Origin of the sequence: uncultured Muriicola sp. (assembly GCF_947258935.1) — a bacterium.
Classification (GTDB): Bacteria; Bacteroidota; Bacteroidia; order Flavobacteriales; family Flavobacteriaceae; genus Muriicola.
In genome coordinates this window covers 1-54552 of record NZ_CAMYKH010000008.1, presented here as the reverse complement: position 1 = coordinate 54552, position 54552 = coordinate 1, and the positions used below count along the sequence as shown (strand labels likewise).

The 54552-nt window shown below is 39.7% G+C and carries 51 protein-coding genes; 20 read left to right on the top strand and 31 right to left on the bottom strand.

What is annotated here, in order from left to right; genetic code table 11:
• Positions 1–614 (top strand): hypothetical protein (locus Q0X72_RS02675; protein ID WP_297761677.1); only part of this gene is annotated, 614 nt, incomplete at its 5' end.
• A gap of 61 nt (positions 615–675) precedes the next feature.
• On the opposite strand, the gene fumC is transcribed toward Q0X72_RS02675, so the two are convergent.
• On the bottom strand, positions 676–2076 hold the full coding sequence (fumC, locus tag Q0X72_RS02670) for a class II fumarate hydratase (RefSeq protein WP_297761674.1): 1401 nt from the start codon (positions 2074–2076) through the stop codon (positions 676–678).
• Positions 2077–2211: 135 nt separating this feature from the next.
• On the opposite strand from fumC, the gene Q0X72_RS02665 reads away from it, so the two are divergent.
• Entirely contained in the window at positions 2212–2385 is a 174-nt protein-coding gene (locus Q0X72_RS02665) for a hypothetical protein (protein WP_165200566.1), read from the top strand.
• Between the two features lie 49 nt (positions 2386–2434).
• Here the strand turns inward: Q0X72_RS02665 and Q0X72_RS02660 are convergent, their stop codons facing one another.
• The 7 genes from Q0X72_RS02660 to Q0X72_RS02630 form a co-directional block, all read right to left on the bottom strand.
• Positions 2435–4945 (bottom strand): TonB-dependent receptor, encoded by a 2511-nt coding sequence (locus Q0X72_RS02660; protein WP_297761667.1) that lies wholly within the window; start codon positions 4943–4945, stop codon positions 2435–2437.
• Positions 4946–5404: a hypothetical protein gene (locus Q0X72_RS02655; RefSeq protein ID WP_297761664.1), complete on the bottom strand. Its 459-nt coding sequence runs from the start codon at positions 5402–5404 to the stop codon at positions 4946–4948.
• Positions 5405–5532: 128 nt separating this feature from the next.
• Positions 5533–5880, bottom strand: coding sequence for an arsenate reductase (glutaredoxin) (gene arsC / locus Q0X72_RS02650; protein ID WP_297761661.1), 348 nt, complete (start codon positions 5878–5880; stop codon positions 5533–5535).
• A 3-nt stretch (positions 5881–5883) separates the two neighbouring features.
• A protein-coding gene (gene prfB / locus Q0X72_RS02645) for a peptide chain release factor 2 (protein WP_297761658.1) occupies positions 5884–6982 on the bottom strand; the annotation gives its coding sequence in 2 pieces (ribosomal slippage) (positions 5884–6918 and positions 6920–6982; 1098 coding nt in all).
• 63 nt (positions 6983–7045) lie between these two features.
• The gene (locus tag Q0X72_RS02640) at positions 7046–7903 is read right to left on the bottom strand and encodes a transglutaminase family protein (RefSeq protein WP_297761655.1); all 858 of its coding nucleotides are present in this window, start codon (positions 7901–7903) and stop codon (positions 7046–7048) included.
• Between the two features lie 32 nt (positions 7904–7935).
• Positions 7936–8883 (bottom strand): alpha-E domain-containing protein, encoded by a 948-nt coding sequence (locus tag Q0X72_RS02635; protein WP_297761652.1) that lies wholly within the window; start codon positions 8881–8883, stop codon positions 7936–7938.
• Positions 8884–8890: 7 nt separating this feature from the next.
• A complete protein-coding gene (locus Q0X72_RS02630; protein WP_297761649.1) occupies positions 8891–10351 on the bottom strand; it encodes a circularly permuted type 2 ATP-grasp protein in 1461 nt (486 codons plus the stop codon).
• Between the two features lie 191 nt (positions 10352–10542).
• On the opposite strand from Q0X72_RS02630, the gene Q0X72_RS02625 reads away from it, so the two are divergent.
• Positions 10543–12936, top strand: coding sequence for a zinc-dependent metalloprotease (locus tag Q0X72_RS02625; RefSeq protein WP_297761646.1), 2394 nt, complete (start codon positions 10543–10545; stop codon positions 12934–12936).
• Positions 12937–12953: 17 nt separating this feature from the next.
• Positions 12954–13985 carry a low specificity L-threonine aldolase gene (locus Q0X72_RS02620; protein WP_297761644.1) on the top strand — a complete coding sequence of 344 codons (1032 nt, stop codon included), beginning with the start codon at positions 12954–12956 and terminating at the stop codon, positions 13983–13985.
• On the opposite strand, the gene Q0X72_RS02615 is transcribed toward Q0X72_RS02620, so the two are convergent.
• Positions 13971–14294 (bottom strand): YegP family protein, encoded by a 324-nt coding sequence (locus Q0X72_RS02615; protein WP_297761641.1) that lies wholly within the window; start codon positions 14292–14294, stop codon positions 13971–13973. The genes Q0X72_RS02620 and Q0X72_RS02615 overlap by 15 nt on opposite strands.
• Positions 14295–14349: 55 nt before the next feature.
• Positions 14350–14676, bottom strand: coding sequence for a YbaB/EbfC family nucleoid-associated protein (locus Q0X72_RS02610; protein WP_297761638.1), 327 nt, complete (start codon positions 14674–14676; stop codon positions 14350–14352).
• Positions 14677–14813: 137 nt separating this feature from the next.
• Here Q0X72_RS02610 and Q0X72_RS02605 point away from each other — a divergent pair, with 137 nt between their 5' ends.
• The 3 genes from Q0X72_RS02605 (at position 14814) to Q0X72_RS02595 (ending at position 19364) form a co-directional block, all read left to right on the top strand.
• Complete coding sequence (locus Q0X72_RS02605; RefSeq protein ID WP_297761635.1) at positions 14814–16874, top strand: S9 family peptidase; 2061 nt, start codon at positions 14814–14816, stop codon at positions 16872–16874.
• 65 nt (positions 16875–16939) lie between these two features.
• The gene (locus Q0X72_RS02600; protein ID WP_297761632.1) at positions 16940–17980 is read left to right on the top strand and encodes a PLP-dependent cysteine synthase family protein; all 1041 of its coding nucleotides are present in this window, start codon (positions 16940–16942) and stop codon (positions 17978–17980) included.
• Between the two features lie 124 nt (positions 17981–18104).
• Positions 18105–19364 (top strand): aminotransferase class I/II-fold pyridoxal phosphate-dependent enzyme, encoded by a 1260-nt coding sequence (locus Q0X72_RS02595; protein WP_297761629.1) that lies wholly within the window; start codon positions 18105–18107, stop codon positions 19362–19364.
• Positions 19365–19387: 23 nt separating this feature from the next.
• Here Q0X72_RS02595 and Q0X72_RS02590 read toward each other — a convergent pair whose 3' ends face one another.
• Entirely contained in the window at positions 19388–20506 is a 1119-nt protein-coding gene (locus Q0X72_RS02590) for a GTP cyclohydrolase (RefSeq protein WP_297761626.1), read from the bottom strand.
• A 110-nt stretch (positions 20507–20616) separates the two neighbouring features.
• Positions 20617–21651 (bottom strand): transporter, encoded by a 1035-nt coding sequence (locus tag Q0X72_RS02585; RefSeq protein WP_297761623.1) that lies wholly within the window; start codon positions 21649–21651, stop codon positions 20617–20619.
• An 87-nt stretch (positions 21652–21738) separates the two neighbouring features.
• Here Q0X72_RS02585 and Q0X72_RS02580 point away from each other — a divergent pair, with 87 nt between their 5' ends.
• The 4 genes from Q0X72_RS02580 to Q0X72_RS02565 are packed head-to-tail and all read left to right on the top strand — an operon-like array spanning position 21739 to position 27185.
• Positions 21739–22002 carry a DUF4834 family protein gene (locus Q0X72_RS02580; protein ID WP_297761620.1) on the top strand — a complete coding sequence of 88 codons (264 nt, stop codon included), beginning with the start codon at positions 21739–21741 and terminating at the stop codon, positions 22000–22002.
• A gap of 19 nt (positions 22003–22021) precedes the next feature.
• On the top strand, positions 22022–24460 hold the full coding sequence (locus Q0X72_RS02575) for a YfhO family protein (RefSeq protein WP_297761617.1): 2439 nt from the start codon (positions 22022–22024) through the stop codon (positions 24458–24460).
• Complete coding sequence (locus tag Q0X72_RS02570) at positions 24457–25728, top strand: glycosyltransferase family 4 protein (RefSeq protein ID WP_297761614.1); 1272 nt, start codon at positions 24457–24459, stop codon at positions 25726–25728. The genes Q0X72_RS02575 and Q0X72_RS02570 overlap by 4 nt, the downstream gene beginning before the upstream one ends.
• A complete protein-coding gene (locus tag Q0X72_RS02565; protein ID WP_297761612.1) occupies positions 25728–27185 on the top strand; it encodes a lipopolysaccharide biosynthesis protein in 1458 nt (485 codons plus the stop codon). The genes Q0X72_RS02570 and Q0X72_RS02565 overlap by 1 nt, the downstream gene beginning before the upstream one ends.
• A gap of 113 nt (positions 27186–27298) precedes the next feature.
• Here Q0X72_RS02565 and Q0X72_RS02560 read toward each other — a convergent pair whose 3' ends face one another.
• Both Q0X72_RS02560 and uvrA read right to left on the bottom strand, forming a co-directional pair.
• Complete coding sequence (locus tag Q0X72_RS02560) at positions 27299–28525, bottom strand: hypothetical protein (protein ID WP_297761609.1); 1227 nt, start codon at positions 28523–28525, stop codon at positions 27299–27301.
• A 213-nt stretch (positions 28526–28738) separates the two neighbouring features.
• A complete protein-coding gene (gene uvrA, locus Q0X72_RS02555) occupies positions 28739–31522 on the bottom strand; it encodes an excinuclease ABC subunit UvrA (RefSeq protein WP_297761607.1) in 2784 nt (927 codons plus the stop codon).
• 242 nt (positions 31523–31764) lie between these two features.
• Here uvrA and Q0X72_RS02550 point away from each other — a divergent pair, with 242 nt between their 5' ends.
• The 3 genes from Q0X72_RS02550 (at position 31765) to Q0X72_RS02540 (ending at position 33688) form a co-directional block, all read left to right on the top strand.
• Positions 31765–32346 carry a sigma-70 family RNA polymerase sigma factor gene (locus tag Q0X72_RS02550; protein ID WP_297761604.1) on the top strand — a complete coding sequence of 194 codons (582 nt, stop codon included), beginning with the start codon at positions 31765–31767 and terminating at the stop codon, positions 32344–32346.
• A 546-nt stretch (positions 32347–32892) separates the two neighbouring features.
• Positions 32893–33477 (top strand): sigma-70 family RNA polymerase sigma factor, encoded by a 585-nt coding sequence (locus Q0X72_RS02545; RefSeq protein ID WP_297761601.1) that lies wholly within the window; start codon positions 32893–32895, stop codon positions 33475–33477.
• A 67-nt stretch (positions 33478–33544) separates the two neighbouring features.
• Positions 33545–33688, top strand: a complete 144-nt coding sequence (locus Q0X72_RS02540; RefSeq protein WP_297761598.1) for a hypothetical protein — start codon at positions 33545–33547, stop codon at positions 33686–33688.
• Positions 33689–33703: 15 nt separating this feature from the next.
• On the opposite strand, the gene nth is transcribed toward Q0X72_RS02540, so the two are convergent.
• On the bottom strand, positions 33704–34363 hold the full coding sequence (nth, locus tag Q0X72_RS02535; protein ID WP_297761595.1) for an endonuclease III: 660 nt from the start codon (positions 34361–34363) through the stop codon (positions 33704–33706).
• A gap of 39 nt (positions 34364–34402) precedes the next feature.
• Between nth and bcp the strand changes: the two genes are divergently transcribed.
• Positions 34403–34852 carry a thioredoxin-dependent thiol peroxidase gene (bcp, locus tag Q0X72_RS02530; RefSeq protein WP_297761592.1) on the top strand — a complete coding sequence of 150 codons (450 nt, stop codon included), beginning with the start codon at positions 34403–34405 and terminating at the stop codon, positions 34850–34852.
• Between the two features lie 46 nt (positions 34853–34898).
• Here bcp and Q0X72_RS02525 read toward each other — a convergent pair whose 3' ends face one another.
• On the bottom strand, positions 34899–36356 hold the full coding sequence (locus tag Q0X72_RS02525; RefSeq protein WP_297761589.1) for a TonB-dependent receptor: 1458 nt from the start codon (positions 36354–36356) through the stop codon (positions 34899–34901).
• 88 nt (positions 36357–36444) lie between these two features.
• On the opposite strand from Q0X72_RS02525, the gene Q0X72_RS02520 reads away from it, so the two are divergent.
• Positions 36445–37215, top strand: coding sequence for an MBL fold metallo-hydrolase (locus tag Q0X72_RS02520; protein ID WP_297761717.1), 771 nt, complete (start codon positions 36445–36447; stop codon positions 37213–37215).
• On the top strand, positions 37212–37706 hold the full coding sequence (locus tag Q0X72_RS02515) for a hydrolase (RefSeq protein ID WP_297761586.1): 495 nt from the start codon (positions 37212–37214) through the stop codon (positions 37704–37706). The genes Q0X72_RS02520 and Q0X72_RS02515 overlap by 4 nt, the downstream gene beginning before the upstream one ends.
• On the opposite strand, the gene Q0X72_RS02510 is transcribed toward Q0X72_RS02515, so the two are convergent.
• The 9 genes from Q0X72_RS02510 to Q0X72_RS02470 all read right to left on the bottom strand — a co-directional run bounded on the left by Q0X72_RS02510 (position 37703) and on the right by Q0X72_RS02470 (position 46388).
• Positions 37703–38362, bottom strand: coding sequence for a dienelactone hydrolase family protein (locus tag Q0X72_RS02510; RefSeq protein ID WP_297761584.1), 660 nt, complete (start codon positions 38360–38362; stop codon positions 37703–37705). The two genes, Q0X72_RS02515 and Q0X72_RS02510, sit on opposite strands and share 4 nt — an antisense overlap.
• A 1-nt stretch (position 38363) precedes the next feature.
• Complete coding sequence (locus Q0X72_RS02505) at positions 38364–38693, bottom strand: hypothetical protein (protein WP_297761582.1); 330 nt, start codon at positions 38691–38693, stop codon at positions 38364–38366.
• Positions 38694–38712: 19 nt separating this feature from the next.
• Positions 38713–39969: a dihydroorotase family protein gene (locus Q0X72_RS02500; protein ID WP_297761579.1), complete on the bottom strand. Its 1257-nt coding sequence runs from the start codon at positions 39967–39969 to the stop codon at positions 38713–38715.
• Positions 39966–40820, bottom strand: a complete 855-nt coding sequence (locus tag Q0X72_RS02495; RefSeq protein ID WP_297761577.1) for a hypothetical protein — start codon at positions 40818–40820, stop codon at positions 39966–39968. Before Q0X72_RS02495 ends, Q0X72_RS02500 begins: the two co-directional genes overlap by 4 nt.
• A 54-nt stretch (positions 40821–40874) precedes the next feature.
• Positions 40875–41831, bottom strand: coding sequence for a BatA domain-containing protein (locus tag Q0X72_RS02490; protein ID WP_297761574.1), 957 nt, complete (start codon positions 41829–41831; stop codon positions 40875–40877).
• A gap of 107 nt (positions 41832–41938) precedes the next feature.
• Positions 41939–42943: a glycosyltransferase family 2 protein gene (locus Q0X72_RS02485; protein WP_297761571.1), complete on the bottom strand. Its 1005-nt coding sequence runs from the start codon at positions 42941–42943 to the stop codon at positions 41939–41941.
• Positions 42944–43034: 91 nt separating this feature from the next.
• Positions 43035–43721 (bottom strand): SGNH/GDSL hydrolase family protein, encoded by a 687-nt coding sequence (locus tag Q0X72_RS02480; protein WP_297761568.1) that lies wholly within the window; start codon positions 43719–43721, stop codon positions 43035–43037.
• Positions 43722–43830: 109 nt separating this feature from the next.
• Positions 43831–44691 carry a hypothetical protein gene (locus Q0X72_RS02475; protein WP_297761565.1) on the bottom strand — a complete coding sequence of 287 codons (861 nt, stop codon included), beginning with the start codon at positions 44689–44691 and terminating at the stop codon, positions 43831–43833.
• Positions 44692–44900: 209 nt separating this feature from the next.
• Entirely contained in the window at positions 44901–46388 is a 1488-nt protein-coding gene (locus Q0X72_RS02470) for a carboxypeptidase (RefSeq protein ID WP_297761560.1), read from the bottom strand.
• 143 nt (positions 46389–46531) lie between these two features.
• Here Q0X72_RS02470 and Q0X72_RS02465 point away from each other — a divergent pair, with 143 nt between their 5' ends.
• Positions 46532–47665, top strand: coding sequence for a Gfo/Idh/MocA family oxidoreductase (locus tag Q0X72_RS02465; RefSeq protein WP_297761557.1), 1134 nt, complete (start codon positions 46532–46534; stop codon positions 47663–47665).
• Between the two features lie 14 nt (positions 47666–47679).
• Here the strand turns inward: Q0X72_RS02465 and Q0X72_RS02460 are convergent, their stop codons facing one another.
• The 4 genes from Q0X72_RS02460 to Q0X72_RS02445 all read right to left on the bottom strand — a co-directional run bounded on the left by Q0X72_RS02460 (position 47680) and on the right by Q0X72_RS02445 (position 50206).
• Positions 47680–47964 carry a hypothetical protein gene (locus Q0X72_RS02460; protein ID WP_297761554.1) on the bottom strand — a complete coding sequence of 95 codons (285 nt, stop codon included), beginning with the start codon at positions 47962–47964 and terminating at the stop codon, positions 47680–47682.
• A gap of 258 nt (positions 47965–48222) precedes the next feature.
• Positions 48223–48987 carry a TIGR02757 family protein gene (locus Q0X72_RS02455; RefSeq protein WP_297761714.1) on the bottom strand — a complete coding sequence of 255 codons (765 nt, stop codon included), beginning with the start codon at positions 48985–48987 and terminating at the stop codon, positions 48223–48225.
• A gap of 11 nt (positions 48988–48998) precedes the next feature.
• The gene (locus Q0X72_RS02450; RefSeq protein WP_297761551.1) at positions 48999–49541 is read right to left on the bottom strand and encodes a CPBP family intramembrane glutamic endopeptidase; all 543 of its coding nucleotides are present in this window, start codon (positions 49539–49541) and stop codon (positions 48999–49001) included.
• Positions 49541–50206 carry an ABC transporter ATP-binding protein gene (locus Q0X72_RS02445; RefSeq protein WP_297761549.1) on the bottom strand — a complete coding sequence of 222 codons (666 nt, stop codon included), beginning with the start codon at positions 50204–50206 and terminating at the stop codon, positions 49541–49543. The genes Q0X72_RS02450 and Q0X72_RS02445 overlap by 1 nt, the downstream gene beginning before the upstream one ends.
• Before the next feature lie 260 nt (positions 50207–50466).
• Between Q0X72_RS02445 and folE the strand changes: the two genes are divergently transcribed.
• Positions 50467–51066 carry a GTP cyclohydrolase I FolE gene (gene folE / locus Q0X72_RS02440; RefSeq protein ID WP_297761547.1) on the top strand — a complete coding sequence of 200 codons (600 nt, stop codon included), beginning with the start codon at positions 50467–50469 and terminating at the stop codon, positions 51064–51066.
• Positions 51067–51139: 73 nt separating this feature from the next.
• Complete coding sequence (locus Q0X72_RS02435) at positions 51140–51433, top strand: hypothetical protein (protein WP_297761545.1); 294 nt, start codon at positions 51140–51142, stop codon at positions 51431–51433.
• Between the two features lie 28 nt (positions 51434–51461).
• On the opposite strand, the gene Q0X72_RS02430 is transcribed toward Q0X72_RS02435, so the two are convergent.
• Together Q0X72_RS02430 and Q0X72_RS02425 are read right to left on the bottom strand one after the other, a co-directional pair.
• Positions 51462–53681: a TonB-dependent receptor gene (locus tag Q0X72_RS02430; protein WP_297761542.1), complete on the bottom strand. Its 2220-nt coding sequence runs from the start codon at positions 53679–53681 to the stop codon at positions 51462–51464.
• 428 nt (positions 53682–54109) lie between these two features.
• The gene (locus Q0X72_RS02425) at positions 54110–54430 is read right to left on the bottom strand and encodes a DUF6787 family protein (protein ID WP_297761539.1); all 321 of its coding nucleotides are present in this window, start codon (positions 54428–54430) and stop codon (positions 54110–54112) included.
• Between the last annotated feature and the right edge of the window lie 122 nt (positions 54431–54552).

Genomic DNA, 54552 nt, shown 5'->3' with positions numbered 1-54552 from the left:
AGACCGACCTTTCTTCATTAAGAAGATACAGAAATCAGGTTTCTGTCTTGAAAAAAGAAAGAGAAGTATTACTTCAGCAAGTAGATTCTTTAACCAGATCTAACTCTTTTTTAGCTATGCAAAGAGACAGTACGTTCGTAGAGCTAGAAAAGCAAGCAGTATTCAACGACTCTTTGGTTGTACAAAACACTCAATTAGCAGAAGCTGTAGAAAGAGGTTCAGCACTTAATCTTTCAACATTTAGCGTAGATGCAGTTAGAGAAAGATCTAGCGGAAAAATGGTTTCTACTCAGAGAGCCGGAAGAACAGACAAATTAAAAGTTTGTTTTACTATAGCTGATAATGTGATCGCTCAGGCAGGTGACAGACAATTCCTTATTGAGGTATTAGATCCTCAAGGAAATGTTCTTGGTGGCGGCAGCACTAAAACAAATGATGAAGGTGCCTCTGTAGCTTACAGCAAGGGAACAGATTTCTACTACGAAAATCAAGATCTTGATGTTTGTGATTTCATCAACAAGCCAGCTGGAGATTTCCAATCAGGAAACTATATGGTGAACGTTTATGACGATAGTCTAAAACTTCTTGGTACCTCTAAATTCACTTTGAAATAAGAGCGTATTAAATCAAATATTAAGGGCCTTCAATTGAAGGCCCTTTTTTTATGGGATAAATTTATTTTTTTAAGGATCCTACCATTTCTTCAGGTTTTACCCACTCATCGTATTCTTCTGCTGTTACATACCCGAGTTTAACGGCCTCTTCCCGTAAGGTAGTTCCATTCCTATGGGCTGTATTGGCAATCTCCGCGGCTTTGTAATAGCCTATTTTAGTGTTAAGAGCAGTGACCAACATAAGGGAATTATTGAGTAATTGTTTAATAACCTTATGATTAGGTTCTATCCCCGCTGCACAATGGATGTCAAAACTAACACAGGCATCTCCTATCAATTCTGCAGATTGTAATAAATTAGCGGCCATGACAGGTTTAAAAACATTCAGTTCATAATGGCCTTGGGCTCCACCCACGCTTATTGCAACATCATTGCCCATTACCTGAGCACAAACCATGGTAAGTGCCTCACATTGTGTAGGATTTACTTTTCCGGGCATGATAGAGCTTCCCGGTTCGTTTGCCGGTATTATGATCTCGCCAATACCAGAGCGCGGTCCGGAGGCCATCATTCGGATATCGTTTGCAATTTTATTAAGTGATACAGCCAGTTGTTTCAAGGCACCATGGGTTTCAACCAGGGCATCGTGTGCCGCCAGGGCCTCAAACTTATTTACGGCCGTTTTAAAGGGTAAACCTGTAAATTTCGCTATGTGGCTTGCAACCAATACGTCATACCCTTCAGGGGTATTTAAACCCGTACCCACGGCTGTCCCTCCCAACGCCAACTCGCTTAGATGATCCAGAGTGTTCTGAAGTGCGCGTAAACCATGGTCTAGTTGAGATACATAACCAGAAAACTCCTGACCTAAGGTTAACGGAGTAGCATCCATAAGATGAGTTCTTCCTATTTTGACAATATTATTGAACTCGGTCACCTTTTTTTGTAGCGTATTCCTAAGTTGGGTAACCCCGGGGATGGTAACTGTTGCTATTTTAGCGTAGGCCGCAATATGCATCCCTGTTGGAAAGGTATCGTTGGAGGATTGCGATTTATTCACATCATCATTGGGTTTTATGGTTTTTTCGCCAACTCCAATTTTTTTCCCGGCCAATTCATGCGCCCTATTAGCAATTACCTCATTTACATTCATATTGCTCTGCGTTCCAGATCCGGTTTGCCAGATCACTAATGGAAATTGATCATCCAGTTTCCCTGCCAATATCTCATCACATACTTTGGCGATCAGATCTCTTTTCTCTGCGGTAAGTATTCCCAATTCATGATTGGTATATGCGGCTGCTTTTTTTAAATGTGCAAAACCGTAGATAATATCCAGAGGCATAGAGGCTGTGGGACCTATTTTGAAATTGTTCCTGGATCGTTCTGTTTGTGCACCCCAATATTTGTCTGCAGGCACCTTTACGTCGCCCATTGTGTCTTTTTCAATCCTGAATTCCATAAGTCTATATTTTTTATCCTAACAAAGGTAAGGTTTGGAAGATTAAATTCTTTTTGTGAATTGCATAAAATTTCTGAGCTTAGATTTGCAAATTTTAGGATTTTCCAAGTATCTTTGCTGAGCAAAGCACGCATTATGTTCGAATTTGATCAATATTTAGGATTCCTGGCGTTTTTAACCATCGTAACCATCGGTTTTTGGTTAATGATGTTTCTACTGCTTTTTGTAGTACCTTATTGGTTGGGAGGGAATCTAATGGAGATATTTAAAGAAAAACGCGAGGCAAGAAGAGCTAAGCGCAACTCATAAAAAAAGAAGCCAATTGGCTTCTTTTTTGTTTTATTGTGTTAAAACCTTTTTAAGTACCCTCAAATTCATATTCTTCCTCATTTCCACCGCGTCCGTTTCTGTTTCTTTGATTTTGTGGCTGATTGAATCTATATAAGAAAGATAAGGTAATTTGTCTTTCTCTCCATTGAAATTCACTATAGGTAGCTACCGTATTCGTAATTGTCTCAGATCTTCGCTTTCTGGAGTTGAACAGGTCGCTTACATTTAATGATAAGGTTGCCTTGTCTTTAATTACATCTTTACTGAAAGCCAGATTTGTACTCAGGATTCCCTTATTGGTATTTTGCGCATCTTTGTTAGGGCCTCTGTAAAACAGATTCGTTTGAAAATCGATACTACCCGGTAATGGAACTTTAGCACTGACCCTTGTAAACCAGGTGAAGTTATCGGCATCAAAATTTTGAGTTATGACTTCATTCTGAAAATTAGTATATGTATAATCTCCACGAAGCTGTTGTTCAAATAAATTGAGGTTCCAGGTAATTCTCCAATCGCGCTTTGGGGTATACGAAGTTGTGAACTCTATCCCAAAGCGTCTATCCGTTGCAAGGTTTATGGGCGTTCGTGCTTGTACCGGAACCAATACCGGATTGTCCGGATCATCAGGATTCTCTATCTGTACAAAGTCGCCCGTTTCCTGAGTAATAAATTGGAAAACGCCTGTAGATCTGTTAAAATACCCCGATGTTGTAAAAGTGATCTTGTCCCATCGTTTTAAATACCCCAGATCGAAAGAGTTTGTAAAGGTGGGATCCAGATCAGGATTCCCCTGGAATAAGTTGGTGTTACTCGATCTGGACGGGAACGGATTAATAAATCTGGAGCGTGGACGTCGCAACCTTCGGCTGTAACTAATAGTTAGCTGTTCAGTTTCTGAAAATTCATAGCCGAGGAAAAGAGAAGGGAACCAATTAATATAGTCCTTATCAGTAACTTCATCTGTGTCTACCAATTCAATTCCAATATCGGACGATTCCATTCGGAGACCGCTAAGAATACTAAACTTTTTAACCTTTGTCCCTAACTGCATATAGGCAGCATTGACGTATTCTTTGTATTTTAATTCATTGCTAAAGTTTGGATCCCTGTCCAGAACTCCATTTTCGAGGATCCCAAAATCGAAATCAGTATTAAAATTATTGAATGTGCCGCGATAGCCCATCTCAAATTGGGATTGGTTGTCTTTCCCGAAAGGCAATACATAATCGAATTGCACCAATTGATTTATCTGTACCTCGTCATTGATGGTCTGTTCTGTAGGTAACCCGGTAGTCTCGCCAAGTACAATCTCATTGATAATAGAGTTTTCTATCTCCTTACCTGTAGAATACTGATAGTCTATGGTAAGCTCATGCCCATCCTTCTCAAATGCCTTTTTATAATTTACCGAATATTGAACATTCTCATCTGTTTCATCTTCCTCTGTAAAACGATTTCTTTGAATAGTAGGGTTTCTTACTTCATCGAAATTGAAAAAATCAATATCTACGGTATTCTCACCGTCCGAATTCCTGATTACCAAGGAATTAGTAATGCTGCTTTTGTCACTGAAAAAGTACTCGAATCCTATATTGGTATTAAAGCTGTTGTCCTGTCTTTGATATTGCCGAATCTCATCCTGAAAACTTAGGGTATTACCGGCATCATCAAAATTTTCCTGATCAAACTCTGCATTTCCCGGGGCATCTCTATATCTGTAGGTTGTAGTAGTAAAAATATTAAATTTTTCACGGCGTAGATTAAGGCTCAAAGCGCCGCCAAAATTGTCCGGATAGCCTGCAAAAACGTTTACAGAGCCATTAACACCAGCTGTCTTACTCTGTTTTAAAATAATGTTTAAGATACCTGCAGTACCTTCAGCATCGTACCTTGCGGAAGGATTGGTGATAACTTCTACACGATCAATGGACTCTGCAGGCAACTGTTGAAGTGCCTGTGGACTAAGCCCTGAGAGAGCTGAGGGTTTACCATTGATCAAAATTCGAACGCTTTCATTTCCTCTTAAACTAATATTTCCCTCTACATCTACGGTTACAGAAGGCACATTATCCAGTACATCGGTTACAGAGCCTCCTCTTACTGTTAAGTCCTGTCCTACATTATATACCTTTTTATCTAATCTAAGTTCAACGGTAGTACGATCTCCCACCACCACAACATCTGCTAATTGCTGGGCATCGATCTCTAGTTGAATAGTGCCCAGATCCACAGAGCTTCGGTAAGTCTGTGCTTTGAGTTCATAGGTCTTGTACGAGAGGTATTCTACCCGCACATGATACTGCCCCGGAGTGGTTTCTACCGAAAACTTACCGTCTATTCCTGAGATACCACCAGTCACCATTTCAGGTCGGCGTACACTTTGCAATATCAGCGTAGCATATTCCAGAGGTTGTCCTGTGTCTTTATCGAAAACAGTCCCAGTTATAGTGATTGGTTCTGCACGCTGACCTGTTGGCCTTTGAGCGAATGATATTAAAAAAGCCATTAAAAATAATGGCAAGACAAGAAGTTTTTTCATTTAAGACTTATTCTTTTTCTTTTTCCTTTTTTTTGATTTTACTTTCTTGCCGCCGTTTTGTTGATATTCAATCAATGCATCATATTTATCTTCTGGTAGGCTCGCTTTAAATTCCTCATCTTGTTTGCGATCAATATTCTCTCTGGCTTCGCGAGTTTTTTCCGGACTCAAATTCAGTATTTTCAATTCTATTCGTTGCTGTACGTATTTAGTAAGTATAGATGAGAGAACAGCTTGTTCAAAATCGTTTAGTGACAATGCTTCTGTGATCTTTGGCATTTCGGCTGCGACCATTTCATCTGCAGTCAATGGCTCGGCCTTTTTAATGGGTTCTTGAGCCTGAGGGATCGTTCTTCTTCTACCTGAATTTCTATAGGCTTGATTGTACTGTGCGTTTAATACAGGAGTCATTCCAAAGAATAGGATGATAAGAGCGAAAGTTTTAAAAATTGTTCTCATGATTGTTATTATTTCAAAAGTAAACTGAAGCAAAAGGCAGTGCGGTTAAATGTTTGTTAAAAGACATGTCCTCATTAAACATTTCTGAAAACATTAAGAAAATTTAAATGAATTTTGCAAAAAGTAGTTTAGATGCTCAGGAATTTTGAGATCTTTTCCGGAGGCCTTCCTACAACTCCTTTTTGGTTGTGAAGTACTATGGGTCTTTCAATGAGCTTGGGATTCCTGCTCATGGCATCCAGGATCATATCTTCAGAAAGTTCTTTTCCTTTAAAATCAGATTTCCAAATAGCTTCCTGAGTCCTTACCAGGTCCATAGGTGAAATACCCAGTTGTTGTATGATCTCCCTCAATTCCTGCTTGCTGGGAACCATATCCAGATAATAAACGATCTCGAAAGGTTGACCACTGGCCTCCACAAGAGCTAGACCTTCTCTCGATTTGCGGCACCTGGGATTGTGATATATTTTGATCATAACTTAGTTTTCTTGTTGTTGCCCCATCATCATGAGATACGCTTTAAGAAAGAGATCGAGATCACCATCCATTACGGCATCTACATTACCGGTTTCTTCACCAGTTCTTACATCCTTTACCAGTTTATAAGGGTGCATTACGTAATTCCGGATTTGAGAACCCCATTCTATTTTCATCTTTGAAGATTCAATTTCTGCCCGTGCTTCCTGTTTTTTGCGCAATTCTATTTCAAACAATTGCGACTTCAGCATTTTCAAAGCGGTGGCCCTGTTATCGTGTTGTGATCTGGAATCGGAACAGGATATTTGAATCCCGGAGGGCTTGTGAACCAGTTGTACTTTTGTCTCCACCTTATTCACATTCTGTCCTCCTGCACCGCTAGAGCGTGCAGTAGTGATCTCTATGTCTGAAGGATTCACCTCTATCTCTATACTGTCATCTACCAATGGATAGACATAGACAGAGGCAAAGGAGGTGTGTCGCTTGGCATTGCTGTCAAAGGGTGATATACGTACGAGCCTATGCACCCCATTTTCTCCTTTTAACCATCCGAAGGCATATTCTCCATCTATTTCTAAGGTTACTGTCTTAATGCCTGCCACATCGCCTTCCTGATAGTTGAGCTCTTTTACCTTAAATCCATTTTTCTCACTCCACATGAGATACATACGCATTAGCATGGCAGCCCAATCACAACTCTCAGTACCTCCGGCCCCAGCAGTGATTTGCAGAACTGCTGTCATATCATCGCCTTCCTCAGAAAGCATGTTTTTGAATTCGAGTTTTTCTACCGCTTTCAACGCCTTTTGAAACTGAACTTCTACTTCTTTGGCAGATACATCTCCTTCCTTATAAAATTCCAGAAGTACTTCAAGATCATTGGCTAAAACGAAAGCATCATTATAATCTCCTACCCATTTTTTCTTGGATTGCAGCTCGCGCATTTTTTCCTGCGCTTCCTGAGGATTGTCCCAAAAATTTGGAGCGAGCGTTTTCTCTTCCTCGTTTTCTATTTCAATTAATTTGGCATCAATGTCAAAGATACCTCCTTAACGCACCAAGGCGCTCTATAAGATCTTTTTGCTGATCTGTCGTAGTCATTGTATTATATTTTCATTCAAAAGTACCACACTTTTACGTAGTAGTAAATTATTAAAAATGATTTTATTGCTGTTGTTGACCGTGGACCTGTACGCTGTGGTTAGTGGTGTTACTGCCTTTGGAATACAAAATACCCTTTAATGGCGAACAGTCCGAATAATCCTTGCCATGTGCTACTTTAATGTGGTTCTCATTGGCGATCAGATTATTAGTGGGGTCAAAACCCACCCAACCCACATCTTCAATATAAGCCTCTGTCCACGCATGCATTTGAGAGTCACCGAAATACCCATTTCCCTGATGCAAATATCCGGAAACGTAGCGACAGGGAATACCATATTTTCTGGAAATAGCACAAAACAAATGCGCAAAATCCTGGCAAACCCCTTGCCTGTGTTCTAGCATTTCATCTAATGTAGTTTCTACGTCCGTGGCCCCCGGCGTATAAAATATCTTTTCATAGACCCATTTGTTTAACGCCTGAAGATTTTCAAATACAAATTGATCCTGCTGATATTCAAAAAAATTAATATGATGTTCTAGCAGGGTAGTTAATGGAGTTTTACGCAAAAAGGGCTCATGGTCTACTTTAAATTGAAGCTGTTGATATTTAGAATACTCATCCTCCTGGTTTATGGGAAGTATAAAATCGAAAGGATTTGACGTCTCTTTGAGAAGTTTAAAACTGGCTTCGAAAGAGATCGCTTCAAACGGAGCCTTAGCTAAAATTCGTATTGTTTTAAAGCCATATGCATTCGTTGAGAATTCATAGGGAAATTCCATAGAATTCTTGAAAGTAATGGCCTCCAATTTTTGATTATAATTTTCCTCCGGTATAATAAGGAATTGCCATCGAGCTTCCTTTACAGGATTGTCGTATACATTCTCTGCTTTGTAAACAATGTTATATTCTAAAGACATAATCTTGTGGGGACTAAAGGAGACTAGCCCGTTTAATAATGAAAGAATTCGTTTTCCATTTTATTGCCAATATCGGCTAAATTCTTTAACATGGCTTCAATGTATTCTTTAATATTGCCTTCGATCTCTTCTACATATTTATATTGGTATTCGGCACGTACGCGTCCCACTAAAAAAGCAGTTGAATCCTTATCATATTTAAAGGAATTATCCAATACTCTGATATGTGTATAGATCTGGTTAAAACTATTCATCATGGACCTGGGGCAGTTTGGGTTTAAGATCAGGAATTCCAGCGTCGTTAAACTCGTGGGTGTTTTTTTGTAAAATCGACGCATCATGTCATAAGATTCCGCGCATTTAAGAAGGGTGGTCCATTCAAAACTTTTGCTGAATTTATCGCCGTAACTGCCCTGCGCATTTAGTGCATCGTGGTATTTGGCATTGATGATACGGATGAGCTGATTGGCCCTTTCCAGATTAACACCAAGCATAATAATTGCATATACCTCATCGTGCAATAGCGTACTTCTAATCCTTCCCCTTAAAATGGACGACATCTCAATGATATTGATACAGAAGTCGTACAACCCTTTTTTTAAAAAGTGTTGCTCCGGATATTTAAGGACAAAATGGTAGAACTTGTTAATAGACTCATATAGGTCAGTAGAGATCAGATCACGGGCACTGTTCGCATTTTCCCGGGCATACTTAACGTTGCTTAGAATAGAGAAGGGATGTGCAGGATCTAAAGCCAGTTTAAAAAGGACCTCTTCCTCATTAAGGACTTCATTTTCCTTGGCCTCAGGATCGCCTATCATCCGCAACATTGAATTTAGGACGAACTGTCTCGATCTGGAAAGTTCATTGGGCGCATCCAGGGAAGAAAAGTAATTAACATGCATATATCGCGCAATGTGTTCGGAACGTTCAATATAACGTCCCATCCAAAAAAGATTGTTGGCTACTCTTGCTAGCATATTATAATTATTTTAATACCCAGGTGTCTTTGGACCCACCACCCTGAGAAGAATTAACGATAAGATTTCCTTTTTTAAGGGCAACACGGGTTAGACCACCTTTGAGGACAAAATCCTTATCCTTTCCTAATATTGTAAACGTTCTGAGATCTACATGGCGTTGCTCAAATGAATTTGTTTCATCGATATAGGTGGGATGAACAGATAAGGACATGATGGGTTGAGCCACATATTTTCTGGGATGTTCCTGTATTTGTTTTTTAACGGTGGCTATTTCTTTCTTTGTAAGCCTGTTTCCAATTGAAATACCATATCCTCCGGCTTCATCCACGGGTTTTATAACCAATTCATGAATATGGTCTAACACATAGGCCAATTCCTTTGGCCTGCTGCAATGATAGGTATGCACATTGTTCAGGATAGGCGTTTCATCCAAATAGTATTTAATGATCTCCGGCATATAGGTATATACGGCCTTATCATCAGCAACCCCTGTACCCGGGGCATTGGCCAGGGTTACATTTCCTTTTTTGTAGGCCGAAAACAAACCCGGAACGCCTAAAGACGAATCTGCCCTAAATTCTAAGGGATCTAAGAACTGATCATCAATTCGCCTGTAAATGATATCAACTTTTTCAGGGCCTTTTATAGTTCGCATATAAACAAAATCGTTTTCCACAAAAAGATCGCGCCCTTCTACCAATTCAACACCCATGGTCTTTGCCAGGTACGAATGTTCATAAAAGGCCGAATTGTACATTCCGGGTGTGATAACCACGGTATTGGGAACGTCAGCTCCATGGGGTTTCACAGATTCTAAAAGATCGAGTAGGTTTTCGGCATAATTGGTGACCGTATGTGTTTCGTAATGATTGAAAACACCAAACAGAGCTCGCTTAAGGGCGGTACGATTACATATTACATAACTGACACCAGAAGGGCATCTGATGTTATCCTCCAGCACATAGTATTTGCCATCGTTGTGTTTTATGATATCTGTCCCCGAAATATGGTTGTAGATTCCGCCGGGCGGATCAACATCCATCATCTGATGCAGATAGTTTTCTGAAGAACTGATCAACTCTAGAGGAACAACCCCTTGCTTTAAGATCTTTTTTTCATGATATATATCCCAGAGAAAAAGATTTAAGGCCCTGCTCCGTTGAATAGCGCCTTTTTCAATGATCTCCCATTCTTTGCCATCGATAATTCGCGGAAAAAGATCGAAAGGAAAGATCTTTTCCTGCATCTGTTTATCATCATATACCTGAAAAGTGATCCCTTGATTAAAGAAGGAAGATCTCGCTTTTTCATTTAAGGTCATATAATCGGGGATAGAATGCCCGCCATACAATTGGAAAAGTGTTTTATACACCTCTTTTACCTGCCCCTTTTTGTCATAAATCTCATCAAAAAGTGACGGATCTCGTTGGTAGGAAGAAAATATAGTGCTGTCTTCTTTAGGCATCGGAAATTCTTTGGTTCAATATAGCAGATTTAATATGAAATAGGAACAGGAATGTAACAATTATTCAATGGTAATATTGCTAATTTACTAAGCGTTGGTTTCTCGTTTTGAGAAAAGCATAAACAGGAATTTGTATCTGTGGCGGTGATGGTTCATTCTATTTAATTAAATTTAGCCCCTAAACTTTGGATATGAAATTAATTTTACCGGTTGTAGCGTATTTTTTCTGTTTTGTCGGCTTTGGGCAATTTGCTGAGAAAAGTAAGGATTTTGCAAAATATGAAGGTTTGTATTCATTTTATTATGATGCTAAGAATGACAAGATCTTTTTGGAAGTAAAAGAGCTGGAAAAAGAATTTCTGTATGTGTATTCCCTCAGTAGTGGAATTGGAAGTAATGATATAGGTTTGGATAGAGGACAGCTTGGAAATGAGCAGGTTGTATATTTTAAGAAGGCTGGAAATAAACTTTTATTGATACAGCCCAATCTGAAGTACAGAGCCCTTACGGAGAACACCTTGGAGAAGAGATCTGTAGAGCAGGCCTTTGCTAAATCCATTCTTTTTGGCTTTAAGATAGAAGAGGAAAAGGATGGCAGATATATTATAGATATTACCGATTTTTTAATGCAGGATGCACATGGAGTATCAGAACGATTAAAACGAACCAATCAGGGCACTTACAGCCTCGATACCTCTAAAAGTGCATTCGATCTATCCCGGACAAGGGCCTTTCCAAAAAATATAGAATTCGATCTTATGCTGACCTTTAAAGGAGATCCGAAAGGAGGCAATATTAGATCGGTTTCGCCTAACCCCGAACTTGTAACGGTCTCACAACACCATTCATTTATTGAATTGCCCGATAACGGCTATAAAATGAGGGTATTTGACCCCCGTTCAGGATCGTATCCCTTTGAGTACTATGATTATGCAACTCCGGTAGAGGAATCGCTTGTAAAAAGATTTGTTACCCGTCACCGTCTGGAAAAGAAGGATCCCAATGCAGCTATAAGTGAAGCTAAAGAACCTATTATATATTACCTGGATAACGGTACGCCAGAACCTGTGCGTTCAGCCTTGCTCGATGGCGGCCAATGGTGGAACCAAGCGTTTGAAGCCATAGGATACAAAGATGCTTTCCAGCTTAAAATGCTTCCGGATGATGCAGATCCTCTGGATGTTAGATATAATGTAATTCAATGGGTGCACCGCTCTACCAGGGGCTGGAGTTACGGCAGCAGCATTACCGACCCAAGAACCGGTGAGATCATCAAAGGCCATGTAAGTCTTGGCAGTTTAAGGATCAGACAAGATTTTCTGATCGCCCAAGCTCTTATGAACAAACCTTTTGCAGAAGGCGATGACAATATCCAGCCTATGTTAGAATTAGCCCTTGCTCGCATCAGACAACTTTCGGCACATGAAATTGGACATACACTTGGCTTTGCCCATAATTTTGCCGCCAGCACAAATAACAGGGCCTCGGTGATGGATTACCCCCATCCGTATATAACTCTTACTAATGGGGCTATCGATTTTTCTCAAGCCTATGATGCAAGTATTGGGGATTGGGACAAAACTACTGTGGCCTATTCGTATGCCGATTTTCCGCAGGGTACTTCAGAAAAAGCCGGACTAAACAGCATCCTGGAAAATGCTCAAAAACAGGGGCTGCGATATATTTCAGATCAAGATGCGCGCCCTATGGGCAGTGCCCATGTTCTGGGACATTTATGGGACAACGGAAGTAGCGCAAGTGAAGAATTAGACAGAATGCTTACCCTTAGGGCTAAGGCCATTGACAACTTCAGTATTGATAACATCCGTACCGGAGAGGCCCATTCAGTTTTGGAAGATGTTTTTGTCCCTTTGTATTTCTTTCACCGATACCAAACAGAAGCGGCAACAAAATCTATCGGCGGACTCAATTATAATTACGCGGTGAAAGGTGACGGACAGCCGGTGATAGCCACCATGCCGGTAAAAGACCAGAAAAAGGCACTAAGTAGTATTTTTAAGACCTTAGATGCCGCAGAAATTGCTATTCCTTCGGATAAGTTAGGCTTATTTCCACCGAGGGCAATAGGCTTTAATAGGACACGTGAATCATTTAACGGAAAAACCGGAGTTTCTTTTGATGCCCTTTCGGCACCCGAAACAGCGGCAGACATGACCTTAGGGTTCTTGTTACATCCGGAAAGAGCATCACGGCTTATTCAGCAAAAAAGTTTGGAACCTGATCAATTGGGTCTAAAAGAAGTAATTAGAGATCTGGAAGAAAACACTTTGATGAAGACTCATAAGGATCCCTATATAATGCAGGTTCAGCGTACTATCAATTATCGTGTCCTGTTTCATATTATGAACCTTGCGGCTCATAAAGAGGTGCATCCACAGGTCAATGCGATTGCCAATGACGTACTCAGAAATCTTAAATCTAAATATATGAGTTCTTCGGATGCCGACTTAAAAGAAATGGCAAGAAGGATCGTGATCTTTATGGAGGAACCAGACGAGTTTAAAGTAATTGCCGCCCCTAAGTTACCAGACGGGTCACCAATAGGTATGGATTGTACGAATTAAGAATGTAAGTTAGCGCTATGGAAATCAATCTTATTAGTGACACCGTTACAAAGCCTTCGCCGGGAATGCTAAAGGCCATGATGACCGCCAAAGTGGGGGATGATGTCTTTAAGGCAGATCCGTCTGTCAATGCCCTGGAAGAAAAAGTAGCTACTCTTTTTGGGATGGAAGCCGCCTTGTTTTTTCCCAGTGGTACCATGACCAATCAGACCGCCATAAAACTGCATACCAATCCGGGAGATCAGCTCATTTGTGATAAATATGCCCATGTCTACAATTATGAAGGGGGCGGAGTAAGTTTCAATAGCGGTGTTTCATGTAAGTTAGTGGACGGGGAACGAGGCATGATGAAGGCTTCCCAGGTTGAAGCTGCTATTAATCCACCTGACTTTTACCATAGTCCTCTTACCTCTCTGGTGTGTATAGAGAACACAACCAATAAAGGTGGTGGAGCTTGTTGGGATTTTGAGGAATTAATAGCGATCCGTAAAGTATGTGATGCTTATGGCTTGGGGTATCATCTGGATGGCGCACGACTTTGGAATGCCCTGGTTGCTAAAGGAGAAGATCCCAAAACTTATGGAGCCCTTTTTGATACCATAAGTGTCTGTCTGAGTAAGGGTCTGGGTTGCCCGGTAGGCTCTGTATTGGTGGGAAAGAAGAAGTATTTGGATAATGCGTTGCGAATTAGAAAAATACTGGGCGGTGGAATGAGGCAGGCCGGATTTCTTGCAGCTGCCGGGATCTATGCCCTGGATCATCAATTTGAACGTCTGGCTGAAGATCATCTCAAAGCCATTGAATTAGGGAAACAACTAGAAAAACTCTCGTTTGTTAAGAAAGTTGAGCCTATAGAAACGAATATCATCATCTTCGAAATTAATGAGGAAAAATGGACGACGGATGAATTTCTGGAAGCATTATCTAAAAAGAATATTCAGATCATAGGAATGGGTCAGGGGAAGCTGCGTATGGTGACACATATGGATTACACAGGGGATATGCATACCCATACTTTAAAAATAATAGCTTCTTTAGAGGGACTTTGATCGGCTTAAGAATGAGATCCTTTTACGCACGTTGGTGATCCCATTTTCCATCCCGGCTTCTGATGTATATGTGTTACTAGAACCTATAATGCTGCCACTTGTATCTTTAAGTGTAAAGTGAAATTTGCCATTATGATCGGTTTTTCTTTCAAAAACAGAAGGTTTTTTCATTAAAGGAGACAGTTTCTTTACGGTCGTATCCAGCTCTTTTTTAGTTGGAAATTGAATACTTTGCAGCAAAGCATTTCCTTCTCCGGATGTTACAACGAAGCGATAACTGTTATTTTTCTCTTTTTTTATATCGATCATAGCTAATTTTCGAATCTATACTTTCTTAGTGTAATAGTTTATAATCCCTGGAGTCTTATTTTAAAAAGGAATCCATCCCAGGAATATTGGGCATCCCTTCTTTTGCCACTGCGGCTAATTCTGCCTCTTGTATGGCTGTAGCTTTAGCTATGGCCTTGTTTAGTGTAAGGATCAGGTAGTCCTCTAATTGTTCTTTGTCTTCGAGAAGGCTATCATCTATTTGAATAGATTTTATCTCCCGATTTGCCGTTAATGAAACCTTCAACATGCCGTCTCCGGAATTTTCATCAACCAAAACAGAATTTAACCTTTTCTTGGTTGCTTCCACCTTCGCTTGCGTTTCCTTAAGCTTTCCCATCATACCCATTAAATCTCCAAACATAATTTTAGATTTACGTTCCTCAAATTTACTAAATTGCCGCGATTCCTAAACAAAGCATGATGCATATATCGAAAAAGACCCTGATTCTCTTATTTAGTATTATTTTTGCCGTTTCTTGCCAAAACCAAAATAACGAAATGATCGCAGTTAGTACACCGATAGCGAAGAAGATACCTAAGCAGCTTGAAATACATGGAGATGTGCGTGTAGATGATTACTACTGGCTCAATAACCGGGAAAATCCTGAGGTTATTTCATATCTGAAACAAGAAAACGAATACTATCAGGCCAAAACTGCTCACACAAAAGAATTTCAGGAAAATCTTTTTCAGGAAATGAAGGCAAGGATCAAGGAAGATGATTCGTCCGTACCTTATAAGCGTAATGGATATTGGTATATAACGCGTTATGAAACGGGAAAGGAATACCCAATTTATTCCAGGAAAAAAGAGGTTCTTGAAGCAGAAGAAGAGATCATGTTCAATGTGAATCTTATGGCAGAAGAACATGAATACTATAGTCTAAATGGGATATCCATTAGCCCTGATAATACATTGGCTTCCTTTGGAACTGATACTATAGCCAGGCGTCAGTATGTAATACAGATCAAAAATCTTGCGACAGGGGAATTATTTGAAGATAAGATAGACAATACTACCGGGGGTTCTATTTGGGCCAATGACAACAAAACATTTTTTTATACCAAAAAGGATCCGGTTACACTGCGTTCGAATAAGATCTATAAGCATGTGCTGGGCACCTCATCTGAAGATGATGAACTTGTTTTCCACGAAACGGATGAAACCTTCAATACATATGTGTATAAAACTAAATCAAAGAAATATATCATCATAGGGTCTAACAGTACCCTAACTTCGGAATATCGGATACTATCTGCAGACGATCCCAATGGTACATTTGCTATTTTTTCGCCTAGAACAAGGGGATTGGAATATTCAATCTACCATTTTGGAAAAGATTTTTATGTGTTGACCAACAAAGACGGAGCAACCAATTTTAAATTGATGAAAACCTCCGAAAATGCAACCTCATCAGAGAACTGGAAGGAATATTTGGCCCATAGAGAAGATGTTTTGCTCGAGGATATTGAGATATTTAAGGAGTATTTAGTGATCTCAGAAAGAGATAATGGGTTGAACAAAATGAAGATTACCCGCTGGGATGGGAAGGCTTCCTATTATTTGCCTTTCACCAGTGAGACCTATGTTGCCTTTCCATATGTAAATCTGGATTATGATACGGAAACTTTGAGGTATTTGTACAATTCGATGACAGCTCCTTATTCTATTATTGATTTTGACATGCGTACAAAGGAGAAGACTGTACTCAAGCAATTAGAAGTGCTTGGTGGGCAATTTAAAGAGGAAAACTATAGATCAGAAAGACTTTGGGCAACCGCTCGTGATGGAGCAAAGATTCCAATCTCTTTGGTATATCATAAGAATACAAAATTGGATGGAAGCAGCCCATTGCTTCAATATGCATATGGCTCTTATGGTGCCACTATAGATCCCAATTTTTCTTCAGCACGCTTAAGTCTTTTGGATAGAGGGTTTATATATGCAATCGCCCATATTAGGGGAGGAGAGTACCTGGGAAGGCCCTGGTATGAAAACGGAAAGTTGCTCAATAAAAAGAATACTTTTACCGACTTTATAGATTGTTCCAAACACTTAATCGAACAGAAATATACGAGCTCGGATCACCTCTATGCCTGGGGTGGATCTGCAGGGGGATTATTGATAGGAGCTGTTGTAAATATGGCACCGGAACTTTATCATGGGGTCATTGCCGCTGTGCCTTTCGTAGATGTGGTGACCACAATGCTAGACGATTCCATTCCCTTGACAACCGGAGAATACGATGAATGGGGAAATCCGAATGAAAAAGCCTATTACGATTATATGCTCTCATATTCTCCCTACGATAATGTAAAGGCGCAAGCCTATCCTAACATGTATGTTTCAACAGGACTGCATGATTCGCAGGTGCAATATTGGGAGCCGGCTAAATGGGTAGCAAAGCTTAGAGAGTTAAAAACAGATCAGAACCTTCTTTATTTAAATACTAATATGGATGCCGGGCATGGTGGTGCTTCGGGCAGATTTGAAGCCCTGAGAGAGACGGCAAAGGAGTATGCTTTTATTCTTGATTTAGCGGGAAAAGAGCATTTATAAAAAAAAAGTAGTAATTTTGCCCCTGAATTACCGTTTATAGTTAGGTATTTCAAGAACCAAACCATATGGAACAATCGATTAACGCCCATAACTCTATCCTTGATCTTATTGGAAATACCCCACTGGTGAAGTTGAATACTATCACTAAAGATCTATCGGGGAATTTTTATGCCAAGATAGAAGCTTTTAATCCGGGTCATTCTGCCAAAGACAGAATAGCAGCTCATATCATTGAAGAGGCAGAACGCAAAGGGATCTTAAAGAAGGGCAGTACAATTATTGAGACTACTTCAGGGAATACTGGCTTTAGTATTGCCATGGTGAGTATCGTTAAAGGCTATGACTGCATTCTTGCTGTAAGCTCCAAATCATCTCAGGATAAGATAGACATGCTTCGGTCAATGGGAGCTCAAGTATATGTATGTCCGGCACATGTTAGCGCAGATGATCCACGATCTTATTATGAGGTAGCCAAACGTCTGCATCAGGAAACAGAAAATTCTATCTATATCAATCAATACTTCAATGAATTGAACATTGAAGCACATTACCACACAACAGGACCCGAAATTTGGAATCAAACGAATGGTCTGATCACACATTTGATAGCGTGCAGCGGTACTGGAGGAACCATTTCTGGAACAGCTCGTTATTTAAAAGAGCAAAATCCGAATATCCGGGTTATAGGAGTAGATGCCTATGGCTCTGTACTAAAAAAATATCATGAAACCGGAAAGATAGATGCTAATGAGATCTATCCCTACCGCATTGAAGGCTTGGGTAAAAATCTTATCCCGGATGCAACAGATTTTAAGATCATCGATGAGTTTGTTAAGGTAACGGATAAAGACAGTGCTCACACAGCCAGAGCTATTGCGCGTACTGAAGGTATTTTTGCCGGGTACACTTCCGGAGCTGTCATACAAGCTGTTAAACAACTAGATGCTCTAGGGGAGTTTGATAAGAATAGCAATATAGTGGTCATTTTTCCAGATCATGGCTCTCGTTATATGAGTAAAGTTTACAGTGACAAATGGATGGAAGCACAAGGCTTTATGGATGAGGTAAAAGTATCTCAGGAAAAAAAGCTGGAGGTCGTAAAATAAGGATCCTACCGAACAATAAAATGCGGGCAGCGATTTAAAATTCGCTGCCTTTTTTTGTGCCATTAAATTATTTTATGATTCGTGGTCAAAAATCCATAGTTTTGCACAAACCAAACACGGTTAAATGAGAGATCTATTTGACAGGATTATTGAAAATAAAGGCCCTCTAGGAAGATGGGCTTCACAGGCTGAGGGATACTTTGTATTTCCAAAATTGGAAGGCCCTATTTCTAACCGAATGAAATTTCAGGGGAAAGAGGTCATCACCTGGAGTATTAATGATTATCTGGGGTTAGCAAACCTGCCAGAGATCAAAAAGGTAGACGGAGAAGCGGCCCTGGAATACGGTGCAGCATATCCTATGGGTGCCAGAATGATGAGCGGACACACCGTTTATCACGAACAATTAGAAAAGGAATTGGCCTCTTTTGTCGATAAAGAATCTTCCTATCTTTTAAATTTCGGATACCAGGGTATAATGTCTGCAATAGACGCTTTGGTCTCTAAGGATGATATCATTGTTTACGATGTGGATTCTCATGCCTGTATCATTGATGGGGTTCGTTTGCATATGGGGAAACGGTTCACATTTAAGCATAATGACATAGATAGCCTGGAAAAGAACCTGGAACGTGCTACTAAAATGGCAGAACAAACCGGAGGGGGTATTTTGGTTATCTCGGAAGGTGTCTTTGGCATGAGGGGAGAACAAGGAAAATTAAAAGAGATTGTAGCCCTTAAAAAGAAATTCAACTTCAGACTTCTTGTAGATGATGCCCACGGATTTGGTACATTAGGAAAAACAGGAGCAGGAGCAGGAGAAGAGCAAGGCGTGCAGGACGAAATAGATGTCTATTTTGCCACCTTTGCTAAATCCCTGGCAGGAATTGGGGCTTTCTTAGCTGCAGATAAGGAGATCATAGATTACTTAAAATACAATTTGAGATCTCAGATGTTTGCAAAGTCCTTACCCATGATCTACGTAAAAGGGGCTTTAAAACGCCTCGATATGCTTAGAACCATGCCAGAACTTAAAGAAAAACTCTGGGAGAATGTAGATGCTCTTCAGGAAGGACTTAAAGAAAGAGGTTTTGACATAGGTACCACTTCCAGTTGTGTTACGCCGGTCTATCTTAACGGAAGTATTCCTGAGGCCATGGCGCTTGTAAAAGATCTTAGAGAAAACTATGGTATTTTTTGTTCTATAGTGGTATACCCCGTAATTCCTAAAGGATTGATCCTATTACGAATGATCCCAACAGCCACACATACGCTTGAAGACATTTCCATAACCCTGGACGCGTTTTCAGCCATTCGGGAAAGATTGGAAAACGGCACTTACAAAAGGCTCTCAGCTGCAGTAGCTGCGGCTATGGGTGAATAGCTCAAGACCGATTTAAGCTGTTTTTAGAGCATTTTCTTATAGGTATTTCGCCTTTTATAGATGACGGGGTCAAAATGCTTCCACAGTTGTCTAATTGCAATATTATCCTCTAATTCGGGTGTTCTATAACAGGTTTCAACCTGTTTGATCTTAAAGGTTTCGTAGTATTCATTGAAAATAATGGAGGTTACCGCTTTATTCTGATATTCAGGAAGTATCCCGATAAGATAGAAAATAACATCCTTATTGTGTTTTCTGGCTCTTAGCAAATGAAATATACCAAAAGGGAAGAGTTTTCCTTTTGCTTTTTGCAATGCTTCAGAAAATGAGGGCATCACAATGGCAAAGGCGATAAGTTTATCCGAACTGTCTACAATAAACTTTATATACTCCGGATTAATAAAGCGTATGTACTTCTTTTTAAAATGGGCCTTTTGAATGGGCGTAATAGGGACAAAAGAAGATAGTTTTGCATAGGTCTCATTAAATAGATCGAACATCTGATCTACCCAGGGCATAATTTCCGAGGTCTTGGTAAAATTCATTTCCCTAAGTCCGTAGCGTTTCTTGATCAGAACGTGTAATTTTTTAAAGAGGGCCGGATCCACATTGCTGTTGGGAAATTTATTTTCCACGAACCCTTTTTCTTTTACAAAGCCCAGCCGTTCGTAATGTGCCTGATAATATGAATAATTGTACCAGGTGATCATAGTTCCAATATGGTCAAAACCTTCTACTAAAACGCCCACTTTGTCCAGATTTGAAAATCCTACCGGACCTTCCATATATTCCATCTGATGGACCACGGCTAATTCCTGCACCTTGGTGATTAAAGCATCTGTAACGTCCGGATCATCGATAAAATCGAACCATCCGAACCTCATTTTCCGTAGTTTTTGCTGATTTACTTCAATCCAGTTGATCATAGCAACTACTCTGCCAACGATCTCTCCATCTTTATAGGCAAGAAAAAACCAGGCATCTGCATTTTCAAAAACAGGATTTTTGGATTTGTCAAAGGAATCCATTTCTCCTTTGATCAAAGGTGGTACCCAATAGGGTGAATCTTTGTACAATGAAAAAGGAAAGGTTACGAATTTTTTTAGATCAGACTTATTTTCAGCCTGTTTTATAGTTACCATGTTACCTGCTTTACGTGCTCAATATTAGGAATTATTGACCACAGAATAAAGACTTGGAGTCACTTTATGCAGGGATAGTAAGAACTAGGGGGTAAAGAGCCTCGGTAGGATTAATTTTTCTTGCGTTTGGCCTTACGCTCCAGTTTCCTCATTTTTTTCTTTGAAATACCCGGCAAGCTATTATCAGTATCTTTTTTAAACGCATTCTTTTTGATAAAATCACCATTTTCACCAGATCTTTGATCATCAATGGATTTGATCTCGTCCTGATGAAAATCTACCCTGTAGGATAAGCCAAGCGCCCCAAAGATCCTACTTGGAGTACTTTTAATACTGCCACCTACATTTATATCTGCCTGGAAGCTCTTATTGAACAGATGGGCAATACCGGTCCTAAAAAGGATGTCTGCATATCGATCGCTTTTAATACCCTGATTCTCTATAAAAACACTCCATTTAGGATTTTTAAAGGCGTGGGACAGAGATATTAGATACTCCATCTCCGGAAAATCAGTGCCTATTCTATCGTAAATAAGATTTGTGATCAATACCAATCTGGAGGTGACACTACTTTGAGTGGCAATCATGGCACGGGGAGCTACTATTGGATCTTCCGGATAGAACGGATTATCACCCAAGTTAAAAGTTGCTCCTGCATATACTGAAATGGCCGGGACCAGATCTTTAAGTTGAAACTTGTTGTTAGCTCGCCAGCTATACAAATTTGGTTTTGTACGATCCGGGTTTTTGTAAGGATCATACAATAGGTATTTTATACCCAGTCTATTCCTTGAGAAATCAGTTCTTTTTTCGTTCAGATCAAAAGCGGTATACGTTATATCTTGTTGTACGTAGGTCCCTTCATAAGTAATCTCCAACATTTCACGAAAAAAACCGTATCTGAGTGCAAGATCGGCACCCATTAAGGTCGATTCCTGAGAAAGATCCACATGTTCCCTTTGCTCATAAAGAAAACCCATTTCAGCTTGGATTACTCCTTTCCCAACGGCATAAGCACTTACAGAGAGTCCGGGTCTATTCGAATTTATAACATCGGTATATTGACTTGTCCCCAGAAAAGGAAGCGCAGAACATAGAAAAATGAGATAAAATGGAACAGGATAGGTTTTTAAGCATGCATTCATTAGGCGCTATTTTATTAAACTTTTAAGACATTTGTGCTGCTATTACAACGTTGGAATTGTACTTTTGATATAAATAGTAAATAAAATATGGGTTTTTTAAAGACACTATTGATCATCATTTTGGTGTACTACCTTCTCAAGTTAATTGGAAGATGGTTGGCACCAAAGGTTTTCAATTATGCGGCGAAAAAGACTGAAAGGCACTTCAGAGATGTCTTCGAGCAAGCAAATATGGGTGGAAACAATAGTGAACAGAGAGTTCACGACCAACATAATTCAAAAAAAGCAAACGATTCTTCAGGATCCTCGAAACAAGTAGGGGAGTACATAGATTTTGAGGAAATAGAATAATTTAAGTATTAAGCTTTCAATGAAGGGTATCTCCAAAGAATTTTTCACCCACTTTTTTGTCCTCACTTTTTTTGTGGTAGTAGCCTTGGCCTATTTCCACCCTGTCTTGCAGGGAAAAGTAATAGAACAATCAGACATTATCCAGTACACCGGGATGGCCAAGGAGCAAAACGACTTTAGGGAGTCGAACAAAACAGAACCTTACTGGACCAATGGTGCCTTTGGTGGAATGCCCACCTATCAGCTTGGAGCAAATTATCCTCATAATTATGTAAAAAAATTGGATCGGGTGTTGCGATTCCTTCCGCGACCGGCAGATTACTTATTTCTTTATTTCCTTGGCTTCTATATTCTTTTGTGTTGTATGAAGATCGATTACAGGCTAGCTGTTTTAGGGGCACTCGCCTTTGGTTTTTCTACCTATTTGATCATAATCCTTGGTGTTGGACATAATGCAAAGGCACATGCCATAGCCTATCTCCCAATGATCTTGGGCGGTATCTTCTTAACCTTCAGAAAGCAATATTTTTGGGGCTTTATACTTACCGCTGTTGCCATGGCACTGGAGATCAATGCCAACCATTATCAAATGACCTACTACTTTATGCTGTTGGTGCTTGTAATGGGATTGGTACTGCTGATAGACGCCATTAAACATAGGACAATAGCCGCTTATTTGAGCGCTATAGGAATATTGATCATGGCAGTAGTGCTGGGAATAGCTGTGAATGCTACAGCCCTTATGGCAACAAAGGAATATGCAGACTGGAGCACCAGGGGAACTTCAGAATTGACCATAAATCCGGATGGCTCTCCCAAAGAACAATTAATAGGGCTCGATAAAGAATATATCACACAATATAGCTATGGAATAGTAGAATCCTTAGATCTATTTGTGCCCAGAATGTTTGGTGGCTCTAATAGCGAGGACCTTGGCGCAAAGTCCAAAGCATACGAGTATTTGACTAATCAGGGACTGCCCAGGTCACAGGCTTTAGAGTTTTCAAGAGGGCTTCCTCTGTATTGGGGTGAGCAACCCGGGGTGGCCGGGCCTGCCTATGTTGGGGCGATATTAATATTCCTTTTTATAATGGGTCTTTTTTTGGTAAAAGAAAAAACCAAATGGTGGTTGTTAGGGGGGGTATTGCTATCACTTTTGCTCTCCTGGGGCAAGAATTTTGGTATTCTGACCGATTTTATGATCGATTATTTTCCGTTGTATAATAAATTTAGGGCGGTTTCTTCCATACAGGTTGTGCTGGAATTATGTGTTCCCATTCTGGCTATTTTGGGACTTTCAGCCTTGCTTAATAAAGAAGTTTCAGCTGCTCAAAAGTTAAGGGCATTAAAGTTATCGGTATTTATTACGGGTGGACTAGGCGTTGCCATTTTATTATTAAAGGGAATGTTCGATTTTAACGGACTTAATGATGGTGCCTATCTGCGTTATTTTGGAGATGAGGTGTTGGCTATGATCAAAAGAGACAGAGAAGCCGTCTATCTTAATGACAGCTTCCGATCTATCATCTATGTTATTCTTGCAGCAGCAGCACTTTGGCTATTTATCAAAACAAAAATAAGTAAGTCTATAATGGTCCTTATCCTTGGCTTATTGATCTGCTTAGATCTTGTTGGAGTTGCCCTTCGTTATGTAAATACAGACGATTTTGTGTCGAGAAGAATGATGAATCAGCCATTTCAGGAAACGTCCGTTGATAAACAGATCATTACAGACACCACTGTATACCGCGTGTACGATAGCTCTGAGGGCCTTAATGGTGCCAGGACCTCATATTTCCACAAGTCAATAGGTGGATACCATGCGGCTAAACCAGCTGTTATTCAAGATCTTTTTGATTATCACATTTATAAAAACAACAGACAGGTACTCAATATGCTGAATGTAAAGTACGTACTACAGCAAAATGAGGAAGGAAAGCGCGTAGCTTCCATCAATCCTGAGGCTAACGGCAGTGCATGGTTCGTTGCGCTCCTGCTTCCTGTTAGCTCCGCCAATGAGGAGATCATGGCCTTGGATAGTTTAGATCTAAGCAGCCAGGCAGTTGTTAATACTCAAGATTTTCCTTTGATCAATCAATTCAGATTCCAGGTAGATTCTACATCTAACGTATCCCTGCAAAATTACCAGCCTAACAAGCTCCTGTATAAAACCTCTAATGATCATGATGGGGTAGTGGTCTTCTCAGAATTGTATTACTCAAATGGGTGGAATGCCTATTTAGATGGCCAAAAAGTTCCTCATTTCCGCGTAAATTATGGCTTAAGAGCGCTAAAGATACCCGCTGGAAAACATGAGATACAATTTGCCTTTGAACCCGAAGTGGTTGCTCAGGGAAGTACTATTTCTTTGGCGAGCTCTTTGCTTTTGGCAGTGATTTTTATAGGAGGAGGTTTTTTCACGTTTTGGAGACGTAGGAAAATGAAACGACAAACATGAAAAAGGTACTCATCGTGACCTATTATTGGCCCCCGGCGGGAGGACCGGGAGTTCAGCGATGGCTAAATTTTATCAAGTTTTTACCGGAAAACGGAGTAGAACCTATCCTATACATACCAAAAGATCCACATTATCCAATAAAAGATAACAGTTTAATAAAAGAGGTTCCTGAAGGGCTAACCATCTATCAAAATGCTATTTGGGAACCTTATAAGCTGGCTTCGTTAATTTCAAGTAATAAAACAAGTCGAATAAGTTCGGGGATCATTAAGTCTAAAAAGCAATCTTTATTAGAGCGCATATTTCTATGGGTACGGGGTAATTTCTTTATTCCCGATGCTCGTACATTTTGGGTTAAACCATCCATTCAATTCTTGACAGATATCATTGACAAAGAACAAATTCAGACTGTGATCACTTCCGGTCCGCCTCATAGCCTGCACCTTATAGGGATGGGGTTAAAACAGCGTAAAGCAGTTAAATGGATAGCCGATTTCCGGGATCCATGGACCTCCATAGGCTACCATAAGGAACTGAGATTAACCATGCGTTCTCAAAAGAAACACAAGGCTTTAGAACACAATGTGCTCAATGAGGCAGATGAGATCATTGTGACCAGTAAGACCACTAAACAAGAATTCAGTGCCATTACTAAGAGACCAATAACGGTTATTACAAATGGGTTCAATACAGACTTTGATGGTAGGGCGGAACTCGATACTGATTTCACTATTTCTCACATTGGCTCTCTCTTGTCTGAAAGGAACCCGAAAGTACTCTGGCGTGTTTTGTCAGAATTAACAAAGGAACATCCAAACTTTAAAAAAGTATTGCAAATACAGCTCGTAGGTGTGGTAAGTGAGGACGTGATAAAGGATATCAACGAACACCACTTAGGAAGTGCAGTAAAGGTGTTGCCATATCTTCCCCATGAAGAGGCTCTAAAAGCTCAACAAAGTTCTCAGGTCTTGTTATTGGCTGAGATCAACTCTGAGCAGACCAAAGGGATCATTCCAGGGAAATTATTTGAATATTTGGCAGCCAGACGTCCTATATTGGCGATTGGTCCTGCCGGATGGGAGGCAGGAGACCTGGTACGGGACACCGGGGCCGGAATGGTATTTACATATGAAAATGAAAAAGAGCTCAAAGAAACCATTTGGAAATGGTTTGAAGCCTACAAAAATAAATCACTTGTAATACCAGTATCCGGTATTGAAAAGTTTAGCAGAAAGGAATTGACCAAAAAATTAGCAGCGCAACTATAATGGGAATTGTATTTAAACAGTCATTGAGCAATATGGTCATTACCTATATAGGTTTTGCTATTGGGGCCATCAATACGCTGTTTCTCTATGCCCGTTTTCTAACGGACACCTATTATGGCCTTGTGGGGGTAATCTTGGCTACCTCGGCCATCCTGATGCCCGTTTTAGCCCTTGGAGTACCAAATACCATGATCAAGTTTTTTAGCGGGTACACAGAGAAAAAATCGCAAGATGGGTTTCTTGCCTTTATGTTGGTATTGCCGCTTGTTTTAATTATTCCTATTGGATTGTTCAGCTATATAGCGAATGATACTATTGGCAACTTCATAGGGCAACGTAATTTGATCGTGAAGGACTACGTTTGGCACATTTTCCTTATTGCCATGGCGATGGCCTATTTTGAGATCTTTTATTCCTGGTCTCGTATCCATATGAGATCCGTTTTTGGAAATTTCATGAAAGAGATCTTTACCAGGGTAGGGGTGATGTTGTTGCTTTTTGGTGTTTATGCGAATTATATCTCTATTGACACATTCTTAAAGGCCCTTGTTGGTGTTTATCTTTTGAGAACACTAATCATGAAAATTTATGCGTATTGGCTTAGGATGCCTTCTTTAAATTTAAAGGTTCCTCATAATTTCAGAACTATCCTTACGTATAGTTTTCTGATCATATTAGGAGGTTCTACTGCGGTGATTTTGTTGGAGGTCGATAAATTTATGATCAACCAGTTTATTGAAATTGAGAAAGTTGCCTATTATACTGTAGCCGTATTTATTGCCACAGTGATCTCCGTGCCCTCACGTGCGATGCATCAGATAACCTATCCCATGACTGCGGCTCTTTTAAATCAAAAAGACAAAGAAGGTTTAGGGGTCCTGTACCACAAAAGTTCCCTCACACTTTTTATCATCTCAGGCCTTATTTTTGTGCTGATCCTTTTAAATCTGGGAGATCTCTATCTTCTCCTTCCTGAAAATTACCGGGGCGGATTTAACATTGTCCTGCTGATCGGGTTGGCGAAGTTGTTCGATGCCATGTTGGGGAATAACAATGCCATTCTTTACAATTCTGATCACTATAGGGCCATCTTGTTTCTGGGGGTTTTTCTTGCTATTTGTACCATCCTTTTTAACTGGTATCTTATTCCCAGGATTGGGATAGAGGGGGCTGCACTTGCTACTTTTATTGCTGTTTTTATCTATAATCTTTTAAAACTACTCTATGTAAAGCAAAAATTAGATCTTCAGCCATTTACGAAAGAAACATTTAAGGTGATCTTTCTCTTACTTGTGGTTTGTGCTATTTTCTATGCCTTACAATTCCCTTTTCATCCCTTGGTCAATATTGCGCTAAAAAGTCTCTTGATCATTGCGATGTACATAGCGGTTCTTTATCGTTTTAAAATATCGGAAGATGTTTTTGGTGTCTTGTCAAAATATTTAGGGCCAAAATAATGTAATTGGAAAGCTTACTTTTTTTAAATTTAACTGTGGAGTAGTACAAATAAAAACCCCGCAGGGACGAATCCACCGCGGGGCTTACCAACTAACCAACCTAAAAAACTATCTTATTGTACTCTTCTGCTTCTGCTTCGAGTTACATTGGTCTTACTTGCAGATCTTGACGTTGCTTTAGGACCACTTCTTTTTATACTTGTTGTCTTGCGACTAGCAGTTGTTCTCTGCGCACGCTCGGGACGTTTGGTAGCAGCCTTACTTCTGCTTACGACATTTTTGCTTGGCGTACGTACCACTTTTCTTTGCGTGACTGCTTTTCTGACATTACTTCTACCATTGGTTCCTGAGGATTTCCTTTTCACCTGTGTAGACTTTGTACCTCTTGCCTGAGTACTAGATCTGTTACCATCAATACTTCTGTAAGATCTTTTACTATCTACGCTTCTGTTAGATCTTTTACTATCTATACTTCTGTTAGATCGCATGGTTTCAGTCCTGGAGGCAGTTCTGCCATTACTAGCTACTTTATTGCTACGACCGCTTTTAGTATCCCTCAGTTGTCCATTGTCGCGTCTACCTTTAGTATCACGAAACTGTCTATCATTACGGGCATACCCATCATTCCTTCTGCTGTTATTATTTCTGGCTACCACACGGTTGTCGTTACGATAGACCCTATTTCTCTCATTCCTGTTATTATATCTATAGCGCTTTCCTACCTTGGCATAGGCTCTTCTATAGTTATTGTGATAAGGCCTGTAATAAGTATAGCGTAACGGGGCATAATACCTTCTGTAAGGGTTGTTATACACCAGACAAAATCCAAGGGCAGGTCTCGCAAAATAAGAGTGATATGGGTTGTAGGTATAATACCTGTTGTACACATTTATATATCCATTGAATCTGCTGAATAGACCTCTATTGTTATAGTGTACATACAAGCCACCAACACGTCTTAGCCTGCCGTTGTTATACCAAACATTGATTCCACCTATTTGAGAAACACGACCGTAATAGTCATAGTATATAGGTACATTCTCTACCTGGATCACGGCTCCATAGTCATCATACTGAACGAAAGGACTATAGTCAAATCCTGAATTGAAGGTTACATTGGCTCTGCCACGGTTGAAGTTGGCACCAATATTTACCTGGTTGTCAATATAAAAATCGAACTCACCATCGCGATAAACAGAAAAGGTAATTCCATTTTCCACAAAGATCACGGAGTTATTATAGCGAAACACATTGCTGATAGCAACGTTTTCTTCCAAGGTCGTGGCCCCTACTGAGCTACTCAGTGCAAAGGCTCCTAAAATGAGTAGTAGATTTTTCATGACACAAATTTTAAAAATTCAGAATGCAACTATTTACATTCCTCTTGGATATACCAAACAGCGTGCCAGAAAATAGAAATAGTTTATAACATATTGATATGCAGCATATTAAAAATATAATAAATTTTAAAAAGACACAATGAGTACTTAAAAGTGGAAGGATAGGTGCCGCCTAGAATATAAAAAAGGGATGCATTTCAATAATAGGCCTTTTTACCCAATTTTCGATCTCAAATAGGCTGCGGTATACCCATTTTTGCCAGCTACTACTTCTTCCGGAGTTCCTTCTGAGACCAAATTTCCTCCCTGTTCTCCCCCTCCGGGACCCAGATCTATTAAATAATCTGCACATTTGATCATTTCCAAATTATGCTCAATCACCAATACGGAATGCCCACTGCTAATAAGAGCATCTAAGGACTTTAATAATTTTCTTATATCGTGAAAATGCAAGCCCGTTGTTGGTTCGTCAAAAATAAACAGCGCTTTTTCTTTGGAAGCACCTTTAACCAGGAAGGTAGCTAACTTTATACGTTGCGCTTCTCCACCGGACAGGGTAGAGGAGGACTGGCCCAGAGTAACATAACCGAGGCCAACATCTTGTAAAGGAGTAAGTTTTGAAACGATCTTGGATTGCTGGTGAAGCTGAAAAAAGTCGAGGGCATTATCTATGGTCATATGTAAGACGTCATCTATATTGACCCCTTCAAAGTTGACCTCCAGAATTTCTTTTTTAAAGCGTTTACCTCCGCAAGTATCGCATTCTAAATGCACATCGGCCATAAATTGCATCTCTACCCTGATCTCTCCTTCTCCTTTGCATTTTTCACAACGGCCACCATCAACATTAAAAGAAAAATGCTTGGCCTGGTAGCCTCTGAGCTTGCTCAGTTTCTGGGATGCAAATAAATTCCGGATGTCATCATAGGCCTTAATATAAGTGACCGGATTAGATCGTGAGGATCTGCCAATGGGGTTCTGATCTACAAATTCTATATGCTTTATATCCTTGTATTTCCCTTGTATCTCTGTATGTTGCCCTGCTTTAGCCCCATATCCTCCCAACTCTTTTAAAAGAGCCGGATATAAGATCTTTTTAACCAGGGTACTTTTACCACTTCCCGATACACCGGTAATAATAGTGAGCATGTTTAGGGGAATGGTTACATCAATATTATTCAAATTGTGCTCCCTTGCACCTATGACCTTAATATAATTAGGACTAGTTCTACGCGTTTCCGGTACGGCAATTTCTTGCTTTCCACTTAGGTAGTCTGCTGTTAAGGAATTGGCCATCAGAATCTCCTGAAAAGTGCCACATGCCACTACTTCTCCTCCAAAGGTACCTGCTTCCGGGCCTATGTCTATGATAATGTCTGCGGCTTTCATTATATCTTCATCGTGCTCTACCACAATGACCGTATTACCAAGATCTCGTAAGGAACACAGCACATCAATTAAATTCTCAGTATCCCTGGGATGAAGGCCAATACTGGGCTCATCTAAGATATACATGGATCCAACAAGACTACTTCCAAGCGATGTGGCCAGGTTAATACGCTGACTTTCACCGCCAGAAAGGGTGTTCGATTTTCGATTGAGTGTTAAGTATCCCAATCCAACCTTATCGAGAAAGTCTAACCGAGTGTTGATCTCCTTAAGCAATCTGCTGGCGATCTTTTGGTCATGATCTGAAAGAACCAGATCCTCAACAAAGGTTTTTAAATGGATTATGGGACTTTCCACCAGATCCGATATTGAACTTCCATTGATCTTTATATAGGCCGTTTCTTTGCGCAATCTTTTCCCTTTGCATACCAGACAGCGTGTTTTGCCACGATAGCGGGAAAGCATTACCCGGTTTTGGATCTTGTAGCTCTTGTCCTCTAGTTGTTTAAAGAATTTCGTTATCCCAATAAAATGTTCATTGCCTTCCCAAACAAGATTTTTTTGTTCCTCTGTTAACTGAAACCATGGCTTATGTATGGGAAAATCGAAGGTATAAGCGGCATTTACCAGTTGATCCCTATACCAACTCATGCTTTCCCCTCGCCAGGGAAAAACGGCATTTTCGTAAACTGAAAGTGAAGTATTAGGAATAACAAGGTCTTCATCGATTCCTATTACATCCCCGTACCCCTCACATTTAGGGCAGGCACCGTAAGGGTTATTAAAACTGAATAAATGGACGTTAGGCTCCAAAAAGACCATGCCATCTAGTTCAAAGGCATTGCTAAATGGTGTTTCTTCTCCCGTAGCTACTTCTTCGATAATACAATCTCCTTTCCCTTCAAAGAAGGTTGTGTCTATGGCATTTGCCAAACGGTTGTAGAAATCTTCATCATCCTTTTTTACGATCCTATCTACCACCAGGTACAACTGATCACCTACTTTTTGATGCAATTCCTCATCAATTCTGTGAATGGTTCCCCCGTACTTTATCCTGGCATACCCCTGCTTGGACAGAAGCTGCAGTGTTTTCTTCTTATCCCTGTCTTCTGGAATGGTGATGGGGGCCAATAATAGAAGTTTGGCGTTTTCTTCAAACGTCTTAACAAAAGAGACCACATCTGTCACCCTATGTTTTTTAACCTCATTACCAGAGATGGGGGAATAGGTCTTGCCTATACGAGCAAATAATAGTTTTAAATAATCATAGATCTCAGTGCTTGTACCAACGGTAGACCTGGGATTGGTGGAATTCACCTTCTGTTCTATGGCAATTGCCGGAGCAATACCTTTTATTGAATCTACCTTGGGTTTATCTAATTTTCCAAGGAATTGTCTGGCATAGGAGGAAAGACTTTCAACATAACGTCTTTGACCTTCTGCATACAGGGTATCGAACGCAAGACTAGATTTACCTGAACCGGAAAGACCGGTAATGACCACCAATTTATTCCTGGGGATCACCACATCAATATTTTTTAGATTGTGTAGCTTAGCCCCTTTAATAATAATGTTATGCTTTGGATCTACCTCTGTAATTGTGGTCATAAGAATCAGAAAGTTGCAAAGATACAATATGTCAAAACCAAACGCCAGTTGAATAAAAGAAGGAATTGAAAAATGTTAAAACGTAACCTTTATTATTGATAACTCAAATTTTTTCTATCTTTGGATTGTTAATCGAATAAACTACTGCCTATAAAGCAACATTACTTTTTTGAAAAGGATTAAAAAAAGTCGCATCCTACACAAATAATGCGACCCCTGAATTGAACCAAAAAAGTAATTGTATGCAAACAACGATTGACGATGCTATTCTCATTAGTAATTATATCAATGGTGATGAACGAGCCATTGAACTACTCATAAACAAACACAATCAGCGCCTAAGCAGCTATATATACTCCAAGGTACATGACATGTCCATTACCGAGGATATATTTCAAGATACCTTTATTAAGGTAATAAGCACCTTGAAACGCGGCCGCTATAATGAAGAGGGGAAATTCTTACCATGGATCATGCGTATTGCCCACAATCTGATCATAGACCATTTTCGGCGCAATAAGCGGATGCCAAAATATCAGGGGAATAAAGAATTCAATATCTTCTCTGTACTCACTGATGACAAACTAAATGCTGAGAAGCAGCTTATTAAAGAGCAAATAGACCAGGATCTGGAATTGCTCATTGAACAATTGCCCAAAGATCAGCTGGAAGTTCTTCGAATGAGGATTTTTCAAGATATGAGCTTCAATGAGATCGCGGAGAATACTGAGGTTAGCATTAACACTGCTTTGGGACGCATGCGCTATGCATTGATCAATCTGCGCAAGATCATTGAGAAGAATCAAATTGTTTTAACGAATTAATTGGTCTTAGGGCGAAGAATTCCATGATTGCTCCATATCTGCCGTTATTTAGGGGTAACCACAGATATTATGCAAAAGACATACTCAAAACATCCAAAACATTGTAAGCTTATCACCGCTAAGCCCGGTACGGTCGATTTTCTTCTCAACTATTCAAAATCACTTCATATAAGAAAGGTGAAGGGTATGACCATTGAGAGCATGTTAAATTGATAGGCAAACAAACTTTCATTTCATAGAGATTCGTAAAACATTGTTCGTATAAAGAAAAGGCACTTTTAAATAAAGGTGCTTTTTTTTATGCAGTTACCTGCCCAGAATTACTACTAAGGGTAGCCCCGTTCTATGCCAAATTCAAAGGCTGCCAAATACGAATATGTATGTTCACATCAAGAATCGGGTGTTTGACAACATTGTTTTTCCTGAGGGGGGTTGTTTGGGTACTTTTAAATTGTTATTGAAAAACAAGTAGCTCAAATTAATAAAACAACGCGAGCTCATAAGCATCGCTAACGAACTTTAAAGAAACCAAAAGATTATCTAACTATGAAACCACTAAAGGAAGACTCAATATTAGTTCATGATTACATCAGCGGGGATGAAAAATCATTAGAAATTTTGATCAACAGACACAACCAGAGAATAAGTAGTTTTATTTATTCGAAAGTAATGGACCGGGATGTTACTGAAGACATATTCCAGGACACATTTATTAAGGTGATCAAAACCCTAAAAAAAGGTAATTACAGCGAAGAAGGGAAATTTCTTCCATGGGTAATGCGCATTGCACACAACCTTATTATAGACCACTTCAGAAAAAACAAGCGTATGCCTAAATTTGAGGGCAGCGACGATTTTAATATCTTCTCCGTAATAGGGGATGATAAATTAAATGCAGAAAAACAACTCATTAAAGATCAGATAGACAGTGACTTAACCCTGCTCATTGAGGAATTGCCAGACGATCAAAAAGAAGTTCTGTTGATGCGAATCTATAAGGATATGAGTTTTAAAGAGATCTCTGAAAACACGGGAGTAAGTATTAATACAGCCCTTGGTAGAATGCGTTACGCATTAATCAATCTCAGAAAAATCATTGACAGACACAACATCGTTTTAACGAATTCGTAGTTCACAACACTATTTACAATATTTCCATATAGGTTGCGTTATCTTATCATAACGACATCACAATCATATGGAAAAAATTTACTCAACTAAAAAAAATGCCTTTGCCATTCCAAGAGTAGGACCGGAAACGATCCAATTTTTGTTGGCTTATTCTAAAGCACTTAGAATTGTAAAACACAGGCAATTCAGTTTCGAAATGATCCTGAACTAAGAACTACGGCTCGCATTAGCGGGCCTTTTTTTTTGCATACTCCTGAAGTACTTTTTTTCTCCCAATTGTGCGGGTAATGATATCTTTCTCCAGGTCCCATCCCCGGGCAGGAGAATATTCCCTTCCATACCATATGATCTGAAGGTGTAGGTCATTCCACAATTCTTTGGGAAACAGGCGTTTAGCGTCACTTTCAGTTTTTATCACGTTCTTACCTGTTGAAAAACCCCAGCGATACATCAATCTGTGGATATGCGTGTCTACAGGAAAGGCTGGAATACCGAAAGCTTGTGAAACCACTACACTGGCTGTTTTATGGCCAACGCTTGGAAAAGTTTCTAATAGTGTAATATCTTGAGGAACTTCTCCCTTATACTCTTCCACCAGCATCTTAGACAGACCGTAAATACCTTTCGATTTCATAGGGGAAAGACCTACGGGCTTTATGATCTCCCTAATCTCCTCTACAGATAATTTGATCATATCATAGGGATTATCGGCCCTTTCAAACAATTTTGGCGTAATCTGATTGACGCGTATATCCGTACTTTGTGCAGAAAGTAAGACGGCTATTAGCAAAGTATAGGGGTCCTTATGCTCCAAAGGAACAGGAATAACCGGGTATAATTCATTCAGGATTTTAATAGTAAAATCAACTTTTTCAGATTTGGTCATATATGATTACTTTTACGGCCACAGTTAAAAAAAAAGCGAATGAAAACAATTCAAGTAGGGGACAAAGTACCCCAATTTACATCAAAAGACCAAGACGGAAACGAAATTAAACTCTCTGATTACAAAGGAAAAAAACTCGTGGTTTTTTTCTACCCCAGGGCCAATACTCCGGGTTGTACCGCAGAGGCTTGTAATTTAAGGGATAATTATAAAGAGTTACAGGCGCAGGGCTATCATTTATTGGGAGTCAGTGAGGATACACAAAAGAAACAAGCTAGTTTTAGGGACAAGTTCGAATTCCCATTTCCGTTACTGGCAGATGAGGATCACACGGTGATCAATGCCTTTGGAGTTTGGGGCCCAAAGAAATTTATGGGCAAAGAATACGACGGGATCCACAGAAAAACTTTTATTGTGGATGGTAAAGGAACTGTAGAAAAGGTAATTGATAAAGTTAATACCAAGGATCACGCTGCACAGATCCTATAAGTAAAATGGTAACATTAAAAAGCCCTGACATCAATCAGGGCTTTTTTTATACTTCTTCTTTTTCAGCGGTCACGTGTTTAGTAAAAAGCTTTTTCTTCTTAATGATATCTGCGACCCCTTCTGGAAGCATTTCCTCCCAACCTTTCTCACCACTAGTGATTTTTTTAAGGACATCTCTGGAAAAAATATCCATTATTTCCGTATCGTAGTCAATGATGTCCATCACTTTACCATTGTATTTAAAGAACTTGTAAAGTTCCTTCATCCTCGGGTGCACCTTAATATTATTACTGGTCATGATCTGCCCGGTCTCAGGATTTTTCATGGGGTAGAGATAAACCTTGAGGTCCTTAAAGAAAAGTTTTCCAAAGGCTTCTAGAATACCACCACTCAAGTGCCTGTAGTACTTTTCGTCGAATATTTCCACTAAATTATTTACCCCCATAGTAAGGCCAAGCTTTGCCTTAGTAAAGTTTCCGAGGTACTCCACTAACTTATAGTATTCCTGAAACTTGGAAATAAGTACTGTATGGCCAAGAGAGCATAGTAATTCTGCTCTGTCCATAAAATCTTGTTCATCAATTTCCCCCGACGCCCGCAAATTGGAAAGGGTTATTTCGAACATCACTATGGTATTTTCCTCTTCCACAGTTTGTTCCCGGATGAAAATGTCATAAGATTTTTGAAACATGTCCATATTTACCTTGGTAACCGGTCTAAAGCTACCACGTAGGGCCAAAATATTCTTTTTATATAATACAGCAGCCGGCAAGAGATTGTTTCCATCAGGGCCGAACATAACCGCATCGGTCATATCATTTCTAATCAACTGAAGGCTCATCAAACGGTTATCCACATTCTTAAAGTTAGGACCGTTAAAATTCACCATATCGATCTCTACCGTATCTCTATCCAGGTGATCGTAGAGATATTTTAAAAGTTTTCTAGGCTTGTTGTACTTGTAAAATGCACCATATATCAGGTTTACGCCAACAATACCTAACGTTTCTTGTTGTAGCCGGGCTTCATTTTGTTTAAACCGTAGATGTAAAATAATTTCATCGTATTCCTTTTGATTGGGATCTAATTGGAACATGATTCCAACCCAGCCATGACCTTTATAACGTTTTGAAAAATCTATGGTAGCTACCGTATTGGCATAGGTAAAGAAGAGTCTGTCTGGATGGTCCTCCCTTGTAATACGCTCTTCCATCAATTGCATTTCATGGCCAAGCATCTTTTCCAAACGACTTTGAGTTACATATCTCCCATCCTTTTCTGTACCATATATGGCATCACTAAACTTTTTGTCATAAGCACTCATTGCCTTGGCAATGGTCCCAGAGGCTCCACCAGATCTAAAAAAATGCCTGGCGGTCTCCTGACCCGCGCCTATTTCTGCGAAGGTTCCGTAAATAACCGGGTTGAGATTTATGCGGAGAGTTTTGGCCTTTATGGAAGGTATGTTTTCAAATGCAGGATCTTGATTTAAAACTGAAGACATTCAACGGGTTTTACGGTAAACAAAGTTAACAAGAATGGGCTATCTTTTAAATAAATAAGTCATAAATTTGAATAAAATAGATGAGCTGTTGAAATTGACTTTTTTGGGAACAGGAACCTCACAAGGAATCCCAGTTATCGGGAGCACTCATCCGGTATGCCTGAGTAAAAATCCAAAAGACAAAAGACTACGCGTTTCAGTCCTTATTTCATGGGACAATTTTAACTATGTGATCGATTGTGGCCCCGATTTTAGGCAACAAATGCTACGAAATAAGGTTACCAAACTAGATGGTATTCTATTTACCCATGAACATTCTGACCATACCGCCGGTATAGATGACATTCGACCCTTTTTTTTTCGTCAGGGAGATATCCCCATTTATGCTCATCAACGGGTAATAGATTCTTTGAAAATTAGGTTCGACTATATCTTTTCTGAAAACAACCGATATCCGGGAGCGCCCGGCGTTAAAGTTAATAAGGTGGAAAATGGACATCCATTTCAAGTAGGGAATTTATACGCCCATCCTGTTGAGGCTTTTCATAACCGTTTGCAAGTATTTGGATATCGTATAAAAGACATCGCATATCTTACAGATGTAAAATCTATAGATGATAAAGAAATAGAAAAGATAAAAGGGGTTAAAGTATTGTGCATTAATGCATTACGTATAGATTCTCATCATTCACATTTTAACCTTGAAGAAGCACTTGCCTTTGTCCAAAAAGTACAACCAGAACGAGCTTATTTTACCCACATTAGTCATTATATGGGGTTTCATGAGGAGGTAGAAAAGACACTTCCAGAGAATGTACATTTAGCCTACGATAATTTAATAGTAACCACAGACAAATGAAAACAAGGATATTTTTATACTTATTTATTTTCTCTTCTTTGATTGCGCTTTACCTCTACGTAAGCGGCGATAAAAGAGTAGCAGCCGGTGATGAAAAGATTACTGAATTAAAGCTTTCAATAGAACAATTGGAGGATTCTCTGAGAACTACACAATTAAAGGTGCTAGATATGCAGTATTTTTCTTTGGAAAACAATGACGATGCCCTTGTGTATTATGATCATTTATCACTTGAAGATCCCGCCCGCTATATTGCTGATAAATTATTAGAGACCAATGAAACAAAAGGAGATAATCCTATGATTCCATACGAAGGAATGGTAAATGATTTTAAGATCAATAAGATAAAAGTTTTAAATCACAAATGGATCATAGCCGATTTTTCAGATGGTAAGTACTGGGGAGAGCTATTTATCCAATATGAGTTAAAGGATAATTTGTCTGTTGATTTTACGCTCGCAGACTATTTGTTATATACCCGTAGCAATTAAATATGCCTCTTTAACCAGGCGTTCATAGCATAGAAGTTTTCCTGAGACACTCCATGTCCCGTTGGAAATTTTTCAAAGATATGGTCTATACCCAGCTTTTCTAATATTGGTGGTGTCCTTTGGGCCCATGTGAAAGGGATCACGGGATCTACCTCACCGTGGGAGATATACATCTTTAGATGGCTATGATCCTTTTTCTCATAAGATTCCACCAGTGTTTTCTCATCTATATAGCCACTGAGGCCTATTACATTTTGCACCATATCAGGATATGAAAGTGCAATTGCTAGGCTGAGTACCGTACCCTGGCTAAATCCCAATAGCGAAATTTTATTAGTATTTAAATGGTAGGCTTCAATAGCCTCCTGAATAAATGCCACCATTTTGTCAACAGATTTCTTCGCCTGTTGTACATCGCTCCATTTACCAAAATTAGCATCGAAATTAATGGCGTACCATGCATAACCATAAGGGGGCATGGGATAAGGTGCCCTCACTGAAATAACGCACAATTCAGGCGGAAGTTCCGGGGCAAAAGAAAACAGATCTTCCTCATTACTGCCATAGCCGTGAAACAAAAATAGCGCTGCGGCTTTATTTGTATTTGTTTTAGGAGGACGAACAAGATGCTCAAGAGACAAGGGGAGGGTAGTCATGTTATTGAATAAAAGTGAACCATTTTTGAAAATATGGACCTAGTACAGGTAAAGGGTTTAATTTGCCACTTATAGCGCCTAGAAATCCATAGATCCACATTACAAAGTAAAAAATATAAAGGGCTATCCAGGCGTATTTAGAGAACCAAACACTAAGGAAAAGCGCACAGCCAAGAAAAACCAAATGCAATCCAAAAGCCTGTCTTGTATGAAACCTTGCATAGGCATTCTTAGGTTCTGAGTTCATGGATATGGCAATCAATGCTCCAACGATGGTAATATATGCCGCTATTGCGGTCCCTTTCCCTTCCTTAATCTCTTGTGTGGTCATCGTTCTATTACTAATTTCTCTAAGCCAAAAGTAATTGGTCGTTCACTATAACACCATAAACACTTCCTTTTCCTTTCTGACCAATGAACATACTGTTTTTTGAGGTTGAACGAAGGTTGTCTTTCTTAATTTCTGACTTCCCCTCAGGAGTAAATAAGCTTAAGTTAGCCGGTTGGCCCTCTTTAATGCTTACTGTTGTTAGACCAAATCGCTCTCTTCCCTTAGTAAGTAACCTAATAGAAGTTTCTGTATTAAAAATAGCATTGAGAATTCCGAAAGCCGATTCGAGGCCTGCTGACCCAAAGGCTGCATGATCGAACTCTATTCGTTTTTCTTCTATGTCCATTGGGAGATGATCTGTTGTTACCATATCGATAACCCCGTTCTTTAATCCTTTTTTTAACGCTTCGGTATCCTTTTTTGTGCGAAGCGGAGGTAATACCTTATAATTTGTTTCAAATTCATCCAAGACTTCGTCAGTAAAGCAAAGGTTATGCAGCGCTACGCTACAACTTACATCTAAACCTTTCTTTTTGGCCTCAGCAATTAGGTTTACTGCATTAGCGGTCGAAATGGTTGGAATATGGAGCTTACCTCCCGTGTATTCTAGTATAAAAAGATCGCGTGCTATCTGTATTTCTTCAGATAAAGAAGGAATACCCTTTAGCCCAAGTGCAGTAGACATACTTCCTTCATTGACCATACCATTGGCGGCAATTGATAAGTCCATAGGGTAGGAGAGGACCAAACCATTAAATCCTTGCGCATATTGCAGAGAAATCTTTAATAAGTTAGAGTTCATAACCGGCCTTTTAAAGTCGTAAAAGGCTACAGCACCTGCATTCTTCATATCGAATAGCTCGGCAAGATCGTTACCTGCACTGTCCTTAGTGAGAGCCCCCATGGGATGTACTCTTGCTCCTTTTTCACCGGCAGTTTTCTTTAAAAAGACAATATCTCCACTTGTATCGGGAATTGGCCTGGTATTGGGGTTTAAGACAATATCCGTAAAGCCACTGTAGGCGGCAACCTTAATTCCATTTGCAAGTGTTTCGCGTTCTTCATAGCCCGGTTCACCAAAACTTACACTGCTATCTATCCATCCTTTTGACACATAGAGATGAGGCAAGGAAATCACTCTGGTCTTTGAATCTAATTTTATTGAAGCCGCGATCTTTTCAATGTTTCCATTTTTGATCCATATATCTCGTACTTTTTGATGCAATCCACGGTTGTCTTCGTCGAGGATAGTTGCTGATTTTAGCAGTATGTTCATGTAAGTACTTTTTGAATGATTACTTCTGTCAGAATAAAAAGCAGTGCTAAAATAGCAAACCATTTCCAAAGGCTCGTTACTGCATTGTCATTTTCAAATTCATTGAATAGCTCAGAGATCGATCTTCTTATGGTTACTCCCTGCATTGATTCTATTTCCAAATATGACAGATTACTCTCGTCTCTTGAATAATTGAAGCTTAAAGATCTATTTTGTTTAGTGTTCTTCAACTCGTAAGTTCCAGGTGCTTTAGGGTATTCTGAAAACCAAAGTCTCGTTTTTTTACCAATAGACTGTTGCATTGGAATAAATTCTTCCCCTTCTTTTTGAATGCTGATTATTCTGTCTTGCTGCATTAGTTCAGGGATATCTATACTGTTGTCCCTCCCCATATTGTAATAAAGTGCAGCTAATTTTCTGCTTTGCAACGCTATGGCATATACACTTGGAACTATCAGTGGGGAACTTTTAAAGTTAGAGTTGGCATATTCAATGGAAGCCGTAAAAACAAATACATTTTCTTTATTTGCCAAAAAAGGTGCTGCATTGGCGTAGGACAAAATATTAGAGGCATTTCCATTTAAAGTGTAATACTCCTTAACATTGGGATATTGAAAATTTTCGATCCTATCTTTGAATACATTTACAAATAGTGGATGTGCGTAATTTATATCAGTAATTTCTTGAGATACAACTAATTTATTGCCATAGGAGAAACCATAGCCCGATAATAAGCTATTAACGTTTCTGGAATTCATATCCTCAGAAGGGATAACTATCATACTGCCACCTTGTTGCAGGTAATCTTTTATTTTTGCTTTTCTTTCGCCGATAAGGATTACCCTAGGCATCTCTTGTCGAACGGAAAGTTCGATTAAGGTCTATCTCGAAAGTACGAATGTCCGCTAAATTTGCGACGTTATGGTCATAAATTTTATTTTTTCCCGCGTATTAATATTGAAAAACAACTCGTTGTCATACGCCAGCCCCATATCGGATAAGCTCACTCTTCCTTTAATTTCTTCGTTTGCCGGAAGGGTAAAGACTATTTTAGACTTCCCATCCGGATTGTATTTTACCGCGGCTTTAGCGATAAGCGACTCTCCATTGTATGCGGAAATAGGAGTTGATTCGAACTCCGAACTACCAGAGACAAGTACTGCCAAATTCTTTTCAGGAGAATTACCGGCTTCTAAATAGAGCGAGTCTATCGAAATATTGCTCATATTCTCAACACGGAGTGGAACAAAATAATTCTCTATTCCTTTAACAGAATCGCGAATATTTAAAGCCATCGACTTTTGAAAATCGGAGAATACGATTAACTTTTTAATGGTCTTCGGGCCCTGGCTGAAATAAGTGCCACTTTTCAGTAAAATGTCATCCAAGCTAAGCTGATTAGTGCTAAATGGAAGTTGCAGCAGCTCATTTTGGATGTCATTGATAGTGACATCCTTATATTCTTCATCGTTGGTGAATAAAGTAAAGGATGCTTCCGTGGGAATGGCATCAATGAGTTCCTGAATGGTCTCGCCTAATAAAGAACTATTATCCTTCCGAAGTTGCAGACTGTGGGAATTATCCAGATAAATAACCATTTCTTGCTCCTGTAAGGCTGTGGAATTAGCCATAAAAGGCTGGGCAAAGGCAAAGATCAAGGATGCAAAAAGAGCCATTCTTGTGAACAACAGCAACCATCGTTTTAACGACTGACTTCGTTGTGATTTGGCCACCACCTTTTGAAGGAGTTTTACATTCGTAAAAGGGGTTTTCTTAAATTTTCGAAGTTGTAAAAGATGAACTAGGACAGGAAGTAGGAGGAGCCATAAGGCCCAAAGTAGTTGCGGATATTTAAACAACATTCCCAAGAAACATTTGGCAAATATACGTAAATTTTAAGAGGAGCATAGACCTTGTAAATTTTAATAGATTATATGTATACCTGAATTTTTTGTTGTAACCCCAGGAACTAGCAAAAGAAATAAAAGTCGGTCATGTCCTTCATAGAAAGATCTTCCAAAAAACTCCGTATCTGTTTCTGTGCCTTTGCATTGGCCACGGTAATTATGCTTTTTGGATTTTTCATCTTTCCAATTACGGTATAGGATGAAAGTATTTGCCCGTAGATTTCTTTTCCAATTTTGTTTGGATTATCACATACCCAGTAAAAAGGAATTTTTTGCTTTCTCAGAAGTTTTGCCACGGTCTTGCCTTTATTTCCGGCACCCCATATCACCAAAGGACGATTTGCATCCCATTCTAGTTTCAAAAAATAGTAGACCTTCAGGTCAAGGAAATAGTTTTGTGCATAGTGTTCGCTGGTGCGCGATGTGCGTGTGTCGTAATCTCGCCACATATGTAATACTTCGTCACATGGCAGACAAGTTAGTCCGGAGGTAAACATACGAAATGCCAGATCGTAATCTTCCGGGTAGCGATTCTCATTAAATGCGCCACATTGGTCCAGATCTTCCTTATGGAGCATCCAGCAGGGAGATGGGATCACACATTCTTTATACCGCTCTTCAAAGTTAGACCCTGTATGCGTTAAGTTATTTAGCCATTCTTCATAGCGTCTGTATCCATTGCTAATGCCACTTGCAGAGAAATAACGGACCTTTCCAAGCGCAATATGCCCGGGCCCCGACATTTGTAAGGCAGAGACCATAGTTTTGATCTTCTGAGGCTTCATAACATCATCAGAATCCATACGTGTAATAAAACGGCCAGAAGATGCCGAATAAGCCGTTCGCATTGCCATGATAATTCCGTCGCCTTTATTTGAATGCACTTTAATTCTGGGGTCTTTTTCTGCGATAGACTTCAGTATTTGGCGGCTGTTATCTGAAGAATGGTCGTCTACTGCTATTACCTCCCATTGTAAATAGGATTGACCTTGAATTGAGGCTATGCACTCAGGCAGGTAAAGCTCAGTATTCTTAAACGGAATGAGAATACTTACGAGTTGGTTCATAAGAAGAAATGATAATGATCTTATTTTTAATTAAGGTAAAGGAATGATTTTTTTTGACAGATCAATGATTTTGTTATTAATGCCCTACACTTTAATCAGATTTATGGAGTGCTTTGTTTATCGCTTTTAGCGCTAAAGGGGCCATTATTTCGTATCCGGCTTTTGTGGGGTGTACACCGTCATTCGCCAGATCACTATCCATACCATTCTTATCATTGACGAGAGCAGCATAATAATCCAAATAATGCACTCCGGCTAGTTCTGTGTATTCTTTGATCATCGCATTCAAAGCCGGGATTTTTTTGTGAGGCTCCGGGCCAGGTCTCCAAGGGTAGTCAGATGCAGGTAAGACGGAGCACAGTATCACTTTAATATTATTGGCTTTGGCCAATTCTGCCATAGATTTTAAGTTGCCCAAAATCTCATCCAGGGTCATAGGGCCTGTGTTTCCGGCAATATCATTAGTGCCTGCAAGGATAACAACCACTTCTGGTTTCAGATCAAGAACATCTTGTCTAAATCTCACCAGCATTTGTGGCGTAGTCTGACCTCCAATACCTCTGTTAATAAAGGGCCTGTCCTTAAAAAAGGAGGGCATGGCTTGCAGCCAACCAATGGTTATGGAATTGCCAAAAAATACAACTCGTCCTTCTGATGGCATCATCTTTAATTCTCGATTATCTATTTGAAATTCTTTTAGTTGAGCCCAGTCCTGGGCAAAAACAGATCCTGTTGAGAGTATAAAACAAAAGACCGCAAGAAATGGGATTCTTTTCATCAAATAACAGAAATAATATATACCTTGAAAAGATACTAAATAAGATAGTTGCGCACCAAAAAACCCCGCTTTAATAAAGCAGGGTTTTTAAAAATTTTCTTTTTATGGGCTATTCGCAGGCTATATCTTCGCCAGTGCTGTCCCAGCAATGCCAAAGTATATCCTCAAAATAGGCAGCTGCTCTAACTCTACCTTCATAGGTGTCTCGACTCCATTCTATATCCACTTCTGTAAATTCCTGAAGGTTAGAATCATAGACGTTAGAATAGAAGTACGCATCAAAATCTCCATCTTGTAATCCATATTCCAGGTAACTATTTCTAAACGGATCCGCATTTTGCTGATCGTCTAATGCACGAACCCAGGTATAGCGTATAAATCCAATTTCATCACCAGATCGCTCCCAGTTTATTTGCAACATAGGATCTGGTCTGTCTGGTCCCTGGTTAAGGATCCAAGAGCCACTGTTTCCATCTAAGGATGAATTTCCGCTAAACCATAAAAAGTCTTCGAAGTTATCCGGCCCCATTTTGGTTATGTACATATTCCAGGCTACGCCATTTGCCGATAATTGTCCTGTAAGACGGGCCGTATATTGGCTGGCAAAGCCATCAACGCTATAGGTCCATTCCCAGGTGTCATCTGAAATTTTCTCAGGCGTTTGTGAAAAAGCTGCCTGAAAAGAAGCTACCGGTACGGCCAATGTTGTATAAAGAGCAGAGCTCCATACTCCAACTACAATACGGGAGAACACCCAGTTTCCGTTGGGCGCCTTGTTATCATAGACAAGGGTTGTAGATTTTCCTGAGTTACCATTGTCCTCAAAAGCTTCAAAATCGAAGGCCATGGACTCAAATGGAGGTAATTCCGGAGACGTTCCCTGTTCATTAATTTCTGTTGATTTTTCGCAAGAGGTTGCAAAGATCATGATCAGAGTCAACATAAGACCTGATAATTTCCAATTTTTCATACTTGTATATTTAGTTTATTTTTCCTGAAATATTCTGTTTTCATAACGCTCTAAAGCCCATAAAAGTATCAGCAATACAAATATTTATTGGAGAAATAATGATAGTCAAATTATCTCAATTGATTCAGAATAAAGTTGGTTTGATTAATGTCTAAGCATTTAGTTAGAAAATACACTGAACATAACCAAGTAGTCTATGTTATAGGGTCTTAGTATTTAGCACTCTTTCCGTTCGTCTGAGTGGTATTAATAAAGGCCCGAATGTCATCATTGGCCTGTTTCAGATCCTCTCTTCGAAGGTACATCATATGACCACTTCGGTATCCTTTAAATTGGAGCCTGTCTTTCATACGACCGCTGGGATCTACCTGCCACATTGTATACTTGGCATTAAAGTAAGTGGTGGCCCCATCGTAATAGCCACTTTGGATCAGTACGTTCAAATAAGGGTTCTGAGCCATGGCCTGTCGGAGATCGTCTCTGGTATTGTCGTTTTCGTTGTTCCATGGTCTTACAGGTCCAAACATATTGTACTTGATGTCTGTTTTAAATTTAAGTTCCTCCTGCAGATAATAATTAATAGCCGGAGTAAAACTGTGAAGCCATGAAGTGATCTCGGCATTATAATCTGGCCGTACGCCCGCAAGCTGTTTATCTATACCTAAATAACGACTGTCTAACCTTCCAACGGTATAGCCCTTGTCTCGCAGTAGTGACTTCCAGAAATAGGAGGTAGGCACCATGAGGTTTTGGTATAAAATTTCCTCCCTGGAGAGGCCGGAATAGTAAGCCATTTTATCGGCAACCTGATTGCGTTCTTCCCGACTTATAAAACCTCCTTTCGCCAAGGCAGGAATCAGAGTATTTATAGTATATTCTTCAGACTCTGGTAACACTTCAAGAAGGTCTTTATTCTGTAGGGTTGGTGGTAATGCCTTGTGATGCCAGGCAGCGGCTGTGTAATAGGGGAGGTTTAAAGCTTCACTGACAGGCCCTCCTACGCGGATCACTTTATAGTCGGCCGGACTCACCATGATCACTCCATTGAGGTACATCCATTGCTGGTTCTGTAAGGCAAGTGAAAGACCCATGACACGAGTGCCTCCATAACTTTCTCCAACTATATATTTAGGAGAACTCCATCGGTTATGACGGGTCACAAATGTATTTAACCATTCTGCCAGGTATTTAATATCGGCGTTGATCCCAAAGAATTTATCCCGGTCCACTTCTTTTCCTGTCTCAGGAATGGTCCGTGAATATCCTGTATTGGCCGGATTCACATACACAATATCGGTCACATCGAGGACGGAATAGGGATTCTGACTTACGCCATATGGTTGAACAGGATATCCTTCATCATCAATTTTTAAGACTCTAGGTCCGGTGTAGGCCAAATGCATCCAAACCGACCCAGATCCGGGTCCACCATTGAATGAGATAAGTAACGGCCTGGACGACCTGTCTTTAACATTATTTCTTGTGTAATAGGTGTAATGAAGCGACGCAATGGGTTTTCCCAATTCATCCCAAACTGGTTGCATTCCGGTTTTAGCCGTGTATGAAAAATTAGTCCCATTTATAGTAACACTGTGCTGCGTTATTACGGCAGTATCTACAGGAATAGAGCGGTTTTGTCCAAAACCTCCATAAAGAGTTAATAGGCTGGTAACAGCTGTCAGGATCTTGATTTTCATTCGATATGATTTAATATGAGCTTTAAAAATAGGGAAATATGTTGAGTATAAAACCCTCTTATCCAAATGCATGTTTACTCCATTTGAAACTGGGCAGAATAGTTAGTATCTTCGGAGTAGAAAGGGTTCTAAAGGCTAATGCAATGGAGAAAATTACAAGAAGAGTATTCAATGAAAAGCTATCCCAGGGTGTATTAGCTGCCGGTCTATTTGCCAGTGCCCCTATTGCCTGCGCTATGGGCAACGAAACTTCAAAGAAACGCTCGCTTGGAGTCGCCTTAGTTGGCCTTGGGAGTTATAGTACTTATCAATTAGCTCCGGCATTGGAGCAAACCCGGTATTGTCATTTGGCAGGAATTGTTACGGGAACTAAAGAAAAGGAAAGCGTTTGGGCTTCAAAATACAATGTGCCTGCGGACAATATTTATAATTATCAGAATTTTGACAAAATAGCAGAGAATAAAGACATAGACATAATTTATGTGGTTTTGCCCAATAGCATGCATGCCGAGTTCTCCATCCGTGCTGCCAAAGCGGGAAAGCATGTAATTTGCGAGAAACCAATGGCTGTTTCTGTTAAAGAATGCGATGCTATAATTGAAGCATGTGACAAAGCTGACGTAAAATTAGGTGTAGGCTACCGTCTGCATTCTGAGCCCTATACTCAGGAAGTCAAGCGTTTTGTCAAGGAAAAGACCTTTGGAAAAGTTCACTATATAACAGCAGAAGCGGCTTATCATTCCCGGGGTAATCCCGGGCAATGGCGATTAAATAAAGCATTGTCTGGTGGCGGTGCACTAATGAATATGGGTGTTTACAGTATTCAGAGTGCTATTTACGGCACCGGGGAGAACCCTCTAAATGTTACAGCTCAGGAATTTAGTACGAGGCCAGCTTATTTCAAAGATACCGATGAGACCATTACCGCTCAATTTCAATTTCCGGGAGGAGCGGTAGGCAATATATTTACGTCACATAATGCAAGCGCAAATAGGTTATATGCGTCTTGTGATCGTGGTTGGTTTGCTCTTGAACCGGCAAACAATTATGGCCCATTATCTGGAACTACCTCTCAAGGTACTATCACGTTTCAACATGAGTCACAACAGAAGCTGCAAATGGATGATTTTGCCCGGCATATACTTGAAGGAACTGTTAACAGAGCTCCGGGAGAGATGGGTAAACGAGATATGATCATTGTGGAAGCGATATATAGATCTATCGCTGAGGGGAATAGATCAATTCCTTTAGATCTAGGTACACTGGGCCTAGTTTAGAAAAGAGAAGCATGCTATACCTTATTTAATAGCCAATATTCAGCTCTTTGTTGGGTTTCAAAAACCTTAAGGCGGGCAGATCTGTTGGTGGCAACGTCTACTAAGAAGTCCGATAATGACTCGCGTTTCCAAACCATTGCCATCATTATTTTGTTGCCTAAAACCTGTGCAATTTTTTCCCCGATAAAAAAGAGTTCAATTAAAGCTATTTCATCAGCAATAACTGCATTGAGGTCTACTAGTATTTTATGACAGCCATTATCTTCACATTCATGTAAGATCTGTTGGGGAAAGTCCAAAAATTTCCACCAGGTACTCTTTCTCCGTTAAAATAGAAAAACTACTTACCATTCTCAGCCCTTATTCTATGCGAATGAATAGTAATTAGTTGGGTTGTTGCTCTTTAAATGTACAAAAATATATTTTACGCCAAAAATGATTTGTACGATTTTAATTACAAAAAAAGTAAACTGGAAATATTTATGAATAGAACGAGGAGTTAACCTAATACTCTGGATAAATCTCACTGATTAATTTGAAATCTATCAATTCCGGGCTTAGAATTTTTCGAAAACTCCAAGACCAAAAAGGGCAAAATCATATTTTACAGGGTCATTCGGATCTAGTAAGCGAAGATTGGCATCTAGTTCTGCAACGGCTTTTGCATCATTTTGCTTACGGGTAAGAAGTCTTAGTTTTCGGGCTACATTTCCCGAATGAACATCTAGTGGGCAAGACAATTGAGATGGATTTAGAGATTTCCAGATGCCAAAATCGACACCGGTAGTCGCATCCCGAACCATCCATCTAAGGAACATATTGATCCGTTTAGCAGCCGAGCCTTTAGCGGGATCTGAGATATGTTTTTTGGTTCTCTGTTCATGGGGAAGTTCAAAAAAATATTCTTTAAACTTAGTTATGGCGGGTTGTAATGTACTCTTCTGGGCATGTCTGCTAAATACAGCTTCCATACCGTCATGATTGGTGTAGAGGTGCTTAAGGGCCGCCATAAAATATTGCAGATCGGATCCGTTAAAGGTTCGGTGTACATAGGCTTGCAAAGACCTGAGATCTTTATCAGTATGCTCCATGACAAATTGGTAAGGCGCCCGGTCCATGAGTTCCATTAATAAGGTGGCATTATTGATGATACTTTTCCTGTTACCCCAGGCAATAGTGGCCGTAAGAAAGCCACTGATCTCTATGTCCTGTTTTAAAGAGAAGGTGTGAGGGATTTGAATGGGATCTGAAGTCAGAAAAAAAGGCCTGTTGTACTCTTCAACCTTAAGATCCAGAAACTCGTGTAACTCTGCGCTAATTATTGTTGGTTTGCTCATAATAGTTCGGAACTACTTATCAAAAGAAATATAATGCCATTATGACTCATATGCATTAACACAGCATAGCGCAATCCAAGTCGTACCCTTAAAAAACCCAGAAAAAAACCCATTACAATTTGTGGTGCAACCAGGACAGGAGTTAACCACAAGAGATCGTTGGCATTATCGAAATTTCCTAAATGAACCAACCCAAATAGCAAACAAGAGAAATAATATATCCATGGGAAGTAGGATGAACTCTTAAAAAATATCAACGGGCCTCTAAAAATTAACTCTTCAACGATTGGAGCAATGAGAACCATCAGGAAAAAGATAGTAATTGAGGAATAATTTTCAAAAAAATCTTCCGTTTTATGGTCCCCAATATCGATATTCAAAAAGGTAGCCAAACTATTTAAAAACAGGGCAAGTCCTATACCAAATGCAAAATTCCAACCTAAGACATTTAGGAAAATTCTCCATTTTAATTTCAAATGAAGATTGGAGTAGGGGACATACGATGGCTTGCGGACAAAACGCCAAACATGTCTAAGCATTATTGATTTACTATTTGTCCATCTACCATGGTAAGTTTCCTGTCTGCCATGTCTGCCAATTCTTCATTATGTGTAACAATCACAAAGGTCTGTCCGAACTCTTTCCGTAATTGGAAGAATAGCTTATGGAGGATATCAGCACTTTCCGAATCTAGGTTACCACTTGGTTCATCCGCAAGGATCACAGCGGGATTATTGATCAGTGCACGGGCAACTGCCACCCGCTGCTGCTCGCCACCTGATAGTTCACTGGGTTTGTGATGGTGCCTGCCTTTTAGACCTAGAAAGTCGAGAAGTTCCTTAGCTCTGTCTTCTGCTTCCTCGGAAGCTGTTTTTTTGATATAAGCAGGGATACATACATTCTCAAGGGCTGTAAATTCCGGAAGTAATTGATGAAATTGAAAAATAAACCCAATATGTTTGTTCCTAAAAAGAGCCAGATCTTTATCCCTGAGTGCCGTTACCTCAATTTCATTGATCTTTAACTCACTTTTTTTCGGATTAGATTGATGGTCCAGGGTCCCCAGGATCTGCAATAAAGTTGTTTTACCGGCGCCAGAGGCACCAACGATAGAAACTATCTCGCCCTTTTTTATGGCTAGATCTACTCCCTTTAAGACCTGGAGCTTCCCATAGTTTTTTTGAATATTCCTGGCGGTGATCATTCCTTTTTCTTTAGGGGTTGAAAGTACACAATACACTGCTGATTACAAAATACGAAGTGAGTACTCAGCAACTGTAGTCATGTTTTTCTTTGATGGGTTGAACACCTTATAAATGCTGAAGTTGTTAAGGTCGGGACAATGCTAATTATACGTTAAAATGGCTTTAACATAATAGATTTGTGTAAATTTGTTTAAGTTTAATATAAAAATAATAAACAAACGAATCGATTCATTGATTTCGGTATAACTTCATCAAGCTTATGGCACCTTATCAAAATCTGGAAGAATACAACCTTTCAATTACCAACGAAGTTAAAGAACGCTACTCCAAGATCCTTGATGAAATAGGAGAGAATATAAATCGTGAGGGTTTGCAAAAAACGCCCGAGCGTGCAGCTAAAGCCATGCTCTTCCTAACTCAGGGATACAAGCAAGATGCCGTTAAGATACTGAAAAGCGCCATGTTTGCTGAAACTTATGACGAAATGGTCATTATAAAGGATATTGAAGTGTATTCCTTATGTGAACACCATATGTTGCCATTCTATGGGAAAGCTCATATTGCTTATATACCCAATGGTCATATCGTAGGTCTCAGCAAGATACCAAGGGTAGTAGATGTCTTCGCCAGGCGATTACAAGTGCAGGAAAGACTTACCCATGATATATTAGAGTGTATCAATAAGACGTTAAAACCCAAAGGAGTAGCAGTAGTTATAGAAGCATCTCATATGTGTATGATGATGCGGGGAGTACAAAAACAAAATTCGGTAACCACTACCTCCGGGTTCAGAGGTCAATTCGAAAAAATTGAGACACGAAACGAGTTTCTTAAACTTATTAGTTCTAAACTTTCGTAATCTAACTATTTTCTTCTAGTAACTTTTCCTCCTTTGGGAGACCAAACATGTTTTTAAGTATTTTTATAGGTAGATGAAAGAACATAGAATTAAATACTTGTTCCTTGGACTGCTATTTGATGGGATAGGCATGTTATCCTTTATGCTTCCCGGAATAGGGGAGTTCTCGGATGTAATTTGGGCACCACTTGCCGCCTGGTTAATGACAAGAATGTATAGAGGACGTTCCGGCCAGGTAGCCGGAATCGTCACTTTTATTGAGGAATTTTTACCCGGATTGGATCTTATTCCAAGTTTTACCCTGATGTGGCTTTATACCTATGTCTTTGCCAAACTAGGATCTAAAAAGGTCATAAACTCCAAATAATTCAGCAAAACCATGTTGTCATCCTGTATCAAATAGGATAATGTACGCCTATACTAATGTTTCGGCCAATATTTGGGATACCATCTATTTTTAATCTGGAAAGATGTGAAATATAAGTTTTATCCAATAAATTATTCACACTTACTCGTAGTTGCATCTCATTCCCAAATACCTCTATAGCGCCGCCAAAACCAATATTCAATAGCGTATAGCCGGAAGTAGGAGTTTCAAAATCGCTTACCCTATTCTGGTCCATTACAGAGAGAAGTGTCAGATAACCATAACCCTTTTGAAACCAGGAGGTACTTGGTGTAGTGTCTTCGATTCTTAAGGTATTGGTTATTTTATTGGCGGGGATCAGTGGTAGATCCTCATCATTTTTTAGCATGCCAGTAACCGACTCGAAGGTGCTTTCTATATGTAACCAATCCAGGGGATGTGGATGAAGATGAAAGCCAATTTCACCCCCGTATAAGGTGGCATCTTGTTGTCTGTAAATATATACAGGATCCAGATCTACAAAGTCGCCATTTGGTTCTACATATATAAAATCATTTACCGTATTATGAAACCCGTTGATAAATACTTCAACATGCTCATTGGAATATTCAATGGACAGATCGAGCTGAATGTTCTTTTCATTATTAAGATCGGGATCCCCGATCTCGAAGCGGTTAGTTCCTTCATGGATACCATTGGAAGTAAGCTCTGCCAAATTTGGTGCTCTAAAACCGGAAGCTACATTCAATCTGCCTATCAGATTTTTTCCCAGATCTGATCGGATTCCCAGGGCGGCGTTTACACTGTTGAAATTTCTGTCAATAGCAGCAATGTATCCCTCTTCCCCGAAGGTCCCATTTTCTTCTCCGATTATCTTTCTGTGGTCGTAACGGAGTCCAATTTGAACATCAGATTTACCCAGATGTATGTGGGAGGTACTTAATACACCAATATCTCTGGTGTCAGCATCCGGGATCAGTACTTCCTCTCCGAAATTCTTATTGGTTTGGTCCATCCCTTGAACCCCAATAATAGTTTCCAGAATCTTTCCTTTGGGCAAGTGATACTGCAGGTTGAAATTAAAAGTAGACAAATTCATATCAAGGGCAGGAAGATCCGGTTCGCCTTCTTCAAATTCCTTTCGACCATTAAAAATATATCCCAAGACCAGTTTAAGGCTCGACTCTTTAAAGAATAAATTGGTAGAACTGCTCAGTATATGGCTTTGAAGTTCCTGGAAGGGCGTGTCCGGCGTTCTATCCTTAGTTTGTGCCCCAATATCTTCCGGAATTCCAAGATCGGATTTGTTATAATTGTATCTAAGATCTGTTTTAAAGTTACCACTCTGATAGGCGATCCCAGATTTAAGATCATATTCTTTAAACCGGGAATTGGTGACTCTCTGATCGTTACCCGCCAGGTAATCTGCATGTGATGTGATACCTGCCCGAACAAGAAATTTTAATTTTTTACCTGAGGTTTTATAGCCCAGGTTAGTAGCTATTCCTTCCGTATTGGAGAAGTAGTTTAGATTGATGTCGCTTGTAGATGTTCCTCCAAGCGCATATTTCTCAGGATTCAGATAGAGCACACCTCCCAAAGCATCGGATCCGTATAGCAAAGAAGCCGGACCTTTGATCACTTCTATACTTTCTATGCCCGCATCAGAGATCCCTAGGCCGTGTTCATCTCCAAATTGCTGATTCTCAAGACGAATCCCCTGAGAATATACGAGCACCCTGTTAGCACTCAGGCCCCGGATTACGGGCTTACCTATACCAATACCTGTGGAAACACTTTCAACACCAGCAATATTGCGAATCCCATCTGCCAGTGTTATTGCCCCATTAGTACGTAAGGTCGCCATTTTTTCCTGTTCTACCTTCATCACGTTTTCACGCTGTAATTTGTGAAAAGGGGTAGAGACAATTACTTCCTCCATTTCTATAGCACTAGGCGTGAGGGCAATGTTGAGCGAATTGGTATCTGATTGAATAGTAATGGAAGAAGAATAAGTGAGAAACCCAATATAAGAAGCAACGATCTTATACTTGCCCTGGGGTAAATCATTTAGTGTATATCTTCCTTCTGCATCAGTAACGGTGCCTTTTTCAAGTTGTGGAAAGTAAATAGATACCTGTTCCAGGGGTTCCTGAGTATCTGAGTTTACTACTGATCCTTCCAGGGAATTCTGAGCATGGGAGATAAACCCATATATAAGTAATAATAATGGTAGCTGTTTTTTCATTATTGCAAGAATTATAAATAAAAGTTGAATTAAAATTGAACGCAATTACACAGCTAAAGGGGGCGCTCTCAATGAAAAATAGGGCCTTTTTGCAATCAAGTACGCATCGAAATAATTATTAGTTATCTCCTTACTATAGAAAGGGTTAGACCAAGTTACTGAAAGTAGTGAAGGATATAAATGTTTGTTTGATACAACATCGTAAAATTCACAATTGAATTCGGATTCGTGGTAGTGATTAGAAATGTCACTGTCACAAACAATAGAGGTATGGTTTAATAGGGCGTGATGTATTGCAGTAATGGATGGAAGTAATAATAAACCAAATAGAAAAATGGCTGTAATTAGAATACCGTACTTAATATTATTCTGCTGCACGATGCAAATTAAACATTTACAAGGCTATAATAATGTTAAGAAAACTACAATTATTTTAATAGGAACCCTAACCCGATTCGCCGTAGCATCTTCTTTTCAAAATTCCAAAAGAATGTATACTGCCCAAAAATCCAGCCGAAAAGGACCAAAAGTATTTGATAGAAAGGAAAGATGAGTAAAATACGTAAGCTCCAGTAGACCCATCCGCTCCACCAGCTTATTGGAAAGGCATCGCGTGACATGCCTATCCAGTTTAGAAAAGGTTTTGCTACATACACAGAGGCAGAGCCCGTAATAGCAAAGACCCAAAATATGACGACTAATTGCCAACCATTCTTTATACCCCAGCGTTCCTTTAGGCGTTCTTTCATGTACTTTTTAAGGCGCCAAAGTTACTCATTTAGATCCTAGGAAAAAAGGGACCCAGGCGTTGATTATATCTGCGCTGAAAGTAAATAAAGTAATTGTACAGTTTATAGTTAACTTCATAACC

Excerpts from the sequence above, each read along its gene's own strand:
- Q0X72_RS02575 (WP_297761617.1), top strand. The coding sequence starts at position 22,022 with ATGAAGGGTATCTCCAAAGAATTTTTCACCCACTTTTTTGTCCTCACT.
- Q0X72_RS02545 (WP_297761601.1), top strand. The coding sequence starts at position 32,893 with ATGAAACCACTAAAGGAAGACTCAATATTAGTTCATGATTACATCAGC.
- Q0X72_RS02470 (WP_297761560.1), bottom strand. The coding sequence starts at position 46,388 with ATGAAAATCAAGATCCTGACAGCTGTTACCAGCCTATTAACTCTTTAT.
- Q0X72_RS02580 (WP_297761620.1), top strand. The coding sequence starts at position 21,739 with ATGGGTTTTTTAAAGACACTATTGATCATCATTTTGGTGTACTACCTT.
- Q0X72_RS02615 (WP_297761641.1), bottom strand. The coding sequence starts at position 14,294 with ATGATCGATATAAAAAAAGAGAAAAATAACAGTTATCGCTTCGTTGTA.
- Q0X72_RS02510 (WP_297761584.1), bottom strand. The coding sequence starts at position 38,362 with ATGACTACCCTCCCCTTGTCTCTTGAGCATCTTGTTCGTCCTCCTAAA.
- Q0X72_RS02515 (WP_297761586.1), top strand. The coding sequence starts at position 37,212 with ATGAAAACAAGGATATTTTTATACTTATTTATTTTCTCTTCTTTGATT.
- Q0X72_RS02585 (WP_297761623.1), bottom strand. The coding sequence starts at position 21,651 with ATGAATGCATGCTTAAAAACCTATCCTGTTCCATTTTATCTCATTTTT.
- Q0X72_RS02525 (WP_297761589.1), bottom strand. The coding sequence starts at position 36,356 with ATGTCTTCAGTTTTAAATCAAGATCCTGCATTTGAAAACATACCTTCC.
- Q0X72_RS02605 (WP_297761635.1), top strand. The coding sequence starts at position 14,814 with ATGATCGCAGTTAGTACACCGATAGCGAAGAAGATACCTAAGCAGCTT.
- Q0X72_RS02505 (WP_297761582.1), bottom strand. The coding sequence starts at position 38,693 with ATGACCACACAAGAGATTAAGGAAGGGAAAGGGACCGCAATAGCGGCA.
- Q0X72_RS02625 (WP_297761646.1), top strand. The coding sequence starts at position 10,543 with ATGAAATTAATTTTACCGGTTGTAGCGTATTTTTTCTGTTTTGTCGGC.
- Q0X72_RS02610 (WP_297761638.1), bottom strand. The coding sequence starts at position 14,676 with ATGTTTGGAGATTTAATGGGTATGATGGGAAAGCTTAAGGAAACGCAA.
- Q0X72_RS02635 (WP_297761652.1), bottom strand. The coding sequence starts at position 8,883 with ATGCTAGCAAGAGTAGCCAACAATCTTTTTTGGATGGGACGTTATATT.
- Q0X72_RS02550 (WP_297761604.1), top strand. The coding sequence starts at position 31,765 with ATGCAAACAACGATTGACGATGCTATTCTCATTAGTAATTATATCAAT.
- Q0X72_RS02595 (WP_297761629.1), top strand. The coding sequence starts at position 18,105 with ATGAGAGATCTATTTGACAGGATTATTGAAAATAAAGGCCCTCTAGGA.
- Q0X72_RS02465 (WP_297761557.1), top strand. The coding sequence starts at position 46,532 with ATGGAGAAAATTACAAGAAGAGTATTCAATGAAAAGCTATCCCAGGGT.
- Q0X72_RS02495 (WP_297761577.1), bottom strand. The coding sequence starts at position 40,820 with ATGCCTAGGGTAATCCTTATCGGCGAAAGAAAAGCAAAAATAAAAGAT.
- Q0X72_RS02430 (WP_297761542.1), bottom strand. The coding sequence starts at position 53,681 with ATGAAAAAACAGCTACCATTATTATTACTTATATATGGGTTTATCTCC.
- arsC (WP_297761661.1), bottom strand. The coding sequence starts at position 5,880 with ATGATCAAAATATATCACAATCCCAGGTGCCGCAAATCGAGAGAAGGT.
- Q0X72_RS02450 (WP_297761551.1), bottom strand. The coding sequence starts at position 49,541 with ATGCTTAGACATGTTTGGCGTTTTGTCCGCAAGCCATCGTATGTCCCC.
- Q0X72_RS02475 (WP_297761565.1), bottom strand. The coding sequence starts at position 44,691 with ATGAAAAATTGGAAATTATCAGGTCTTATGTTGACTCTGATCATGATC.
- Q0X72_RS02540 (WP_297761598.1), top strand. The coding sequence starts at position 33,545 with ATGGAAAAAATTTACTCAACTAAAAAAAATGCCTTTGCCATTCCAAGA.
- Q0X72_RS02435 (WP_297761545.1), top strand. The coding sequence starts at position 51,140 with ATGAAAGAACATAGAATTAAATACTTGTTCCTTGGACTGCTATTTGAT.
- Q0X72_RS02560 (WP_297761609.1), bottom strand. The coding sequence starts at position 28,525 with ATGAAAAATCTACTACTCATTTTAGGAGCCTTTGCACTGAGTAGCTCA.
- nth (WP_297761595.1), bottom strand. The coding sequence starts at position 34,363 with ATGACCAAATCTGAAAAAGTTGATTTTACTATTAAAATCCTGAATGAA.
- Q0X72_RS02485 (WP_297761571.1), bottom strand. The coding sequence starts at position 42,943 with ATGAACCAACTCGTAAGTATTCTCATTCCGTTTAAGAATACTGAGCTT.
- bcp (WP_297761592.1), top strand. The coding sequence starts at position 34,403 with ATGAAAACAATTCAAGTAGGGGACAAAGTACCCCAATTTACATCAAAA.
- Q0X72_RS02500 (WP_297761579.1), bottom strand. The coding sequence starts at position 39,969 with ATGAACATACTGCTAAAATCAGCAACTATCCTCGACGAAGACAACCGT.
- Q0X72_RS02445 (WP_297761549.1), bottom strand. The coding sequence starts at position 50,206 with ATGATCACCGCCAGGAATATTCAAAAAAACTATGGGAAGCTCCAGGTC.
- Q0X72_RS02570 (WP_297761614.1), top strand. The coding sequence starts at position 24,457 with ATGAAAAAGGTACTCATCGTGACCTATTATTGGCCCCCGGCGGGAGGA.
- Q0X72_RS02565 (WP_297761612.1), top strand. The coding sequence starts at position 25,728 with ATGGGAATTGTATTTAAACAGTCATTGAGCAATATGGTCATTACCTAT.
- Q0X72_RS02590 (WP_297761626.1), bottom strand. The coding sequence starts at position 20,506 with ATGGTAACTATAAAACAGGCTGAAAATAAGTCTGATCTAAAAAAATTC.
- folE (WP_297761547.1), top strand. The coding sequence starts at position 50,467 with ATGGCACCTTATCAAAATCTGGAAGAATACAACCTTTCAATTACCAAC.
- Q0X72_RS02425 (WP_297761539.1), bottom strand. The coding sequence starts at position 54,430 with ATGAAAGAACGCCTAAAGGAACGCTGGGGTATAAAGAATGGTTGGCAA.
- uvrA (WP_297761607.1), bottom strand. The coding sequence starts at position 31,522 with ATGACCACAATTACAGAGGTAGATCCAAAGCATAACATTATTATTAAA.
- Q0X72_RS02600 (WP_297761632.1), top strand. The coding sequence starts at position 16,940 with ATGGAACAATCGATTAACGCCCATAACTCTATCCTTGATCTTATTGGA.
- Q0X72_RS02665 (WP_165200566.1), top strand. The coding sequence starts at position 2,212 with ATGTTCGAATTTGATCAATATTTAGGATTCCTGGCGTTTTTAACCATC.
- Q0X72_RS02630 (WP_297761649.1), bottom strand. The coding sequence starts at position 10,351 with ATGCCTAAAGAAGACAGCACTATATTTTCTTCCTACCAACGAGATCCG.
- fumC (WP_297761674.1), bottom strand. The coding sequence starts at position 2,076 with ATGGAATTCAGGATTGAAAAAGACACAATGGGCGACGTAAAGGTGCCT.
- Q0X72_RS02660 (WP_297761667.1), bottom strand. The coding sequence starts at position 4,945 with ATGAAAAAACTTCTTGTCTTGCCATTATTTTTAATGGCTTTTTTAATA.
- Q0X72_RS02655 (WP_297761664.1), bottom strand. The coding sequence starts at position 5,404 with ATGAGAACAATTTTTAAAACTTTCGCTCTTATCATCCTATTCTTTGGA.
- Q0X72_RS02480 (WP_297761568.1), bottom strand. The coding sequence starts at position 43,721 with ATGAAAAGAATCCCATTTCTTGCGGTCTTTTGTTTTATACTCTCAACA.
- Q0X72_RS02620 (WP_297761644.1), top strand. The coding sequence starts at position 12,954 with ATGGAAATCAATCTTATTAGTGACACCGTTACAAAGCCTTCGCCGGGA.
- Q0X72_RS02640 (WP_297761655.1), bottom strand. The coding sequence starts at position 7,903 with ATGTCTTTAGAATATAACATTGTTTACAAAGCAGAGAATGTATACGAC.
- Q0X72_RS02490 (WP_297761574.1), bottom strand. The coding sequence starts at position 41,831 with ATGTTGTTTAAATATCCGCAACTACTTTGGGCCTTATGGCTCCTCCTA.